The 57,671-nt window shown below is 65.3% G+C and carries 45 protein-coding genes (1 of these 45 running past the window's edge); 26 read left to right on the forward strand and 19 right to left on the reverse strand.

The features are described 5' to 3' along the window. Positions 1-379: 379 nt before the first annotated feature. Positions 380-1,381, reverse strand: a complete 1,002-nt coding sequence (locus BJF92_RS21100; RefSeq protein WP_075636730.1) for an ABC transporter ATP-binding protein — start codon at positions 1,379-1,381, stop codon at positions 380-382. A gap of 258 nt (positions 1,382-1,639) precedes the next feature. Here BJF92_RS21100 and BJF92_RS21105 point away from each other — a divergent pair, with 258 nt between their 5' ends. The 5 genes from BJF92_RS21105 to BJF92_RS21125 all read left to right on the forward strand — a co-directional run bounded on the left by BJF92_RS21105 (position 1,640) and on the right by BJF92_RS21125 (position 9,570). Continuing rightward, positions 1,640-2,944 (forward strand): extracellular solute-binding protein, encoded by a 1,305-nt coding sequence (locus BJF92_RS21105; protein WP_075636731.1) that lies wholly within the window; start codon positions 1,640-1,642, stop codon positions 2,942-2,944. A gap of 199 nt (positions 2,945-3,143) precedes the next feature. Continuing rightward, complete coding sequence (locus tag BJF92_RS21110) at positions 3,144-4,070, forward strand: carbohydrate ABC transporter permease (protein WP_075637001.1); 927 nt, start codon at positions 3,144-3,146, stop codon at positions 4,068-4,070. Next, on the forward strand, positions 4,070-4,912 hold the full coding sequence (locus BJF92_RS21115; RefSeq protein WP_075636732.1) for a carbohydrate ABC transporter permease: 843 nt from the start codon (positions 4,070-4,072) through the stop codon (positions 4,910-4,912). Before BJF92_RS21110 ends, BJF92_RS21115 begins: the two co-directional genes overlap by 1 nt. Before the next feature lie 150 nt (positions 4,913-5,062). Beyond that, the gene (locus BJF92_RS21120; RefSeq protein ID WP_075636733.1) at positions 5,063-8,083 is read left to right on the forward strand and encodes an alpha-mannosidase; all 3,021 of its coding nucleotides are present in this window, start codon (positions 5,063-5,065) and stop codon (positions 8,081-8,083) included. Between the two features lie 239 nt (positions 8,084-8,322). Continuing rightward, entirely contained in the window at positions 8,323-9,570 is a 1,248-nt protein-coding gene (locus BJF92_RS21125) for an ROK family transcriptional regulator (RefSeq protein ID WP_075636734.1), read from the forward strand. On the opposite strand, the gene BJF92_RS21130 is transcribed toward BJF92_RS21125, so the two are convergent. Further along, on the reverse strand, positions 9,539-10,630 hold the full coding sequence (locus BJF92_RS21130) for a winged helix-turn-helix transcriptional regulator (protein WP_245294850.1): 1,092 nt from the start codon (positions 10,628-10,630) through the stop codon (positions 9,539-9,541). The two genes, BJF92_RS21125 and BJF92_RS21130, sit on opposite strands and share 32 nt — an antisense overlap. Before the next feature lie 388 nt (positions 10,631-11,018). On the opposite strand from BJF92_RS21130, the gene BJF92_RS21135 reads away from it, so the two are divergent. Both BJF92_RS21135 and eutC read left to right on the forward strand, forming a co-directional pair. Continuing rightward, the gene (locus tag BJF92_RS21135; RefSeq protein ID WP_075636736.1) at positions 11,019-12,437 is read left to right on the forward strand and encodes an ethanolamine ammonia-lyase subunit EutB; all 1,419 of its coding nucleotides are present in this window, start codon (positions 11,019-11,021) and stop codon (positions 12,435-12,437) included. Beyond that, positions 12,437-13,195 carry an ethanolamine ammonia-lyase subunit EutC gene (gene eutC / locus BJF92_RS21140; RefSeq protein WP_075636737.1) on the forward strand — a complete coding sequence of 253 codons (759 nt, stop codon included), beginning with the start codon at positions 12,437-12,439 and terminating at the stop codon, positions 13,193-13,195. Before BJF92_RS21135 ends, eutC begins: the two co-directional genes overlap by 1 nt. Before the next feature lie 140 nt (positions 13,196-13,335). Here eutC and BJF92_RS21145 read toward each other — a convergent pair whose 3' ends face one another. Together BJF92_RS21145 and BJF92_RS21150 are read right to left on the reverse strand one after the other, a co-directional pair. Further along, entirely contained in the window at positions 13,336-14,688 is a 1,353-nt protein-coding gene (locus BJF92_RS21145; protein ID WP_075636738.1) for a GntP family permease, read from the reverse strand. A 206-nt stretch (positions 14,689-14,894) separates the two neighbouring features. Continuing rightward, entirely contained in the window at positions 14,895-15,455 is a 561-nt protein-coding gene (locus BJF92_RS21150; RefSeq protein WP_075636739.1) for a gluconokinase, read from the reverse strand. 300 nt (positions 15,456-15,755) lie between these two features. Here BJF92_RS21150 and gntR point away from each other — a divergent pair, with 300 nt between their 5' ends. The 4 genes from gntR (at position 15,756) to BJF92_RS21170 (ending at position 22,191) form a co-directional block, all read left to right on the forward strand. Then, a complete protein-coding gene (gene gntR, locus BJF92_RS21155; protein WP_075636740.1) occupies positions 15,756-16,772 on the forward strand; it encodes an HTH-type transcriptional regulator GntR in 1,017 nt (338 codons plus the stop codon). 221 nt (positions 16,773-16,993) lie between these two features. Next, entirely contained in the window at positions 16,994-17,734 is a 741-nt protein-coding gene (locus BJF92_RS21160) for a YoaK family protein (RefSeq protein WP_075637002.1), read from the forward strand. Between the two features lie 786 nt (positions 17,735-18,520). Then, the gene (locus tag BJF92_RS21165; protein WP_075636741.1) at positions 18,521-19,549 is read left to right on the forward strand and encodes an extensin-like domain-containing protein; all 1,029 of its coding nucleotides are present in this window, start codon (positions 18,521-18,523) and stop codon (positions 19,547-19,549) included. 122 nt (positions 19,550-19,671) lie between these two features. Continuing rightward, the gene (locus BJF92_RS21170) at positions 19,672-22,191 is read left to right on the forward strand and encodes a methyl-accepting chemotaxis protein (RefSeq protein WP_075636742.1); all 2,520 of its coding nucleotides are present in this window, start codon (positions 19,672-19,674) and stop codon (positions 22,189-22,191) included. A gap of 10 nt (positions 22,192-22,201) precedes the next feature. Here BJF92_RS21170 and BJF92_RS21175 read toward each other — a convergent pair whose 3' ends face one another. Then, positions 22,202-23,029, reverse strand: a complete 828-nt coding sequence (locus BJF92_RS21175; RefSeq protein ID WP_075636743.1) for an SDR family NAD(P)-dependent oxidoreductase — start codon at positions 23,027-23,029, stop codon at positions 22,202-22,204. Between the two features lie 474 nt (positions 23,030-23,503). Between BJF92_RS21175 and msrP the strand changes: the two genes are divergently transcribed. Continuing rightward, a complete protein-coding gene (msrP, locus tag BJF92_RS21180; protein ID WP_075636744.1) occupies positions 23,504-24,454 on the forward strand; it encodes a protein-methionine-sulfoxide reductase catalytic subunit MsrP in 951 nt (316 codons plus the stop codon). Then, positions 24,454-25,086, forward strand: a complete 633-nt coding sequence (msrQ, locus tag BJF92_RS21185; protein ID WP_075636745.1) for a protein-methionine-sulfoxide reductase heme-binding subunit MsrQ — start codon at positions 24,454-24,456, stop codon at positions 25,084-25,086. Before msrP ends, msrQ begins: the two co-directional genes overlap by 1 nt. 9 nt (positions 25,087-25,095) lie before the next feature. On the opposite strand, the gene BJF92_RS21190 is transcribed toward msrQ, so the two are convergent. Then, positions 25,096-26,022, reverse strand: coding sequence for an MYG1 family protein (locus BJF92_RS21190; protein WP_075636746.1), 927 nt, complete (start codon positions 26,020-26,022; stop codon positions 25,096-25,098). A gap of 145 nt (positions 26,023-26,167) precedes the next feature. Here BJF92_RS21190 and BJF92_RS21195 point away from each other — a divergent pair, with 145 nt between their 5' ends. Next, complete coding sequence (locus tag BJF92_RS21195; RefSeq protein WP_075636747.1) at positions 26,168-26,602, forward strand: OsmC family protein; 435 nt, start codon at positions 26,168-26,170, stop codon at positions 26,600-26,602. 32 nt (positions 26,603-26,634) lie between these two features. Here BJF92_RS21195 and BJF92_RS21200 read toward each other — a convergent pair whose 3' ends face one another. From BJF92_RS21200 to BJF92_RS26285, 4 genes are all read right to left on the reverse strand, one after another. Further along, positions 26,635-27,753, reverse strand: coding sequence for a metallophosphoesterase (locus BJF92_RS21200; protein WP_075636748.1), 1,119 nt, complete (start codon positions 27,751-27,753; stop codon positions 26,635-26,637). A 483-nt stretch (positions 27,754-28,236) separates the two neighbouring features. Further along, entirely contained in the window at positions 28,237-28,923 is a 687-nt protein-coding gene (locus tag BJF92_RS21205; RefSeq protein WP_075636749.1) for a Ros/MucR family transcriptional regulator, read from the reverse strand. A gap of 480 nt (positions 28,924-29,403) precedes the next feature. After that, the gene (locus BJF92_RS21210) at positions 29,404-30,162 is read right to left on the reverse strand and encodes a LamB/YcsF family protein (RefSeq protein ID WP_075636750.1); all 759 of its coding nucleotides are present in this window, start codon (positions 30,160-30,162) and stop codon (positions 29,404-29,406) included. A 354-nt stretch (positions 30,163-30,516) separates the two neighbouring features. Continuing rightward, positions 30,517-32,862, reverse strand: coding sequence for a methyl-accepting chemotaxis protein (locus BJF92_RS26285; RefSeq protein WP_075636751.1), 2,346 nt, complete (start codon positions 32,860-32,862; stop codon positions 30,517-30,519). Positions 32,863-33,343: 481 nt separating this feature from the next. Here BJF92_RS26285 and BJF92_RS21220 point away from each other — a divergent pair, with 481 nt between their 5' ends. Next, positions 33,344-34,270 (forward strand): alpha/beta hydrolase, encoded by a 927-nt coding sequence (locus BJF92_RS21220; RefSeq protein ID WP_075636752.1) that lies wholly within the window; start codon positions 33,344-33,346, stop codon positions 34,268-34,270. 218 nt (positions 34,271-34,488) lie between these two features. Here BJF92_RS21220 and BJF92_RS25360 read toward each other — a convergent pair whose 3' ends face one another. After that, positions 34,489-34,701 carry a hypothetical protein gene (locus BJF92_RS25360; protein ID WP_139790562.1) on the reverse strand — a complete coding sequence of 71 codons (213 nt, stop codon included), beginning with the start codon at positions 34,699-34,701 and terminating at the stop codon, positions 34,489-34,491. A 127-nt stretch (positions 34,702-34,828) separates the two neighbouring features. Further along, a complete protein-coding gene (locus tag BJF92_RS25365) occupies positions 34,829-35,131 on the reverse strand; it encodes a hypothetical protein (protein WP_143524141.1) in 303 nt (100 codons plus the stop codon). Between the two features lie 10 nt (positions 35,132-35,141). On the opposite strand from BJF92_RS25365, the gene BJF92_RS25835 reads away from it, so the two are divergent. From BJF92_RS25835 to BJF92_RS21235, 3 genes are all read left to right on the forward strand, one after another. Beyond that, positions 35,142-35,282, forward strand: a complete 141-nt coding sequence (locus tag BJF92_RS25835; protein WP_176218652.1) for a hypothetical protein — start codon at positions 35,142-35,144, stop codon at positions 35,280-35,282. Between the two features lie 133 nt (positions 35,283-35,415). Further along, positions 35,416-35,709: a hypothetical protein gene (locus BJF92_RS21230; protein ID WP_245294851.1), complete on the forward strand. Its 294-nt coding sequence runs from the start codon at positions 35,416-35,418 to the stop codon at positions 35,707-35,709. Between the two features lie 371 nt (positions 35,710-36,080). Continuing rightward, entirely contained in the window at positions 36,081-36,887 is an 807-nt protein-coding gene (locus tag BJF92_RS21235; protein WP_075636754.1) for a transglutaminase-like domain-containing protein, read from the forward strand. Between the two features lie 97 nt (positions 36,888-36,984). Here the strand turns inward: BJF92_RS21235 and BJF92_RS21240 are convergent, their stop codons facing one another. Beyond that, positions 36,985-37,794, reverse strand: coding sequence for an AraC family transcriptional regulator (locus BJF92_RS21240; RefSeq protein ID WP_075637004.1), 810 nt, complete (start codon positions 37,792-37,794; stop codon positions 36,985-36,987). Positions 37,795-38,149: 355 nt separating this feature from the next. On the opposite strand from BJF92_RS21240, the gene BJF92_RS21245 reads away from it, so the two are divergent. Beyond that, positions 38,150-39,352 carry an MFS transporter gene (locus BJF92_RS21245; RefSeq protein WP_075636755.1) on the forward strand — a complete coding sequence of 401 codons (1,203 nt, stop codon included), beginning with the start codon at positions 38,150-38,152 and terminating at the stop codon, positions 39,350-39,352. Between the two features lie 268 nt (positions 39,353-39,620). Further along, a complete protein-coding gene (locus BJF92_RS21250; RefSeq protein WP_075636756.1) occupies positions 39,621-40,121 on the forward strand; it encodes a hypothetical protein in 501 nt (166 codons plus the stop codon). Positions 40,122-40,247: 126 nt separating this feature from the next. Here the strand turns inward: BJF92_RS21250 and BJF92_RS21255 are convergent, their stop codons facing one another. Further along, the gene (locus BJF92_RS21255; protein WP_078058330.1) at positions 40,248-41,105 is read right to left on the reverse strand and encodes a capsular polysaccharide synthesis protein; all 858 of its coding nucleotides are present in this window, start codon (positions 41,103-41,105) and stop codon (positions 40,248-40,250) included. A 638-nt stretch (positions 41,106-41,743) separates the two neighbouring features. On the opposite strand from BJF92_RS21255, the gene BJF92_RS21260 reads away from it, so the two are divergent. Beyond that, a complete protein-coding gene (locus BJF92_RS21260; protein ID WP_078058331.1) occupies positions 41,744-42,046 on the forward strand; it encodes a DUF930 domain-containing protein in 303 nt (100 codons plus the stop codon). 24 nt (positions 42,047-42,070) lie between these two features. On the opposite strand, the gene BJF92_RS21265 is transcribed toward BJF92_RS21260, so the two are convergent. Next, the gene (locus BJF92_RS21265; RefSeq protein ID WP_245294852.1) at positions 42,071-42,634 is read right to left on the reverse strand and encodes a Pycsar system effector family protein; all 564 of its coding nucleotides are present in this window, start codon (positions 42,632-42,634) and stop codon (positions 42,071-42,073) included. A 107-nt stretch (positions 42,635-42,741) separates the two neighbouring features. Between BJF92_RS21265 and BJF92_RS21270 the strand changes: the two genes are divergently transcribed. Together BJF92_RS21270 and BJF92_RS21275 are read left to right on the forward strand one after the other, a co-directional pair. Beyond that, positions 42,742-46,464, forward strand: coding sequence for a FecR domain-containing protein (locus BJF92_RS21270; protein ID WP_075637008.1), 3,723 nt, complete (start codon positions 42,742-42,744; stop codon positions 46,462-46,464). Further along, a complete protein-coding gene (locus BJF92_RS21275) occupies positions 46,461-48,431 on the forward strand; it encodes a CHASE2 domain-containing protein (protein ID WP_425356485.1) in 1,971 nt (656 codons plus the stop codon). Before BJF92_RS21270 ends, BJF92_RS21275 begins: the two co-directional genes overlap by 4 nt. 9 nt (positions 48,432-48,440) lie before the next feature. Here the strand turns inward: BJF92_RS21275 and BJF92_RS21280 are convergent, their stop codons facing one another. Both BJF92_RS21280 and BJF92_RS21285 read right to left on the reverse strand, forming a co-directional pair. Next, positions 48,441-49,175 (reverse strand): SDR family NAD(P)-dependent oxidoreductase, encoded by a 735-nt coding sequence (locus BJF92_RS21280; protein WP_075636758.1) that lies wholly within the window; start codon positions 49,173-49,175, stop codon positions 48,441-48,443. A gap of 668 nt (positions 49,176-49,843) precedes the next feature. After that, the gene (locus BJF92_RS21285) at positions 49,844-51,778 is read right to left on the reverse strand and encodes a methyl-accepting chemotaxis protein (protein ID WP_078058307.1); all 1,935 of its coding nucleotides are present in this window, start codon (positions 51,776-51,778) and stop codon (positions 49,844-49,846) included. 670 nt (positions 51,779-52,448) lie between these two features. Here BJF92_RS21285 and BJF92_RS21290 point away from each other — a divergent pair. Beyond that, the gene (locus BJF92_RS21290; protein ID WP_075636759.1) at positions 52,449-53,213 is read left to right on the forward strand and encodes a transporter substrate-binding domain-containing protein; all 765 of its coding nucleotides are present in this window, start codon (positions 52,449-52,451) and stop codon (positions 53,211-53,213) included. Beyond that, positions 53,210-54,559 (forward strand): sensor domain-containing diguanylate cyclase, encoded by a 1,350-nt coding sequence (locus BJF92_RS21295; protein WP_078058308.1) that lies wholly within the window; start codon positions 53,210-53,212, stop codon positions 54,557-54,559. The genes BJF92_RS21290 and BJF92_RS21295 overlap by 4 nt, the downstream gene beginning before the upstream one ends. A 37-nt stretch (positions 54,560-54,596) precedes the next feature. Here BJF92_RS21295 and lldD read toward each other — a convergent pair whose 3' ends face one another. Both lldD and BJF92_RS21305 read right to left on the reverse strand, forming a co-directional pair. Further along, entirely contained in the window at positions 54,597-55,856 is a 1,260-nt protein-coding gene (lldD, locus tag BJF92_RS21300; RefSeq protein WP_078058309.1) for an FMN-dependent L-lactate dehydrogenase LldD, read from the reverse strand. 46 nt (positions 55,857-55,902) lie between these two features. After that, complete coding sequence (locus tag BJF92_RS21305; RefSeq protein ID WP_075636761.1) at positions 55,903-56,685, reverse strand: FCD domain-containing protein; 783 nt, start codon at positions 56,683-56,685, stop codon at positions 55,903-55,905. A 240-nt stretch (positions 56,686-56,925) separates the two neighbouring features. On the opposite strand from BJF92_RS21305, the gene BJF92_RS21310 reads away from it, so the two are divergent. Then, a protein-coding gene (locus BJF92_RS21310) for an FUSC family protein (protein ID WP_158032258.1) crosses the window boundary here: on the forward strand, positions 56,926-57,671 show its start. The gene runs 1,165 nt beyond the window's last position; 746 of the gene's 1,911 nt are visible here — the first part of the coding sequence; it begins with the start codon at positions 56,926-56,928; the stop codon falls past the right edge of the window.

The raw sequence follows: 57,671 nt of genomic DNA on the forward strand, positions 1-57,671 counted from the left end.
AAAACACATCACTCATCACGGTCTCCTTTCCGAAACCGTGAATCACATCTCAAACCAAATTAATAGGTCCTGAGCCTAGACCGCGCACGGCACGAGCCCGCGCGTCACGGTCGGATAAGTTTTCGCCCCTTATTGCGGGATCCGTTTGAGCCGGCCGAACGGTGAGCGCACCAGAGGTGCGCCGCCGGAAAAGCAAGTGTGTCGTCTGCTGTATCAATTGACAGATCGCGGCAGGCTTTAAGCGCATCCGTCCGAAGGCTGCTTCCAGACCAGAAGACACCTGGCGGGGTGGACACATCGGACCGAACCGTGGGTCGGCCCGATGAACCATGGATTTGGTGCTGCATCGGACCGAAAACCGCTTTCCGGTCCGATTCACTTAAATCGCCTTGCCGTTTCCATCGAAGCGATGGACATGCTCGATCATCGGCGCAAGCACCGCGCGATCGCCCGGACGCAGATCGACCGCGCCATCGGCGCGCACCTGCAGGCGGCCGGCTTCCGGCACGTCCACGCTCAGATAGGTGTCGCTGCCGAGATATTCGGCCGAGGCAACCGTGCCCGTCCAGCCATGGCCGCCATCCGTGACCACCCGCAGATGTTCCGGGCGTACGCCGATCGTCGTGGCCTGCATGCCGGCGGCCAGCGCGCCGGTGATCAGGTTCATCTGCGGCGAGCCGATGAAGGTGGCGACAAAGAGATTGGCGGGCTTGCGGTAGAGCTCCAGCGGATGGCCGACCTGCTCCACCTTGCCGCCATTCAGCACGACGATCTTGTCGGCCATGGTCATGGCTTCCACCTGGTCGTGGGTGACATAGACCGTGGTGGTCTGTAGCCGCTTCTGCAGGTCGCGGATTTCGGCGCGCATGGAGACGCGCAGCTTGGCGTCGAGGTTCGACAGCGGCTCGTCGAACAGGAACACCTTCGGCGCGCGCACGATGGCGCGGCCCATGGCCACACGCTGGCGCTGGCCGCCGGAAAGGGCGACCGGCTTGCGCGCGAGATAGCGCTCGAGGTCGAGAATCGCCGCGGCCGAGGTGACCCGCTTGTCGATCTCGGCGGCCGGCATGCCGGCAAGCTTCAGCGCAAAGCCCATATTCGCCGCCACCGTCATATGCGGATAGAGCGCGTAGTTCTGGAACACCATGGCGATGTCCCGGTCGCGCGGGGCCAGATCGTTGATCGCCCGGCCGTCGACGCGAATCTCGCCCGCCGAGATGCTCTCCAGGCCCGCGATCGTGCGCAGAAGCGTGGATTTTCCACAGCCGGACGGGCCGACGAGGGCCAGGAATTCGCCGTCCTCAATGGTCACATTGATCCCGTGCAGCACTTCGAGCGCCGCATAGGACTTGCGCAAATCCTGCAATTCCACCCGCGCCATATATTCCTCCCACCGTGTGGCTTGACACAAAACAAAAGTGATTTAATCTATTTTTCACGGCCTGGGAAGCACGTTGTTGGGAAGCGGGGAGAGAGGCTGCGGAGGAAATTGATGCCGAACGGCCAGGGGGCTGGCGCGGCGCCACTTCGCACCATCGTCATTGCCATCACGATCGGTCAGCCGTCGTCGCGTTCCTGCTGGAGAGGCAGGGGCGGCGCGCTTCGACGATGAAAATCATTTTTGGGAGGACCTAAGTCCATGACGCCGAAGGCTCGCCTTCTCTCGCTTCTTTCCGCTGCTGCCATCGCAGCTCCGCTCGCCACCGCCATGGCACAGGACACGATCACCGGCGACACCGTCGGCCCGGCCGATGCGGCGAACACGCTTACCTTCCGCATGACGACGGACGGCCCGCGCAACAACGATCCGGCGCTCGCCGCCAAATATGGCAAGCTGTTCAACGACTTCATCGCCAATCACAAGGGCTGGAAGATCGAGCTGCAGATGATGTCCGGCGACATCGGCCAGGAACAGGCGCGCATGCTCGAGCAGGCGAAGTCCGGCAATGCGCCCGATTGCGCCGCCGTCGACAGCTTCGTCCTGCCGCTCTTCAAGAAGGCCGGCGTTCTCAAGTCCTTCTCGCCCTATTTCAAGAAGGAAGAGATCGACCAGCTGTTTCCCTTCGTGCGCGAAGGCGTGACGGGCAAGGACGGCCAGATCTATGCCTGGTGGTGGTCGACGGACCTGCGCGTCCTCTACCGCAACAAGGAGATCATCAAGGACGGTCCGCAGACCTGGGACGAGACCAAGAAGGCCGCGCTCGCCTCCGTCGAGCAGGGCATGGAAGGCATCCTCTTCAATGGCGGCCGTTATGAAGGCACGACCTTCGACTGGCTCGCCAACTACTGGGGCGAAGGCGGCAAGCTCGTCGACGACGCTGGCAAGCCGATCTTCGGCGAAGGCGAAAACCGCGCCAAATTCGTCAAGGCCGTCGCCTATTATCGCGATCTGGTCGAGTCGGGCGCCGCACCGAAGCGCGTGGCCACCATCGGCAATTACGACGACTTCAACGCCGCTGCCGCCGCCGGCACCACGGCCCTGTTCGTGGGCGGCAACTGGCAGCTTTCGCAGCTGAAGGGCGCGCTGGAGCCGGAAGAATTCGCCAAGTGGACCTTCTCGCCCCTACCCGGCGCCACCAAGGACGAACGCTCCACCGGCACCGGCGGCTGGACCGTCGCCTCCTTCGCCAAGACCGACGACAAGGTCGCCATGTGCGCCAACCTCGCCCGCGAGATCTATATGGGTCCCGCCAACGAGATCCAGGAGCAGCTGCCGACCCGTGCCGACTTCTATTCGAAGTACCCGATCTTCTCCAACGAGACGAACAAGGCCTTCGGCGAGGCGCTCAAGGTCGGTCAGGCCCGTCCCGGCGCTCCGGTCTATCCCGAGATCTCCAACCAGATCCAGATCATGATGGGCAAGGTGCTGACCGGCACCGAGGCGACCGAAGCGGCCGTCGACGAAGCCTACAAGGCCTCGCTCGCTGCCTTCGAGCGGCTGTAATCACAGTGCTCAGGCGCAGAAGGACGGTCTTGGGCCAGCCTTCAGCGCCGCGCAGGACGCCCCCTCCCTCGTCCTGCGCCCTTCATCGGGAGCCCTGGCCGTCAAACGCCGGGGCTCCGACCATCCGTTTTCATGCGGTGCCGGAAGCCCCTCTCCGCGGGGGGCGCGGCCATCGCTTCAAGGCTGAACCACCATGTCGATGCTCAATGCCAGCGCCGGCGCCGCACAGGCGCCCCGCCTCGCCCGCAGCGGCGCCAATGAGAAGCCGCGCGTGGCACCCTGGCTGCTGCCGCTGATCCTGGTGCTCGGGCTCTTCTATCTCTATCCCGTGTTCGACGTGTTCCGTCTGGCCTTCATGCGCGCCACGCTGCTCGCCAATGATGGCAGCTACACGCTCTCGACCCTGATCCAGACGTTGACGCGGCCGGAGCTCGGGCAAATCCTCTGGGTCACCTTCGTCTTCACCGGATCGAGTGTGGTGGCGCAGCAGCTCCTCGGGCTGGCGATCGCGCTGGTCGTCGTGCGCGGCGAAAGCCGCGGCCTGTTCGGCACCACGATCGTGCGGACCACGGCGCTGATCGCCTGGGTGGTGCCCGGCATTGCCGGCGGCATCATCTGGAAAATGCTGTTCAACGAGGCGCCCTTCGGCGGTCTCAACAGCATTCTGCGGCTGATGGGCGCGCCGCCGGTGCAATGGCTGTCGGATCCGCACATCGTCATGTGGTCCGTGGTCCTGTCGAATGTCTGGCGCGGCACCGCCTTCTCGATGGTGGTCATGTATGCCGCGCTCAAGGCCATCGACCCCGTGCTCTACGAGGCAGCGGCGGTGGACGGCGCCACGGCGCGCCAGCGGCTGGTCTATGTGACGCTGCCGCAGCTGCGCTCGGCGATCCTGGTCAACATGATCCTGATCACCATCCAGACGCTGAACACCTTCGACGCCATCATCTCGCTGACCGGCGGCGGCCCTGGCCGCGCGACCGAAGTGCTCTCGCTCTACACCTTCAACGTGGTCTTCCGGAACTATGACCTCTCGGTCGGCGCCGTGCTGTCCATCCTGATGCTCGCCATCAGCCTCGGCCTGGCGCTCGTCTATGCCGTCTTCCTGCCGAAGGACGAGAAATAATGAACGCTGCAAACCGCGAACGCCTGGGCGACGTGCTGAGCTACATCTTCATGCTCGTCATCTTCGCCTTCTTTGCCTGGCCGCTGCTCTGGCTTCTGTCGCTGGCGCTGCGCACCCGGCGCGAGGTCTTCCTCGGGGTGAGCCGCTTCATCCCGAAGAACCCGACGCTCGAAAACTTCACCCTGATCCTGCAGTCGGACAAGTTCATCGGCTATCTCTACAATGCGCTGAAACTGTCCTGCCTCTCGGCGATCGGCTGCCTGATCGTGGCGCTTCCGGCGGCCTATGCCTTCTCGCGCTTCGAGTTCAAGGGCAAGGGCGCCTGGATGATGGCGATCCTCTCGGTGCAGATGATCTCGCCGCTCGTCATCATGGTGCCGCTCTATCGCTACATGGCGGCCATCGGCCTGACGGACACGCATTTCGGCGCGACCATGGTCTATATCGCGCTGGCCGTGCCGACGGTGACATGGATCCTCAAGGGCTCGATCGACGGTATCCCCAAGACCCTGGACGAGGCGGCGATGATCGACGGCTGCAACCGCTTCACCGCCTTCGTCCGCGTGATCCTGCCGCTGTCGACGCCCGGCATCGCTTCTGCCTTCATCATCTCGGTCATCGGTGGCTGGTCGCAGTTCCTCGTGCCCTTCCTGCTGATCACCAAGGAATCGCTGACCCCCATCGGCGTCGGCATCTTCCAATATGCCGGCACGCAGAACGATAGCTCGATCCAGCTTCTGGCTGCCGCCTGCCTGGTCTCCGTCGTGCCCGCCATCGTCGCCTTCCTGGCGCTGCAGCGCCTGATCCTCGGCGCCATGACCGCCGGCGCGGTCAAGGGGTGAGGTAAAGACCTGAACCATCGGCGCCGCATGCGGCGCCCTCCCCGCGCGCCCCGAAGTCTTGGGGGCCGGGCCACACATCAAAAACGAAGAGGGCCGAACGGCCACAGGCATCCGGCCCTCCGGATATTTCATCAGATCGGGAATTTGATCATGACACTGACTAACGCCCAACGCCTCGAGCGCCTTCAGGTGCGCATGGCCGAACTGGAATTCTGGCGGGCGCGCAAGACGGCGGTCGTCGATGGCTGGCAGTTCAATGGCGCGCCGCTCGCGATCGGCGCCGATTGGCCGCAGAAGGATGGCGTCCAAAAATTTTCCGGTGAGGTCACCGTGCCCGAGGGCTGGCCGCTGGACGAGGTCAGGCTGTTCCTGCATCTCGGCGGCGAGAGCCTGATCACCATCACCGCACAGGATGGAACGGCGAAGAGCTTCGGCCTCGACCCCTATCACCGCGAATTCACCCCGCCCTCGCGCCAGTTCAAGGTAACCTCCGACACGGTCGCCCGCCTGCCCTTCGGCGAGCCTGTGCGCAAGCCCTTCCTGGAGCGCGCCGAGCTGCTCTGGATCGACGGTCCGGTCGAAAAGCTCTGGATCCTGCTGCGCCAGATCTCGGAAGCGGTAAGCGCCCTTCAGGGCCATGAAGCCGTTCCCTATATGCTCGAAGCCGCCGAGATCGCGCTGCGCTCGCTCGACTGGCCCTCTGCTACGGCCGACTATATCGCCCGCACGGCGCCTGCCGTCATGCAGCAGAAGATCTGGCGCCTGCCGGAGCTGAAGAAGGATCCCGAGGGCCTCAACGATGCCCAGCGCGAAAGCGTCGTCGCCGCCTATGACGCGCTGATGGACCGGCTGGCCACGCTGCAGAAGCGCTTCCCCCCGCAGGGCAAGGTGGCGCTGACGGGCCATGCCCATATCGACCTGTGCTGGCTGTGGCCCTATGACGAGACGCGCCGCAAGATGCGCCGCACCTTCCACACGGCGCTGTCGCTGATGGACAGGTCAGAGGATTTCCGCTTCAACCAGTCGACCGCGCATTACTATGCCCAGATCGCCGAGGACGACCCGGAGCTTCTGGAGCGCATCCGCGAGCGGGCGGCGTCGGGCCAGTGGGAAACCGTCGGCGGTCTCTGGATCGAGCCCGACACCAATATGCCAACGGGCGAAAGCCTTACGCGCCAGGTGCTCTATGGCCAGCGCTTCTTCGAAAAAACCTTCGGCCATCGCCACACGGTCTGCTGGCTGCCGGATTGCTTCGGCTTCTCGGGCGCCCTGCCGCAGCTGCTCGTTCAGGGCGGCATGAAGAGCTTCTTCACGATCAAGGTCAACTGGTCGGAAACCAACCGCGTTCCCTCCGACCTGTTCTGGTGGGAAGGCCTCGACGGCAGCCGCGTGCTGGCGCATTCCTTCGACAATCCGATGGAAGGCTATAACGGCTTCGTCCGCCCGGACTGCATCGTTCCGACCTGGAAGAACTTCCGCCAGAAGGACCGCCATGACACCACGCTTCTGTGCGTCGGCTATGGCGATGGCGGCGGCGGCCCGTCGCCCGAAATGATCGTGCGCGAGGAGCAGCTGCGCGTCTTCCCGGCGATCCCGGAGGCCCGCTGGACCCGCGTTCATGACTTCTTCGAGGCCGCGCACGACACCGCCAAGGCGACCGCGATGCATGTCTGGCAGGGCGAGATCTATCTCGAGCTGCACCGCGCCACGCTGACGAGCCAGAGCGCGGTCAAGCGACTGCACCGCCAGGCCGAGCGCGGGTTGATCGTTGCCGAAACGCTGTCCGGCCTTGCCCATCTCATGGGTGCGGAACGTCCGCGCTCGATGGAAGCCGAATGGCGCGTGGTGCTGAAGAACGAGTTCCACGACATTCTGCCCGGCTCCTCGATCGCCGAAGTTTATGTCGACGCCGCCAACGAGCTGAACCAGTCGATCGCCGATGGCAAGGCCGCGCAGGCCGCAGCACTCGACGCGCTGACTCCGCTCCTGCCCAAGGGAGAGGATGGTGCGGTTCTCGTGGTCAACCCCACGCTGTCCGAGCGCCCGATCCGCCTGCATCTGGAAGAGGGCGTCATTGCTGCCGAAGGCACCATCGCCCCGCTCGGCATCGCCGTTCTGCCGAAGTCGGCGCTGGCGCCGAAGGGTGGCCTCTCCGCGACCGCCCGCAGCCTGGAGAACGACACCATCAAGGTGACGCTTGCCGAGGACGGCACGATCGAAAGCCTGTTCCACAAGCCGACCGGCCGCGAGGCCATCGAAGGCCGTGGCAACCGGCTGATGGCCTATACCGCCGACAAGCCGCGCAACTGGGACGCCTGGGACGTCGAGGACGACTATGCAGCCAGGGGCGAGGAGATCACCGGGATCGAGTCGATCGAGCTCGTTGAGAACGGCCCGCATCGCGCAGCGATCCGCATCGCCCGCGTCTGGCGCCATTCGCGCATCGTGCAGACGCTCAGCCTCACCGCAAATGCCAAGCGCGTCGATATCCACACGGAGATCGACTGGCACGAGCGTCGCGTGCTCTTGCGTTCGATCAGCGAACTGGCCGTCAAGAGCAAGCATGCAACCTGCGAATGCGCCTATGGCGTGGTCGAGCGTCCCACCGGCTCCTCCAACTCCTGGGAAGAGGCGATGTTCGAGGCGCCGGCCCACCGCTTCGTCGATCTGTCGGAGCCGGGCTTCGGCGTGGCGCTGCTCAACGACGCCAAATATGGCCACAGCATGCGCGGCAGCGTGCTCGGCCTGTCGCTGGTGCGTGGCCCCGTCTATCCCGATCCGCTCTGCGACGAGGGCTACCAGGCCTTCACCTATGCCCTGATGCCGCATGCCGGCACCTGGTACGAGGGCGGCGTGCGCGAGGAAGCGGAAGAACTGAACCAGCCGCTGATCGCGCGGGCCGTTTCGGGCCTCTCCGCCGGCAGCTGCCAGCCGATCGTGGCAAGCGGCATCGAAGCCGGCTTCTCGGCACTCAAGCCGAGCGAAGACGGCACGGACATGATCCTGCGCGTCTACGAGCCGGCCGGCGCGCGCGGCGCCTTCGACGTCGCGCTGCCGGAAGGCTGGTCCAACCAGGGCGTGGTCACGGTTCTGGAAGAGCCGATGGCCGATACGTCTGCGACCGGGCTCATGCCCTTCGAGGTGAAAAGCTGGCGCTTCTCGAAGGCGTGATGTCGCAGACGCTCCGGCCGGCCTTCCCGGCCGGCCGGAGCACGCCGATCGCGAAGGATATCAGGCATTTCGACAATTCAATTCCCGTCGCTAGTGCTCTATATTCAAACAGATCTCGACGCGTCCGAGCGTTTCCGGCGCTGCGGTGTGCCACCGCTGGCGCTTTTTCTATTATTTAGACTATTCGCGCATCACGCTGGAAATCGGCGTCAGGCCGATGCAGTAAGGGGATATTTGTCGTGACCTTGGCGGGTTCCAACGGCGAGCAGGCGGCGGCGCAGAATCGCGCGACGATTCTCGCGGCCATCTACCGCGGTGCGCCGATCTCACGCACCGAGCTGGCGCGCCAGTCGCGGCTGACCAAGCAGGGCGTGACCCGCATCGTCGACCGGCTTCTGGACGAGGGCCTGGTGACGGAGGCGCGTCGCCGCAGGGGCCTGCGCGGCCAGCCGGCCATCGAGCTGGAGATCGACCCGGACGGGGTCTATGCCATCGGCGCCAATATCGACCGTGATCACCTGACCATCGTCGCCGTGGATGCGACGGGAACCGTGCGTGCGCGGCTGCACCATGAAGAGCGGTTCCTCATGCCGGAGCGCTTCATTGCGCTGATGGAGGACGCGCTGTCGAGCTTCCTGCGTCGCAAGGTGATCCGCGAGGAGCGGCTGGCCGGGATCGGTCTCGCCATTCCCGATTGGCTGGGCGAGGTGCCTGTCATCGGCCGGCCCGACGCCTATGGCCGCTGGAGCGGCTTCGATGTGCGTGGGGCTTTGGGCAAGATCACGTCTCATCCCGTCTTCATCGACAACGACGCCAATGCCGCAGCACTCGGCGAAATCGAATATGGCGTGGGCACGCAGATCCGCAGCTTCTTCTATATTCTCGTCAATGCCTGCCTGGGCGGCAGCCTTGTCATCGACGGCGTGCGCCACAAAGGGGCGAGCGGGCTCGGCGGGGAAATCGGCTGGCTGCCGGTGGTGATGGACGAGGGGCCGCTGGCGGGCCACAGCCGACCGCTGGGCGACATGTTCTCCCTGTTCATCCTCCTCGACCATCTCAGGGCGCATGGCGTGGCCATATCGACGCCGGCGGAGCTGGTAACGCTCACCGGGCCGGCGCGCGCCCTGGTCAGCGCCTGGCTGCGCCGGGTCAGCGCCAAGCTGGCGGAGGCGATCCTCGACATCGGCATGATCGTCGATCCCGATGGCATCGTCATCGGCGGACGGCTTCCTGTGCTGATGATCGATGAGCTGCTGCTCTATACCAATGAGGAAATGACGCGTCTGGGACGGCCGAGCCTGACCTTGCATCGTGCTGCCAGCTCGGACGATGCGGCGGCCCTCGGCGCTGCGGCAATGCCGCTCGCCCACCGTTTCGGCCTACCCACTGCCGAGCCTGCGCAGCGCGAGCGCGTGCCGCTGGCCAGCCCCGGCCGGCTGCCTCCCGCGGCGCTCATCACATCGTTTTCGGGAGAAGCCGCTCGATGAAGGGCGCGCCGGCAGCACCCAGCGTCACGCCGCCGCCATCGCGCGTCGTCCTGCGAATGGGCGGGATCCAGGAAGCCGCGACGAAATAGGCCTCCTGCTTTTCCCGGTCGCGCGCGGCCTGGTCGATCAGCCGGTCGATCACATAGTCCGGAAGAGCTCCGCCGACCAGCACCGCGCCGGGCGAGACGAAGCCTGATATGGCGACAACGGCATCGAGCAGACGACCTGCCGCGCGGCCGATCCACGCTTCCAGCGCCGCCTCGCCCTCGGCCTCGGCCTGGCGATAGGCCGCAAGGCCGGCCACCTCGTTCAGGCTGGCGTGATTGCGCCCCGGCCGCATCGCGCCGATCTGCCCTGCGCGCCCATGCATGCCGCGAAAGACCTTGCCGCCGATGAACAGGCCGGCACGCACGGTCTCGTCGATCAGAACCACCACCAGGCCACCCTCCGGCTCGCCAAGGCCGAAGAGCCGCTCGGCATTCACGACGGCTTCCGTGTCGGGCATGGAGAAAAGCGGCATGTCGCCAATCATGCCGGCGATCACCGGCAGATCGACCGCGCAACCCGGCGCCAGCGCCACACCGAGGCCCAGCGGCGGCGTGGGGCTCTCGGTGGTCAGCGCCTCCAGCGCCTCGGCCAGTGCGTCTTGCGAAGGCGGCGTGGGCAGGCTGCGCGCCGCAACGATCTCGCCGCCGAGGCCGAGCAGTATGAGTTCCGCGCCGTCCGGCCGCAGGCTGAGGCCCAGCGCATGGGCGCCATCCGGCCTGAGTGCGAATTCCGCCGGGGTGTAGCGTCCCGCATCCACCCGCTTGCGTTCCAGAACCAGGCCATCGGCCAGAAGCCGCTTCATGATCCCCGTGACAGCCGGTTCGGTGAGGCCGAGATGGGCGGAAAGCTCCTGCCGGGTCATGGCGCCATGGGCGCGCAGAAGCGCGAGCGCCGTCCGGCCATTGTGGTCGGCTATATCGCCCGGGCTGATGCCGGTTCCATCCCGCTCAGGCGCCGCGCGCGTGCGCGACAGCCGCCGACCCGTCTTCATCCGTTCCTGTTCTGCAACCATCCGCTCGATCCGGCCTCCCTGCCGGTCCGTTCGATCGAATGGTCGGCCTTTGCCGGCTAGCATAGACGCATCATCAGGGGTTGAAAACGATTCCCTTGCCGCTGTGGGCCATCGATCCCGGATATCTGCCGTCGGCGCGTGCACATCGCCGACGGATGTGTGCTGCGCTGCCTCAAGCATAGGCAAAGCGCAGCAAAATCCGCAGCGGACGGGGATATCCGTCTGTTTTTGATGAACTCCTTGCGGAAAGAGGCTATCCTTCCCGCCACATGTCTTTCGCAGGAACAGGCGTCTGCCGCACGGTCGTCTGTCGCGCAATTTGGTGTCACATCGGCCCTGACGGCACCGCTTGCGTGCCGTTAGGGCTTTTCAGGCGTGAGGATCGCAGGTGGAAAAACAGGCAGAGACAGGCCGCCAGGGCTTTCGCGCGCGGGTTGGCAACGAGACGCATGTCTTCGACGATCTGAAGACGCTGATGGCCTACGCCTCGCCGCGCCGCTCGGGCGACGAACTGGCCGGTGTGGCGGCGGAAAGCGCGGAGCGGCGGGTGGCAGCACGCTACGCCCTTGCCGATCTGCCGCTGAAGCATTTTCTCGACGAGGCGCTGGTTCCTTACGAAACCGATGAGGTAACCCGGCTGATCCAGGATAGCCACGACTCGGAGGCCTTCGCGCCCGTTTCTTCGATGACCGTCGGGGCCTTTCGCGACTGGCTGCTCTCGTGGGAGGCCGATGCGCCGACGCTGACGCGGCTCGCCCCCGGCCTGACGCCAGAAATGGTGGCGGCCGTTTCCAAGCTCTGCCGCAATGGCGACCTGATCCAGATTGCCGCCAAGACCCGCGTCGTCACCGGCTTCCGTTCGACCATCGGCCTGGAAGGGCGGCTGTCCGCCCGGCTGCAGCCGAACCATCCGACGGATGACCCGGTCGCCATCGCCGCCGCGACGCTGGATGGCCTGCTGTTCGGCATGGGCGATGCGGTGATCGGCATCAATCCGGCGACCGACAATGTCGACGCCTGCATCCGCCTTCTCACCATGCTGGAGGATCTCCGGCTGCGCTTCGACATTCCCACGCAATCCTGCGTGCTCTCGCATGTGACGACGTCGATCGAGGCCATCGAACGCGGCGCGCCGCTCGACCTCGTCTTCCAGTCGATTGCCGGCACGGAGGCTGCCAATGCCGGCTTCGGCGTGACGCTGGCGCTCCTGAAAGAATCGCAGGAAGCGGCGCTGTCGCTCAAGCGCGGCACGGTCGGGCAGAACGTGATGTATTTCGAGACCGGCCAGGGTGCTGCGCTCTCGGCCGATGCCCATCACGGCCTTGACCAGCAGACGGTGGAAACCCGCGCCTATGCCGTTGCCCGCGCCTTCGATCCTTTGCTGGTCAACACGGTCGTCGGCTTCATCGGGCCGGAATATCTCTATGATGCCAAGGAGATCACCCGCGCGGGGCTCGAAGACCATTTCTGCGCCAAGCTGCTCGGCGTGCCCATGGGCTGCGACGTCTGTTATACCAACCATGCCGAGGCCGATCAGGACGACATGGACAATCTTGCGCTTCTTCTCGGCAATGCCGGGGTCACCTTCCTGATCGGCGTGCCCGGGGCTGACGACATCATGCTGAATTATCAAAGCCTGTCGCATCATGACATCGTGCGCGTGCGCCACCTGCTCGGCCGTCGCCCGGCACCGGAATTCGAGGACTGGCTGGTCAAGATGAGCCTGATGGACGCCGCCGGCCGCCTGCCGCCGCTTCTGCCGCAGGCGGCGCCGGTCACGCGTCTTCTCCAGGCGGGAGCCTTGTGATGACGGCAACAAGCGATCCCTTCGAGCGGTTGCGCCGCCTCACCCGCGCCCGTGTTGCGCTTGGCCGCGCCGGAGACGGGCTTCCGACCGAGGCGCTGCTGGCCTTCCAGATGGCCCATGCCAAGGCACGCGATGCCGTGCACGGCCATGTCGATTTCGACGCGGTCGCCGAAGCCCTCGCGCCGCTGGAAAGCCTGCGGGTCAAAAGCGGCGCGGCGGATCGCGCCATCTATCTGCGCCGGCCTGACCTTGGCCGGCGTCTCTCTGCCGGGACGGACAGCCTGCCGGCAGGGCCGGTGGATCTTGCCATTGTCGTTGCAGACGGCCTCTCCTCGGTCGCGGTGGAGCAGCACGCGGCCGCGGTCGTCACCCGGCTTGCCCGCCTCCTGCCGGATCTGTCGCTCGGGCCGATCGTTCTGGCGGAGCAGGCGCGCGTGGCCATCGGCGACGACATCGGCGCGCGGATGCGGGCCGGCATGGTGCTGGTGCTGATCGGCGAACGGCCGGGGCTCTCCTCGGCGGATTCGCTGGGCGCCTATCTCACCTTCGCGCCCGAGGTGGGCATGCGCGACAGCGCGCGCAACTGCGTCTCCAACATTCACGACCACGGCCTGCTGCCGGCCGCCGCCGCCGACAAGCTTGCCTGGCTGATCCGCGAGGCGCTGCGGCTGAAGCTGACGGGTGTGGGCCTCAAAGAGGCCGCACCCGGCGCGCTACTGGCCGACGTGGCGGGCGGGCCGATGCTGGATCACGATTGAGCGCAAGGAGCATGGACAGAGAAACGGGGCGCCGGTCGTGCCCCGGTTGCTTTCGTCTGCGCTCGATTGGAGCGTGGGGCTGAAAACCAGGATCTGCCCCGCGCTTCGTTTTCGTGTCTATCGCCCTGAGCGCTGAAGCATCAGACGACCATCCCGAGAAGCAGGATGAAGACCAGCCCCATGACCGAGATAATCGTCTCCAGCGCGGTCCAGGTCTTGAACGTCTCGGCCACGGTCATGTTGAAATACTGCTTCACCAGCCAGAAGCCGGCATCGTTGACATGGCTCAGGATGACCGAGCCGGCACCCGTCGCCAGCACGAGCAACTCGCGATTGACCCCCGGCACCAGCGAGACGACGGGCACGACGATGCCTGCGCCGGTAATGGTGGCCACGGTTGCCGAACCGGTGGCGATGCGGATGACGGCCGCCACCAGCCAGGCGAGAACGATCGGCGAAAGCTGGGCCTGAACCGCCATCTTCCCAATAATATCGCCCACGCCGCTGGCAATCAGCATTTGCTTGAAGCCGCCGCCGGCGCCGACGATCAGGATGATCGAGGCGACAGGCGCGAGGCTGTCGTTCAACAGCCCCAGCATGCGCTCCCGCGTCAGGCCCACCGAGACGCCGAAGGTGTAGAAGCCAAGCAGCAGCGACAGGAGCAGCGCTGTGATCGGGTGGCCGATCAGGTCCATCCACACGCGGATGACATGATGATCCGGCAGGGAAATATCGGCCAGCGCCTTCAGCAGCATGAGGAAGACAGGCAGAAGGATCGTCCCCATCGTCGCGCCGAAGCTCGGCAGATGCTCGGCCTCCCCCTCACGCACGAATTGCTGCATCAGCTCCGGCGAGGCCGTTCCGGGAATGTGGCGGGAGATGAAGGCCGCAAAGATCGGACCGGCGATCGCCGCCGTCGGCAGGCCAACGATCAGCCCGTAAAAGATCGTCTTGCCGATATCGGCGCCGAAGACGCTGATGGCAAGCAGGGGCCCGGGATGGGGCGGCACCAGGGCGTGGACCACCGAAAGCCCGGCCAACAGAGGCACGCCGACCTTGACGAGTGAAACGCCGGACCGGCGCGCAACAATATAGACCAGCGGCACCAGGAGCACGAAGCCGATCTCGAAGAACAGGGGCAGGCCGACGAGGAAGGCCGCCAGCATCATCGCCCAATGCACGCGCTCGCGCCCGAAGGTGCGGATCAGCGTCTGGGCAATCTGGTCCGCGCCGCCAGACTCGGCCATCAGCTTGCCGAGCATGGTGCCGAGCCCCAAGACTATGCCGACAAAGCCCAGCACATCGCCGAAGCCCGTCTGGAAAGATTTCATCACCGTTTCGGTGGCCATGCCCGATGTCAGGCCGAGAAAGCCCGCGGCAAGTGTAAGCGCAATAAAGGGATGCACCTTGAAGCGGGTGATCAGGACGATGAGTCCGATAATGGTCACTGCCGCATCGAGAAGCAGATAGGCCTCCCGTGAAAATCCGAGCATGAAATCCTCCCTCGATGACCGTCGTCGTAGATTGAACTTGGCGCAGCCGTCGCTTTCGTCAAAGCAAGCCGGTTAAATTGGTGCTGGATTGGCAAAGACAGCGCTATCTTTGCTAATCCAAATGAATGTCGTTGTGAACGAACAAAAGAGCCCGCTTCACAACTAACAAACGCAAAGACAGGTCCGTTCGCCGTCCGAAGGCGGCTTCAAACCAATGCGCGCGCCGCGCTCATCGCTTCGGCTCCCTCCTGTGGGGTCTCCGCCAGCGCCTGCAGCCAGTTTTCCGTGTGGCGAACGATCGCGTCGATCGGCGCGGTGGCATCGACGGTCAGGACGGCGGGCTCGTCAGAAGGCCGCTCCAGCGCCGCAAACTGGCTGTCGATCAGGCTGGCCGGCATGAAGTGATCGGGACGCGTGGCGACGCGCATGGCGGCGGCATCGCGGTCAAGATCGAGAAAGAGGAAGCCTATTCCGGGTCCGGCGCGGCGCAGGACGGTACGGTAACGTGCCTTGAGCGCCGAGCAGGCGAGAACCGGCAGGCCCCCCTGCCCGATCTCGGCCGTCATCAGCCCCGACAAGCGATCGAGCCAGCCGGCCCGGTCATCATCGGTCAGAGGCTGGCCGAGCGTCATCTTGCGCAGATTGGCTTCCGGATGGAAGGCATCGCCTTCGATGAGCCGCCCGCCGATCTGCTGCGCGACGGCTGCGGCCACGCTGCTCTTGCCGCAGCCGGAAACCCCCATGACCACCAGACCCGATATCCTCATTTTTTCCTCCCACGCCAGAGATAGCGCTGTCTCAAATCTACCGAGAAATGCCTCCGGTCAGCCTCCGCGACACGGGCGACCGCATCAAACCCTGCCAAAATTCGCTCTTGCGAAAACAGCCTTCCCTCCGGCCGTTTCCTCACCTCAGGCGCTGTGCGTGGCCTCCTTGACCAAGCCAAGCCTCAGCCGTCGATAGCGTGCGCCGGCGCCTCTTTGGCCAAATTTTCCGTGCATCCTCCGCACAAGATAGCGCTATCCTTAACTCTGCGTGCTACACTGCGCAAGTGGGGGATCGACAGCATGGCCAAAACACGAAACAGGGCAACGGGCTTACCGACGCTCGCCGAGGTCGCGGAGCGTGCAGGCGTTTCGCCGATCACCGCATCGCGCGCCTTGCGCTCGGTGCCGACGGTGGATCCGGATCTGGTCGATCGGGTGCGCCAGGCGGCGCGCAGCCTCGGCTATGTGCCAAACCCAGCGGCCCGCACGCTGGCCTCGGCGCGCAGCCGCACGGTAGTGGTCTTGATTCCGGCCCTGTCGAACCATCTCTTCATCGAAATGTTCGAGGCGATCGAGACAGTGCTGCGCGCCCGCGGTTTTGAGCCGCTGCTTGGCCATTATCAATATGATGCGCTGGAAGAGGAGCGGCTGATCCGCACCTTCCTCACCTATCAGCCCTGCGGCCTGCTGCTAACCGGCTTCGACCAGACACCGGCAGCCACCCGGCTTCTGACCGATTGCGGCCTGCCGCGCGTGCATATGATGGAGCTGGGCGAGGAGACGGAGATACCCTCGGTTGGTTTCTCGCAGGATGAGGCCGGCACCGCCGTGGCCTGGCACCTGATCTCGCGCGGCCGCCGACGCTTTGCCTTTCTGGGCGCGCAGCTCGACCGGCGGGTGCTGCAGCGACGCGATGGCTTTCAGCGCGCGCTGTTGGAAGCGGGCATGCAGCCGGCAGTAGAGTTCCTGTCCCCGGACCCCTCCTCCATTGCGCTGGGATGCCAGCAATTCCGCAGCCTGCGGCGCGATTATCCCGATATCGATGCCATTTTCTTCTGCAATGACGATTTGGCCTTCGGCGCCTCCTTCGAGGCGGCGCGGATGGGCGTGCCTGTTCCCCGGCAGATTGCCTTTGTCGGCTTCAACGACCTGCCGGGCGCAAACGAGCTTGTGCCGCGCCTGACCTCCGTGCGCACCCCGCGCGCAGAAATCGGCCGCGTCGCCGCGCGCCGGCTTCTGGCGCTGCTGGACGGGGAAACGCTGTCGCAACCCGCGCTCGACATCGGCTTCGAGCTGATGCCGCGCCAAAGCAGCTGACCCCGCTTCCCCCTCTTGCGTCCCTATGTGCCGTGCTCCTTATAGGATATGCCGGCCGGTGCGGCGCAGGGCCGAAACGGCTCTGGCACTTGGAGCGCATGGCAGGCACCATCACAAGGCTGGGATAAGCCTGCCCGACGATGCTGCGCAGCCGAGGCAGCGCGGCCGGGCAGCCGCCCTCTCCGCTCGCGCATCGCGATCTGCCGGGAAGTCTGAAAGCCATGCTGATCCACCAGGGCGCCGCCCGCAACGAGCGCATCAATGTCTATCTGGCCTGCTGGCTGGCGGGAATCGCCGGCGCGCTGAATGCCGCCGCCTTCTATGCCGTCGGTTTTTTCGCCGCCAACATGACCGGCAATGTCTCCGCCCTCTCGGACCATCTGGCCACGCGCCAGACCATGGCGAGCCTGTTCTACCTCGCCATCGTGCTGACCTTCATCCTCGGCGCCACGGTCTCCTCTCTGATCATCAACGTCGGCCGCCGGCGCGGCATCAACGGCATCTATGCCTATTGCATCCTGATCGAGGCCTTTCTCTTGCTTCCCCTCGGCGTGGCCGATCTCTGGATGGTGGCGGCCTGGCGCAGCACCCTGCTGATCCTCGGCCTGGCCTTTCTGATGGGCCTGCAGAACGCCACGGTCACGCGAATTTCCGATGCGCGGGTGCGCACCACCCATGTTTCGGGCATGGCCACGGATATCGGCATCGAGCTCGGCGTGGCGATCGACATCATCAGGGGCAAGGACGGCATGGGCGACCCGGCCGACAACATGTCCAAACTGCGCCTGCACGCCTATACGATCCTCGCCTTCCTCGCGGGCGGGCTGATTGGCGTGCTGGTCTATGCCCGGGCCGGCGGGCTGCTGATGCTCATCACCGGCGCCCTGTTGCTGGCGCTCTCCCTGACCACCCTGCACCGCGCCCGCCGCGCCGACCGCTCCACCGGCACGCGAAGAGGATGACCGCGCCGCCGTGCAAAGCTTGATGAGTCGCGGCTGGCGAAGGCGCCGATTTCCTCGCCGCTCCCGTCGATGCGCACCAGCAGCCCCGTCGTGATCTCGCGGCACCAGGCCTCGTCCAGCACCGGCTTTGCCCTCATGCGCTTGTTGTAACTGCCGCTCGCCTCATTCTCTCGGTCCGGCAAGCCGGCATGACGGCCGAGAATGGCATAGGCGTTACCTCCGTTATTCCCTTGTCCGCCAGCTGCGCAATCTGACAGACAACCTGCGGTCCGGCAGCCGAGTGAGCGACGGACGGAGCCAGCTGACGGACATAGGCCTGAAATCGCGCATGATACTGTCAAAGATCATGAAAAGGCCCGCCGACAAAATCTTAACTGCGCAATCCGAGCGCATTTCCAAACTCTTCCGCGAGCCGGAAACGTTCATGCAGGTGATCGATCAGCGCCTGCCAGTCGCTTTGATCTTTCAGCGCCCGCTGTGGCCATAGAAACACAAGGATGCTCCCCAGGGAGACCTCTCTCATGAACGAAAAAAGCTTCTCTTCTTTCTCCTTTCACGGATGCGAAGCAATTCACGGCACTGCAGACCTGCAACTTATGAATGTCTTTTCCCACCACTCCTCTTGAAACCTGACACACTCCCGCCGCGGAGGAATTGCGCCCACCGCAAGCCGGATACGCCAGCTCCCCCCTCGCCTGCGCCAGGCTCAGCCCTAGCTGTTGAAAGAAGAAGCCGATCCGAAGTGCCGGGCAAAGGCGCGGGGGATCGCCAGTGAGGGGGAATATCATGCGCCATCGTCCGTCGCTTGCCGCGGCTCTTCTGCTGCCGGTCGCTTTCGTTCTGACAGGCGCCGGCCTGCCGGAGAACGGGCCTCTACCCCCCGGCAAACCGGTGGTCTCAGGCACCCGGGAGCCGGCGCCCGATCCGGCTGAGGTTCCAAAACCCGTTGAGAAACCGGCAGACGCATCCGCCGCACCGGCGCCCGCTAAGGGCGCGGATGCGCCTGCCAGGCCGACGCCCAAGCCGGACATGCCGGCCGATGGCGCTGCGGACACGGGCAAGGCGAAGGACGGAAAGCCGGCAGCAGAGAAGGGGCAAAAGGACGAGGGACAACAGGACAAGGCTGCACCGGAAGGTCCAGGTCGGCCTGCGCCGGGAACGGACAAGGCCGGGCAGAGCGGCTTGGAGAAAGAGCAGGAGGGAGCCGCGGCGCAGACACCCGATGCAGCCCCGGCGCTGACGATCGCCCCCGAACCGCCCGAAGCCCATGCCCAATGCATCAAGGATCTCACCGCCATCGGGGCGCGGTTCGAGGAGCGCGGGCGGATCGATGACGGAAAGGGCTGCGGCATCGACAAGCCGATTTCGCTGACCGCGATCCTGCCGGGCGTGGAGGTGGCGCCGGCGGCGACCCTGCGCTGCGAGGCGGCGTTGGAGCTGGCCCGCTGGGTGAAGGACTCGGTGCTGCCCGCCGCCAAGGTTGCCATGGCAGAGGACGGCGCGCTGACCCGGATCAATCAGGCATCGAGCTATGTCTGCCGCCTGCGCAACAATGCGGCGACCGGCAAGATCTCCGAGCATGCGCGCGGCAATGCGATCGACATCGCCTCCTTCACCTTCCGCAACGGTCAGACCATCGCCATTCAGCCGCGCGACGAGGACGGAACGCTGACAGGCGCCTTTCAGCGCGCTGTCACGGCGACAGGCTGCCTCTATTTCGAGACGGTGCTCGACCCCGGCAGCGACGAGGCGCATGAGGACCACCTGCATCTCGACATTCTCCAGCGCAAGGCAGACTATCGCTATTGCCGCTGATGCGCGCCTATTCCCACCGACCCGAAATGCAGCCTCTGCGAGTTCACCGCCTTTTAAGCCTCGTCTGTCACGTTTGGCGTACATTTTGGAATCCGGCGGGGAGCGCCGGCGGGAGCCATGGCATGATCGATCGTTTGATGTCGCGTATCCGGATACAGACAAAGGTTCTGGTTCTCGTCACGCCTTTCGTTCTCAGCATTGCCGCCGTCGGGCTGACGGGCCTTTATATTTCCGGCCAGTTGCAGGGCCGGATGGAAATTTCCAACGGTATCATGCAGGCGCTGACCGGCTTCAAGCAGGTCTATTCCGGCATGTCGCGCTTCCTGATCCAGCCTTCGACGGAAACGCATCAGGCCGCCCGTGCGGCGCTGGAGGCGCAGATCGCCGATCTCAAGCACATGGCCAACACTATGCGGGCCGAAACGGATGTGGCGCCACTGGACGATGTCGCCGCGCAGTCGGATGCGCTCTTTGCCAACATCGACCGTCTCTGGAGCCTACATCAGGACCGCGAGGCCGCGACGGGCGACGTGAATGCCCGCCTGGATGCGCTCCAAGCCATTCAGGCAGCCGTGGGCAAGCAGGCCTTCGCGCTTCTCGGCGCAGCCAAGCAGGTGGAGAAGAAGGCCAAGACCGGGCTGCGCTCGGCGCTGGCCATCGCCACCCTGTCCGATCAGAGCGAGGCGCTGGCAACCGCAGCCATGATGCTGCCGCGCGCGGAAGACCAGATCAAGGCGATCGCCGCTGGCCTGCCGGGCGTGCAGGAGGCGCTGACGCAGGCGCAGGACAGCATCGCCGGCGACAAGCCGGCGCCGCTTGCCCGCCTGGAAGCCTCGCTTGCCACGCTCGCGCGCGCCGTTGATGCCTTCAAGGCGGACCCGTCGGCCCCGCACGACGTGGCGGACGCGGCAGCCGAAACGCGGATGGCGGCGCGCGCCGTCAAGGATCTAGCCAACGACACGCTGCGCAAGTCGGTCGGCGATCTCGCGGCGGCGGAAGCCCAGATCGCCAAGGCCGATATCGTCGGCAACAAGCTGCGCGGCATCGTCGGCAATGGCAACCAGCTCCGCGTGCTCTTTGCCGAACTCGGCGCCAAGCCGAGCGAAGCCAATGCGAAGCTCATCGAACAGGCGCTCTACAGCTATGGTCAGGCCCTGTCGGGCCTCGCGTCCGCCCTTCCCGGCGAGAAGGCGATGGCGGAGATCCCCGCCCAGGCCAAGGATGCGCTGGCCGCGCTTTCGGCGCAGGCGCTGGCGATCGTCGACCTCGTGACCAAGCGACAGGCCGAATTCACCGTGGCAGGCGGCAAGATCGACCAGCTCTGGGGCATGCTCTCGCAATTTGCCGAGAGCCAGAAGCAGAGCGCCGGCGCGGAGCGCGTCCAGGCCAATTCCATTTCCGTCGGCGCCATGGTTGCCGGCATGCTGATCGCCATGCTGGCCGGCGCCATTCTGGTGATGACGCTCAAGGGTCCGATCGCCCAGATCACCGCCACCATGCGGCGCTTGGCGGATGGCGCGCTGGACACGGACGTCACCGGCGAGGCGCGCTCCGACGAGATCGGCGACATGGCCCGCGCGCTGTCGGTGTTCAAGCAGAGCGCCATCGTCAAGCTGTCGATGGAGGAGGAGGCCGAGCGCAGCCGCCGCCAGAGCGAGGCGGAACGCCAGCGCAACGAGGCCGAGCGCCAGGAAGCCGCCCGCCAGAGCGCATTCGTGGTGGAAACGCTGGCCGGCGCCCTGTCGCGCCTGTCGCGCGGCGATATCAGCTTCAGCATCGACACGCCCTTCGCCCCCCATCTCGACCGGCTGCGCCATGATTTCAACGCCTCCGTTGCGGGACTGCGGGAAACGTTGACCGAAGTCTCCGGCCTCACCGGCGCCATTCACGACAATGGCGTGCAGATGGCCGGCTCTGTCAACGACCTCGCCCGGCGCACGGAGCAGCAGGCGGCAGCGCTCGAGGAAACCTCGGCAACGCTCTCGGAAGCCTCCTCGCTGATCGGCGAAGCCGCCAGCCGCGCCCATGATGTGCGCGGCATCGTCCAGCAGGCACGGGAGAAAGCCGGTTCCTCCGCCGACACCGTGCGCAAGGCGGTGGACGCCATGTCCCGCATCCAGGAGGCCTCGCAGAAGATCGGCCAGATCATCTCGGTGATCGACGAAATCGCCTTCCAGACCAATCTTCTGGCGTTGAATGCCGGCGTCGAGGCCGCTCGTGCGGGCGAAGCCGGCAAGGGCTTCGCGGTGGTCGCGCAGGAAGTGCGCGAACTGGCGCAGCGCTCGGCCCAGGCCGCCAAGGAGATCGGCGAGCTGATCAGGCGCTCGTCCAGCGAAGTGGCCGCGGGCTCGCATTTCGTCCAGGATACGGGCACGGCCGTCACCGAGATCGCCGACCAGATCATCGCCATCGCCGGCCAGGTCGATCAGATGGCCGTGACCAGTCAGGACCAGTCCGGCTCGCTCGGCTCGATCACCTCCTCGGTCAACGCGCTCGACCAGATGACGCAGCAGAACGCCGCCATGGCCGAAGAAGCCAGCGCCGCCACGCAGCAGCTCGCCAGCGACATCACCGCGCTCAGCGATCTCCTGTCGCGCTTCCGCCTGGTCTCCGAAGAAAACCGGGGGCGCTGGGCGGCGTAACGCCTGCGCTTCAGCCAAGCCCGGTGAAGCGCAGCGCCCGGCCATCGGCGGCCACCACAACCTCCATGTCGCGGGCCAGCGCGTCGCGATCGTCCACGCCGCGCAGAAGCCGGCCGTTCAACGGATCGAAGCGGCCGGCGGCGATCTCGGCAATCAGGGCTGCGACGCGGTCGGGCGGGATGTTGATCCCTTCGGCGAACAGGCCGGGAAGATCGGGCAGATAGGTCTTGCCGGCCTGCGAGTTCAGCTGCAGCTCCGTCATCTGCGTGCGCACAAGGCCGGGATCCACCGCGAAGGCATAGACGGCCTTGTCGCGGATGGTGTCGTTGAGGCATTCGGTGAAGCGCATGATCGCGGCCTTGCTGGCAGCATAGCCGGACCCGTGCGGAAAGCTGTTGCCCGTGCCGCCGCCGACGAGATTGACGATCCGCCCGCCTCCCCGCGCCCGCATCAGCGGCGCCGCGATGCGGCAGGTGTTGAAGGTGCCGCGCAGGTTGATCTCGACATCGCCCCACCAGGTCTCGGGGTCGCATTCCCAGATCGGCCCGAAAGCGCGGAAGGCACCGTGATTGTTGACCAGGAGATCGATCGGTCCCAACACCTCTTCCACCCGGGCAAGCCCCTCCTCCACCCTTGCCCCATCGGTGACATCGAGCGCCAGCGGCAGAGCCTGGCCGCCCTCGCTCTCGATCAGCCGCGCGGTCTCAGCGATCTCGGCCTCCGACCGGGCAATCAAGGCAAGGCGCGCACCGCCGCGCGCCTGATGCAGGGCGATCTCCCGGCCGATGCCGCGGCCCGCGCCGGTGACCACGGCCACGGTGTTGTCCAAGGGCTTCATGTTTTCCTCCATCCCATGCAGGGTGAAGCCCAATCTATGGGAGCGCGCGGGGTTGGCCAGGGATAAAAATGCCCTTTGGCACGGGTCTGCTCCTTCGCAGCGAATGGAACAGCCAGGCTCTCCTCCAGCCTCTCCCACGATCACTGGCCGATGGTCCGCCGTCAGCCACTCAGTAGCCGCAGCTCTGGCATAGGCTGTCTCAAGGCTTTATCATCTCGGCCGAAGATGGCGCGGTTTGGCGACCGTCGCTGCAATCCGCATTGCGAACCCGGTTTTGCGCGGCGTGCTGAAACTGATGGGCGTGCGCCAGCGTATAGTCTTCACACAGCCTTTTGCCGGGCAGGCTGCCCGTCAATGGCTGCAAGTCCTTTCAGGCCGTGCTCACGAAGACTTGGCTTTGCGTCTTTGCGGCACGCGCCTATCGGTATCGTCGATCTGCCCACTCTTGCCCGCGCGCCCGCCAAGGAGCTTCCCATGCCGGCCTATCGTCCCCCGCATATTGCCTCGAAGGAGATCACGCCGAAATCGGCCTATCTGTCCCGGCGCAGCCTGATGGCGGCGAGCGCGGGCGGTGCTTTGGCCACGCTGTTCGGACCAGGCGCGGCGATGGCCGAGGCGCTGAAGGCCGTGCCCAGCCCCTACAAGGTGGATGACAAGCTCACGCCGAAGAAGGACGTGACCAGCTACAATAATTTCTACGAATTCGGCTTGGACAAGGCCGATCCCGCGGCGCTCTCGGGCGATTTCAAGCCGCGCCCGTGGACGGTCGTCGTCGATGGCATGGTCGCCAAGCCGCAGCGCTTCGATATCGATGCGCTGATCAAGGAATTTCCGGTGGAGGAGCGCGTCTATCGTATGCGCTGTGTCGAGGCCTGGTCCATGGTCATTCCCTGGGACGGTTTCCCGCTTGCCGCCCTGCTCGACAAGGTCGAGCCGCTCGGCTCCGCCAAATATGTCGCCTTCGAGACGGTGGTGCGCCCGGCCGAGATGCCGGGGCAGAAGGGCCTGTTCCAGTCCCTGCCCTGGCCCTATGTCGAGGGGCTGAGGCTCGACGAGGCGCGCCATCCGCTCACCCTTCTGGCAGTCGGCCTTTATGGCGAGACGCTGCCCAGCCAGAACGGCGCGCCGATCCGGCTTGTCGTTCCCTGGAAATACGGCTTCAAGGGCATCAAGTCGATCGTGCGCATCACGCTGACGGACAAGCAGCCGGTTAACACCTGGCAGGCGGCCAACCCGCAGGAATATGGCTTCTATGCCAATGTGAACCCGGCGGTGGATCATCCCCGCTGGAGCCAGGCGAGCGAGCGGCGGATCGGCGAAGGCGGCTTCTTCGGCGCCGGCCGGCATCCGACGCTGCCCTTTAACGGCTATGCCGATGAGGTGGCGAGCCTTTACAGCGGCATGGACCTGAAGGCGAATTTCTGATGGCGTCCGCGCAGATGAGCTTCATGAAGCGCTGGCAGCCACAGCTGATCTGGGTGCTTTATGGCGTCGGGCTGCTGCCGGCCGTCTGGGCCTTCTATCAGGGCGCCACCGGCGGGCTGGGGGCTGATCCCGTCAAGAGCTTCGAGCATCTGCTCGGGCTCTGGGCGTTGCGCTTCCTCATTCTCACCCTGGCGGTCACGCCGCTGCGCGAGCGTCTGCGCATCAATCTCCTGCCCTATCGCCGGGCTCTGGGGCTGCTCTGTTTCTATTATGCGGCCTTCCATCTGGCGGCCTATATGGTGCTCGATCAGGCGCTAGACCTCGCAGTGGTTCTGGAGGATGTGCTGAAGCGGCCCTTCATCATGTTCGGCATGGCTGCCTTCGTCATGCTGGTGCCGCTGGCCGTCACCTCCAACCGCGCCTCGATCCGCCGGCTCGGCCGCAACTGGATCCGGCTGCACCGGCTGATCTATCTCGCCGCCGCCGCCGCGCTGTTGCATTATGCGCTGTCGACCAAGGTGCTGACGCCGGAGCAATGGATCTATATCGGGCTGATCCTGGTGCTGCTGCTCTATCGCGGCGTGCGCCCACTCCTGCCCCGCCCCATGCCGGCGCGGTCGCGCGCCGGCTGAGCCACGCCGTCAAGCAGCCGCCTCGACATCCTTCACCGCCAGCGCCGCCAGCGCCAGAATGGCCTCGCGCGTGCGGGCGGCGGCAATGAAGCGGCCATTGTGGCAGAAGCTTGCGCCGGGCACGCCAGTCACCGCTTCCAGCTCCGCGCCGGTGCGTCCGGCCCAGGCGGCGGGCAGATCGGCGCGCAGCTCGAAGCCTTCATCGGTGCGGCGGATTCCGGTGAGACACCAGTCGGTCTCGCGCGGATGCACGACGAAAAGCAGCTGCTCGGCGCCGGCCTTGAGCACGGCCGAGCGGAACGGCATGCCCATAGGCAGCTCCAGCACCCGGCCCGCGCCGGCAGCCGTGATCGCCGCGAGAACCGTGGCCTCCGCCCGCAATTTCGCCGCCATGCCGCCGATGCGCGCCTCGACGAAGCTGCGGGCAATGGCCAACGCGCCGTGGAAGGCGATGGTGGTCGCCTCGGGATCGGGATCATCGAAGGGCGGCTTGAGGCTTTCCAGCAGCGCCGGCAGGGTGAGGCTGGCGAGAATGCCGGCCGTATCGGTCCCGACCGCGCCATTGTCGACGAGATCGATCGGCAGAACGAAGCCGGCGTCGAAGCTCGCATGCACCGTCTCGACCGCATCAGCCGGAATGCCCGAGGCGGCCAGATAGTCGCGGCCGTAATGCTTCCAGATCAGGCCGAAGGAGCTATAGGGCTGCCCATCCTCGCGCAGCGGCGCGCCGCGCTGGTGATGGTCGAACACCGTGCGCGCCGGATCATAGGCGCCGCCGACATCATAGATGATGCGGTCGTCAGCGGGCGTGATCCACTCCGGCGCGCGGCTGCGCACGATCTCAGCCTCGGGAAACAGCCGGGTAAGAACGACGCTGGACAGGAGTTCGTCCGCATGGAAACCGCCGGAATGCGTCACGAGATATTGCGGGGCCATGCCGATTCGATCCCTTCGTTGCGAAAATGACTGTTCGGCTGATATCTGCTTGAGACGATGATCTCAAGACACGGGATTTCAGGGCAGACCATCGCAGGATGGAGGATCTGAAGAGGGATTCGCGATTGCCAGGGAAGGAGACTTCATGAGCCAGACAGATCGCCGCTTCCATCGGCCGACCGGCGCCAGCGCCACGCTTGGTCGCACCGGCTTTCCGACCATCGTCTCCGCCACCGGTGGCAGGCTCGACATCAAGACCGGCGTCGAGGAAGCCGGGTTCAATCCGCTGGATCTTCTCTACGCGTCGCTCTCGGCCTGCCTCGCCATGAGCGCGCGCAGCGCGGCCGTCGAGCTCGGACTGCGCGATCGCCTGTCCGAAATCACCGTCGACGTGCGCGGCGTCAAGGCACCTGATGACCCCGCCCGCGTCACCCATTTTGAGATCGACATGCATCTGACGGGCGATCTCGATGCGCAAACAAAACAGGCCATCGCCCACAGGGCGGAGGAGAGCCTCTGCACCGTCAGCAACACCTTGAAGGGCACGCCCAGCTTCGGCCTCACGATCCGGGAGTGCTGAGGGGACTACCGCTGCATGGACCGGTTTACCGGTCAGCGCGCAGGCCGCAGCGTGATGCGCGTCAGCTCCGAGGCCGGGCCGAGCCGCAGGGCGAAACCCGGCCACAGCGCCGTGCCGTTGTTAACGTAGAGCTGCATGGCGCCCACCCGATAGAAGCCGGAGACGAACCCGTTATTGGCACGGGCGACGATGCGGTCGAGCCCCCAGACCATGCCGCCATGGGTATGGCCCGAGAGCTGCAGCGCTATGCCCTTTTTGGCGGAGCGCGCGGCATCCATCGGCTGATGGTCGAGCAGGATCACCGGTGCGCCGGCCGGCGCACCGGCAAGGGCGGCGCCAAGATCCGGCGGTGTCGCGCCGAAGCGGCCGGCGGAGCGGTCGGTCACGCCGGCGATGACGAGGGCCGCCTCACCGGGTCTGAGGACGATATGGCGGTTGAGGAGCGGGGTAAGCTTCAGCGCCTCGTACTGACGCATCCAGGCGGCGTAATCGAAGAAATATTCGTGATTGCCGGGAATGGCATAGACCCCGTCGCGCGCCTTAAGATCGGCGATCGGCGCGACATCGCGGGCGCGATGCGCCACGTCGCCATCGATCAGGTCTCCGGTCATGACGATCAGGTCGGCATCGAGCGCATTGGTGCGCTCCACCACCGCACGCGCCCATGTGGCCGGGAACAGGTTGCTGATATGCAGGTCGGTCAGTTGCACCAGACGGTAGCCGTCAAAGGCGGCGGGCAGGCCGAGGATCGCCACCTCGACATCCTTGAGCGGCGGCACCCGCAGCGCCTGCTGGACGCCATAGGCCGAAAGCACGACGGCCAGCATGCCGAGACCATAGCGCACCTGCGGCGGCACCAGCGGCAGCCGGCCCTTGAACAGGGCCAGCACAAGCGCCGTCAAATCCAGCGCGATCTGAAAGACCGCCAGCAGGATCGTCGCGGCCATGGCGAGATTGAAGGCGATGATCAGCGGGCGCGGCAACTCCGGCGCGAAGACCGAGCCGGAGGAGAGGCGGCTGATATAGTGATATTGCGAGGCGACCAGCAGGAGGAGCGCGATCAGCACCTTGATCGCAAGCGGCCAGGGCAAGGGCCAGAGGAAGCGGGTGGCGACGACGAGCCAGGGAAGACCGAACATCAGATGAAACATGGAGACTGCCTGCGGCCTTGCGGAACGGATCTGAAGCAATGTCCGGCCCGAGCGGAGCTGCTGCGGCCTTGGACAATGCGGCGAAAACAGGCCCGGGCTCTCGGTGGCGATCGCACCGGGCCAGCGGGATGCGGGGCGCAATGTAGGGACGCCGGGTGTGTTTGACAAAGTGCAGCCTCCGCCAAAGGCTGCATGAACATGCCGTTGCCGGCGCATCGGAGCGAAAAATGATCCTCGCGCCAATGCGAAAACACATACGCGAAGCGTCGAACTGCGGATGATTTTCAGTGCGATTTTTTCTGGCGGCGACGGCGGAAGAATGGCGCAGCGCAGGACCATGCACAGCATCATGCACCGGCAGGGTGGGAGGGTAAGCAGGCGATGGTGGCCTGAAACCCTTGAGATCGACGCGACCGCATCAGGCTGCGGTCGCCAAGGATTTGCGCGCGGTCAGAAGGACGGGCGCAGAATGGGCGCGCCGTCTTACTCGGCGGTGGCTTCCTGATCATGCGCTTCCGGAATAGGCGCCTCCGCCGGTTCGGCTGCGGCCTTGGCCGGGCGGCCGGGGCCCCGGCCGCTCTTGGCCGGCTTGGCGGCCTTGCCGGATGTCTTGCCTTGCGCAGCGGTCTTGCGGGCCTTGGGGGCCGGCTTCGTCTCGGCCTCGGGCGCGTCCGTGACGGTGTCGCCTTCGACGGATGCGGCCTGCGCCGCATCGCTGCCGGCGCCGCGACGGCCGAGGCCCATGCGCTTGGCGGTCTCGCGGCGCAGTTCGGAATAGGCGGGAGCGACGACGGGATAATCGGCCGGCAAGCCGTAGCGCGCGCGATAATCGGCCGGGGTCAGGCCATTGCGGGCCAAATGCTGCTTCATCGCCCGGTAGGGCTTGCCGTCTATGAGGCTGATGATGACATCGCGCGATGCCAGGCTTTCCTCAACCGAGACGGCCGGACGATAAACCGGCGGCTCGGGCGGTGCGGGCGCGGCCGCCGGCTCTTCCACAGGCGCGGCGGCCGGGGTGGGCGTCGGCTCGGACGGATCGGCCGAGAGCGCGGCGCGTGTGGCGCGCACGAGCGCCGGCAGTTCCTGCGGCGACACGGTGTTGCCGGTCAGATAGACACTGAGCAGTTGCACCGTCAGGTTCGCATAATCAGGTTGCTCAAGGGCGGCCATGTCGATTCCTTCTCTGCTCGTCACCTGTCAAGTTTTTTACCGAAGCATCTGGGATCGTCCAAAGTCAAGTCAATGCTCGGAAGTATTTTCATTTCGGTCATTTGATACTCATGCCGAGATTTTACTTTCGAAGAGCGTCGCACCCTCTGGTTGATCGGACAGAGCGGGCAAAAGGGATCATCGGCTTTTTTCGATCAACATCGCAGGCGAAATAAAGGCGGACATCGCGGGAAACGAGGCAGAAAGACCGCGGCGCGCTTGACCGATACGCTAAAATTCTTCGCAATTCCGCAGCCAGTCAGACGCACGCGGAACTTGTCGTGCTGCAAGGCGGCGCAAGAAATACTGGCGATCGGCCCATCGAATTCCAGGAAAAGTATTTCTGTCCAGAGACAAGTTCTGCGCGAGATACGGCATTGGCGGGTAGCGATGCCCCGCCGCAGATTTCCTAACTCAGATCGACTGGATAAGATGCACGGGTCAGATGAAAGAGCGGATAGCGAGCCCCTCGGCTTCGAACCGCATCCGGATCGTGCGGGCAATGGCGACGGCCTCGGGATTGTCGCCATGGACGCAGATCGACTGGGCGTCCAATTGGATGGTGCTGCCGTCGATGGCCGTCAGCGTGCCCTCGCGCACGAGCTGAACCATGCGCGCGGCGATAAGATCGGCATCCTCGAGCACGGCGCCGGGCTCGCGGCGCGAAACGAGATGGCCTGTCGGCAGATAGGCCCGGTCGGCAAAGGCTTCGGCGACGGTGGCAAGCCCTGCCGCGCGCGCCTGCGCGAGGATCGGCGCCTGGGCAAGTCCCATCAGCGTCAGCGTCGGATCGACGGCCAGGATCGCCTCGACCACCGCACGCGCCTGGACGGCATCGGCGGCGATGCGGTTGTAGAGCGCGCCGTGCGGCTTGACATAACTGACCGTTCCACCGGCGGCCGTCGCCAGACCCTTGAGCGCACCGATCTGATAGATGACATCGGCCACCAGCGCCGCATGACCCACCTCCATGTCGCGCCGTCCGAAGCCGACCCGGTCGGGATAGGAGACATGGGCGCCAATCGCCACGCCCTTTTGCACCGCCGCCTGCACCGTGCGGAGGATCCCCTGGGGATCGCCGGCATGAAAGCCGCAGGCAATATTGGCGCTGGAAACGATCGAAAGCATGGCGCTATCGTCGCCCATGGTCCAGGCGCCGTAGCTTTCGCCGAGGTCGCTGTTGAGATCGATCGCCATCATCCGCGCTTGCCTTCCTTGCCCGACGGCGCAAGGTCTTTGCCCCTGTGCCTGCTCATGTCCGCGCCTATGCTGGCGGGGTCGGCCACAGCTGTCGAGCGGAAAGCATCGCCGGCCCCGTTTTCAGTCAGAGCGGGCGCCGCTTTTCGCTCGGGTCCAGCGCCGCGATCGATCGGATGGCGATGCGGCGTCCGCGAGCGGACCGCTGCAAGTCTCACAGTCTGTTCAAGACTTGCTGTTGGCCTGACGAAAATGGTGATTTCGAGAACCGGAGCGCAGCGTACGTAAGGTCCGTGAGCACCGGAAGCGCAGAAATTGCCATTTGCAGGCGGCCAACGGCGATGATTGGACAGACTGTCAGAATTCCTCCCAGCTGTCGGCCTTCACCGCCGCATTGCCGGCGAAGGACGCCTGTAGCTTTCCAACCAGACGGCGGGCCGGCGAGGCGGCGGGCGCGGCCGGTGCGTGGGAACGAGACACCGGGGAAACAGGCGCGGGGGAAACGGATGCGGGGCGCGTCGTGCGCTCCGGGGCGGGCGCGGGCGCCCGGGCGCTGGTCTCGAAGCGGCCGACGAGGCTGAAGAGCGATTCCGCCTCGCGCGCCAGCGAATGGCTGGCGGCGGTGGACTGCTCCACCATGGCGGCATTCTGCTGGGTGTTCTGATCCATCTGCGAAACGGCCAGGTTGATTTCCTTCACGCCGGTCGCCTGCTCGCGCGAGGCCTCGACGATCGAGAGCACATTGACACTGACCTGCTTGACCTGATCGACGATGTGGCTGAGCGCCCGGCCGGTTTCGCCGACGAGATCGACGCCATTCTTCACATGGCCGCCCGATTTGGCGATCAGCGCCTTGATATCCTTGGCAGCGCTGGCCGAGCGCTGGGCAAGCTCGCGCACCTCCTGCGCCACCACGGCGAAGCCCTTGCCGGCCTCGCCGGCGCGCGCGGCTTCCACGCCCGCATTCAGGGCCAGAAGGTTGGTCTGGAAGGCGATTTCGTCGATGACGCCGACAATGCTGGAGATTTCGCCGGACGAGGATTCGATGGCCTGCATGGCATGAATGGCGCTGTGGACGACGAGTCCAGACTTTTCGGCGCTGTCGCGCGTGGCCTCCACCAGGCGTCCCGCCTCTTCCGCGCGCCGGGTGGTATCGGCAACGGTTGTGGTGATCTCCTCGAGCGCGGCGGCGGTCTGCTCGACCGAGGCGGCCTGATGTTCGGTGCGCTTGGCGAGGTCGTCGGCGGCGGAGCGGATCTCGTTGGAGCCGGCCGCAATCGCCCGGGCATTGCCACCGACTTCGGTCATGGCCGCATCGAGCCGCTCGATCGCAGCGTTGAAATCGACACGGATACGGTCAAGCCGGGCGGCAAAGGCCGGATCGATCCGGTGGCCAAGCCGGCCATCGGCCAGCGCGCCGAGACCTTCCGCAAGCTGATCGACGGCAAACTGCACCTCGGCGGCGTCAGCGGCCTGGCGCGCATCGCGCTCGCTGCGCTCACGCTCGGACAGCGAGCGGTTGGCCGCGGCTTCCGCCTCCAGGCGCTGGCGCTCCTCGGCATTGCCTTTGAATACCGCGACACTGCGAACCATATCGCCGATCTCGCTGCGATCGGCCTGGACATCGAGGGTGACGTCCGACCGGCCGGAGGCCAGCGCCCGCATGGCGCCAACGATGCGGCCGACAGGGCGGGTGATGGAGCCGATCACCCTGCCCACCAGAACGATCAGAAGCATGAAGATCCCCAGCGAGATCCCGAGCGTGACATAGAGGAACCGGCGTTCGCCGGCAGCCGTGTTCGTGGCGAATTGCGCAAGCTCCGCGCCGGCGATGTCCTCGACACCTTTGAGCGCATTGATGCGGTCGGTCGCGGCCTTGTAAAACTCCTCACCTGTTACATCCGCCAGCGAGCCGCCGAAGGGCTGCTTCACGGCGATCTCGCGCAGGGCGTCGATCTTCTTGCCAGCCTCGCCCTTCAAAGCCGCATCCAGCGCCATGATGGCGTCAGGCGCTGCATTATGTCGGAAGGTCGCGAAGTGAACGGATTGCATCGCGCCCAGGCGAACGAACTTCTGGTAGGCTTCGGGCGCGAACTGTCCGGCGGCAAAGGCGGCCGTGCCCACCGAACGCTCCTGGCCCGCGCGTTCCTTGCCCTGAAGCAGTGCGGAGAAGGCCAGCGTCCGGTTCGAGATCTGGCTATGGGTGGCGATCTCGCCCATGACATCGATGGTGGCGATCGCGCTGGCGATCGTCTCGTTGAAGTATGTCGCCGCCTCCGGCACGCCGATCTTGAGGGAGGAGACGTCCTGACGCATCGCGGCAAGCGACTGGAGCCGGCCCTGCACCGCGCGGGCGAGATCCTTCAGCCTGGCGTCACCGGCCTGCGCATCCCCCGTCAGGTCCAGTGCCGTGTAGCGGGCGATCGCAGCATCGACGACCAGGCGCTGCTTCTCAAGAAGCGGCCCGAAGTCTCCCTGACCCTTGGCGCCGATGAAGCCGGAGGATGCGCCGCGCTCCTTCTGGATCTCATGAACCATCGTGCCGATGACCGGGGCGAAGGCGGCGATCTCAGCCACCTGCTCCGCCTCCTGCGCCGATTGCAGAAGACCGACATTCTTGTCGATCACGACACCCAGAAGCAGGACCGTCGGGATCGCCGCGACCATGAGGATGCGGCTGCCGATCTTGAGATTGCTGAGCATGCGATCACTACTCCGGTATGTCCCCCGCTTGCCGCCAGGCAACCATCAGACCGAAACCATTATTTTCGACAGGACTTGTAGGAGAGAAGCATTGAAGCTTTATGAATATGAATATTTTTTAGTCATAAAGAGAACAATATCGGCCAATTTGATCAAAATTAGTGCAGAATGCTTCCGCTGCCCTTGCCTTTGGTCGGGAGAGACCTAGCGAAGAGAGGCGCCACTGAGCCCGGCAATCAGGGATCAGTCGGCGATGAAAAGGGGGTGAGCCCATGGGTTGCAAGCGTGGGTCGCCATGAAGGAGATGGGGCTGGAAGCCCGTTGGCAACGAGGTAAGAGCGTGTCGCCATCTTTAAGAACCGCTTCATATGCTTTAAGTCCGTGTGCAGTGGGACTTGCGATCGCAAAACCGGCTCCCGCCTTCGCGCGGCATTCTCTGTGTGAAAACACAGTCGCTGCCCCAGGTAAGATCGGAGGTTTCATGCTCGATCGTCGCGCCTTTCTGCTGACGGGCCTTCTGGCCGCCCCGGCTCTGGTCGGCCGCGCCTGGGCGGCCGAGACCGCCTATCCTCTCTGGCCATCGACGCCGCCCGGGGCGGGCGGCCCGAGCGGTGCGCCCGAGATCAGCGCCCGCGGCGCGATCACCAATGTCGCCCGGCCCTTCATCACAGCGTTGCGCCCGGGAAAAGCCAATGGCGCGGCCATGCTGATTGCGGCCGGCGGCGGCTATAAGCGCATCGAAAATGCCAAGGAAGCCATGCCGGCGGCGCGCTGGCTGGTCGCGCAGGGTATCACCGCCTTCATCCTGACCTACCGCCTGCCGCGCGAAGGCTGGTCCGAGCCGCCGGTGGCCCCGCTTCAGGACGCACAGCGCGCGCTGCGGCTGATCCGGGCGATGGCGCCGAGCCAGGACATCGATCCCGACCGCCTGGGCGCGCTCGGTTTTTCCGCCGGCGGCCATCTGATGGGCATGCTCGCAACCCGCGCCGCAGCGCCGCTTTATCCGCAGGCGGACCCGGCCGATGCGCTGCCGGCCCGCCCGGCCGTGCTCGCACTGGCCTATCCCATCATCACGATGGAGCCGCCCTATGACGACACCTCGGCGCGCCGCAGCCTGATCGGCCGCCATCCTTCCGCGCGCCAAAGCCGGGAATGGTCGGTCGAGACCCATGTCCGCGCCACCTGTCCCGCGACCTTCCTGGCCCAGGCGGCAGACGACCCGATCGCCGATCCCGCCCACAGCGCGATCATGGCTGATGCCTGCCGCAAAGCCGGCGTGCCCGTTGAGCGGCATCTGTTTTCCGCCGGCGGCCATGGGTTCGCCATGGGCCGGCCGGGAACCCCGACCACCCAATGGCCGGAGATGCTGGCTGACTGGCTGGCAAGACAGGGCTTCAGCCGGGGCTGATCTCTTTCGGAGCGCGCTGCGGACCAGGCGGTGACGGGACGCCGGAGAAAAACAGGGCATAGGACGCCCATGAAAAGTCCTGCACCAGATCGCGTCGCCCCTGAAGCCAGCCTTGCAAAGTGATCGAAAAGGCTTATGTTGAACGTTGGAGATTGTTTACCTGCAGGACATGCTTGATATAGCCGGAATTTCCGGGGCCTGGAATGTTCTGTGATTTTTTACTGTGCGATATCGTGAAGAGACGACATGCCCAATTCCGGGCACGAAATAATTCTGCGCAGATAAATTCGATAGTTTTTCAAAAACTCTCTGATGCCTTCAATATTTTCTGAGGCGCCATAGCCGACGCCTTCGCAGGAAATCAGCGGCCACCGCCAGGGCGCAGCTGCTTCAGGCTTCACCGCCCTGGCCCAACGAAAGGAGGACATCATGTCTTCCGATGTCTATTCTGCCCGACTGTCGCGCAATCTGGTCCGATCGAGCGCATCGACCTACAAAGACAATGTCAATCGCCGAACCGGCGCCGGCATCCCATCGCGAAGCGCGGAGGGGGATCTGTCAGTCTTCCGTTTCTCCGCATTCCCGGATTTCAATCTGGAGCACCGTGCTGTCTGCAGCCTTCGGTCGCGTGCCGCCGGGGACGATAGGCCCCGCCTCGCCCGCCCGATCGTGCGGTTTCTGGCAGGCGCGCTTCGGCCTGCTTTTCTCACCCTGCGCCCTCTTTAGAGCATGTCGCCAGAAGTGGCCGCCGGTCTCATGATCACGCCATGCGGCAGGACAAGCCCCTAAAAGCGCGCGACGCGAAGATGAAAAATCGCGGCGCGCTTTAGCAATCAACAACAGACCGAGCAGCACCAGCAAGGAGACATCCATGGCAAAGGGTCAGATCAAGGGAAACCGCGAGGCGCGCAAGCCGAAGAAAGAAAAGAGCGCGGCTTCGCCGCCGCCAGCACTGGGCGCGCAGGTGAAGCTTTCCGGAGCGCCCGCGGCGGGCGGATCGAAAAAGAAATAAAGCATCAGACTGACAAGCCGGAACCGGTCTTCAGACAAATCTGATGCCAGAGCGAACAGAGAGAACATCGGGTTGCGAAGGATTTCCAGCCCGATGACCGCGCGGTTGCGCGATGACAACAAGGGGTGGGCAAATGACGATGCGTGAAGGCGGCAAGCAACGAGAGAAGAGGTCCCTGGATACAGCGGACGTCGATCATACGGGACCCGCGGGCCTCTATATCGGCAGAAAGCTCAAGGGCAGCAGCGGCATCCGTTATCGACGATTTTCCACCGTCACGGAAGCGCTGCGCTTTGCGATCGAAGAGATGCCCGCCTCGCAATTGCGGGGCTCATGTCTTGAAGTCGAGGAACAGCGCTTCAACGGAGCGCAGATCCGCAGCCTTTATGACGCCGGCCAGATCCCGCGCCTGCGCCAGCCGTTTTGACAGGGCAAGCCCGTTGACAGGCTGGGCGTGCTGAGATGAAATGCAACGCGTGAACAATGAGCCGGCGTATTTCAACCAAAAGCCGCCGCCGGAGCATTGCGTTCTGCATCACCGCAAAGCGCGCGATAGTGTGCGTTTGCCCGCTACAGGAACCGCTTCGCGCGCGTATTTCGGCAGAGGCGAAGTCAGGATAATTGCATTGCGCCCGCAGAACGATCGCTGCGGACCGCATGAAAAACGGCCGACGTTTCCGGAGCATAGGACTGGCCATCGCCACCAGTCCGACGTTCTGAATTTTCGTTTCTGAACCGGATTTTGCGGCAAGCGCTTGCCGGTTTTCTGTCCGAAGCTTTTTCAAGAACTGGATATCAATGAAGATTCGCGCAGGCTTCCAGCTGGATTACGAGTGTCAGCATGACACGCCGATGTTGCTCACCTTGAACATCCACCCGTCGCGGCGGGGCGATCTGCTGAGCGACCAGACGCTGACATTCAGCCGGCCGATCGAGGCCTGGGGCTATACGGATGTGTTCGGCAATGCGTGCAGCCGCGTGGTGCTGCCGCCCGGGCTGACCACCCTGTCCACCGAATTTGAAATCTATGATAGCGGACTGCCCGATCCATGGCCGGAAGATGCCGTCCAGCACAACATTCAGAATCTGCCCGATGATGTCCTGGTCTTCCTGCTCGGCAGTCGCTATTGCGACAGCGATCGGCTTGCCGATTTTGCCTGGAAGACGTTTTCGCATGTCCCCTCCGGTTGGCCGCGCGTCAAGGCGATCCTCGATTTCACCCATCACCAGATCGCCTTCGACTATATGAAGGCTGATTCGACGCGCACGGCCTTCGGCGGCTTTACCGAGAGGGTCGGCGTCTGCCGCGATTATGCGCATCTGGCCATCACGCTCTGCCGCTGCATGAACATTCCCGCCCGCTATTGCACCGGCTATCTCGGCGATATCGGCGTGCCCGCAGATCCGAACCCGATGGATTTCAGCGCCTGGTTTCAGGTCTATCTCAGCGGCCGCTGGTATACGGCAGATGCCCGGCACAACCATCCGCGCATCGGCCGCATCCTGATGGCGACGGGCCGTGATGCCACCGATGTCGCGCTGACCACGGCCTTCGGACCGGCTCTGCTCACCCGCTTCGTGGTGCTGACCGAAGAGTTCAGCTGAGCGCGGCAGGTCCCGCACGACGCCCCCCGTCCCTTTCGTGTCGGAGCGGCGAACGGAGGATCTCCGGGCGGAAAATCGATCGCTTGCCACGCGCGCCTCAGGCCTCCGGCATGTCGAGATAGCTGCGCGGCGAGCGGCCGAGGACGCGGCGAAACATGGTGGAGAAGGCGGCAATATTCTCATAGCCCGCATCCAGCGCCACGGTCGTCACCGGCTCGCCCGCCGCCAGGCGCGGCAGCGCGGCAAACAGGCAGGCCTGCTGGCGCCAGGTAACGAAGCTGACGCCGGTCTCCGCGCGAAACAGCCGGGTAAAGGTCCGCCGGCCGATGCCGAGCGCGCGCGCCCAGTCGTCGATTCCGGCATTGGCGCTGGGCGCATCCAGAAACTGCCGGCATAGCCGGGCCAGCCGTGCATCCGTGGGAAAAGGCAGGCCCAGCGGACGCTCGGCAAATTGCCTGAGCTCGTCCAGCAGAAGCTCGCTCACCAGCTCCAGCCGCCGGCGGCGCTCGGGTTGCCAATCCCCCTTCACCAGCTCCGCGATCAGGTTGCGGCCAAGCGGAGTGACCTCGAGCACGCGGGCGCGCTCGGCCGTGTCGGCCACATAGATCGAATGCATCTCCACATCGGTCACCACCTCGACCTGATGCGCGACGCCGCCGGGAATGAACAGCGCGTGATCGCCCGGCAGCATCCAGCGGCGATCATCCGTGCTGACCAGCACCACGCCGCGCCGCGCAAACCACAGCTGTGCGCGCTTATGCGCATGGCGCGGCACCTTGAAGCCTGCGGGATAGATCCGCTCGAGCGCGAGGATCGGCTCGTTTGCCTGCTCGATCCAGCGAAGCCCCTGCTCATGCAGGTGAAGGTTGCGGACCTGATCTTCGGCTGTGACATGAAGAATGCGCATTTGGCCCACTCGCGAAAGAATTCGACCACAACACAAAAGCGGGCCTGCCACAAGTGGGCTATCAGGGCGGCACGCACGCCAAGCAGCGCCGAGAGGGCTGGAAGAAACGGCAGAGCTGGGAGGAACGGAGGATCAAACATCCGTCATCGCCAAGAGCGATGGGCGGCGTTTTCCTGCCACATTGTCCCGGCCGCGCCGGCCTTCCTGGCGTCTGCCCCTTGAGGGCAGGCATCGGCGCGCGCAGGCCGGGCGGCCGCAGGCTCGCCGGGCGGGCCTGTTATTGCTGTATCTGCCGCCGTCTTGCCGCCAGGGTGAAAAAGCCGGGACCGGACGGAATTTTAGAGGGAAACGAGGGATGGCCAGCATCACCGCCACAGGACACCAGATCGAGCGGACGACCTTCTCGATCATCTTCGCCGCCAGCTTCTGCCACATGCTCAACGACATCATGCAGTCGCTGCTGACCTCGCTCTATCCGCTGCTGAAGGAAAACTACGCGCTCGACTTCCTGCATATCGGGCTGCTCACCTTCGCCTTTCAGGTCACGGCCTCGCTCTTGCAGCCCGCCGTCGGCATCGTCACGGATCGCTGGCCCATGCCCTTCTCGCTGCCGGCGGCAATGCTGTCCACCTGTGCGGGGCTGATCATTTTGGCCTTTGCCGGGCATTTTTCGGTGCTCGTGCTCGGCGCCTGCCTGATCGGCATCGGCTCGGCCATCTTCCACCCGGAAGCCTCGCGGGTGGCGCGGCTCGCCTCCGGCGGGCGTCATGGCCTGGCGCAGTCCTTCTTCCAGGTCGGCGGCAATACCGGCACGGCAATCGGCCCGCTGCTCGCCGCCTTCATCGTCATTCCCTATGGCCAGGGAGTGTTGAGCTGGTTCTCGCTGATCGCGCTTCTGGGCTTCTGCGTGCTTTCAGGCGTCAGCACCTGGTATGCCCGCCACCGCCGCAGCGCCGCCGGCCGCCCTGCGCCCAGCCGCGCGCTGCCGCTGCCGGCCGCGCAGGTGCGCTGGACGCTGCTGATCCTGATCGTGCTCACCGCCACGAAGAATGCCTATCTCGCCAGCCTCTCCAGCTATTTCACCTTCTACGCCATCCACAAGTTCGGCGTGGACGTGCAGCAGGCGCAGCTGATGCTGTTCCTGTTCCTCGGCGCCTCGGCCGCCGGCGTGTTCTTCGGCGGCCCGATCGGCGATCGCTTCGGTTCGCGCGCCGTCATCTGGTTCTCGATCCTCGGCGTCATTCCCTTCGCCCTGATGCTTCCCTATGCCAACCTGTTCTGGACCTCGGTTCTGGTCGTGGTCATCGGCTTCATCTTCTCCTCCGCCTTTTCGGCGATCGTCGTCTTCGCACAGGAGCTGGTGCCTGGCCGTGTCGGGCTGATCGCCGGACTGTTCTTCGGCTTCGCCTTCGGTTTCGGCGGCATCGGCGCCGCCGTGCTCGGCGTCTTCGCCGACCGGCAGGGGATCGAATTCGTCTACAGCGTCTGCTCCTATATGCCGCTGCTCGGCCTGCTGACGATCCTCCTGCCGCGCCTGCCCAGCCATAAGCGCCGATAGGGTCCGGCGGAAAGTCCGCCCGGTCAGGATTGGCCGGCCGGACGGGAACCAGGGTGGACAAGGAGGATTGGAAAGCAGGGAGACTGCCGTCAGGCCATCCCGTTCTGCGAAGAAATGCCTTGGAGCACTGGTCGACCCGATGGAATCAGTGCGGTGCTCCAAGCCTTTTTATGTGAAGCATCATCTGATCGATCCTCGTTTCACTCGGACCGGATTTTGCTTTAGGACCAGGGCCAATCCACAGCCTGTCCTATCCGAAAGAGCCAGCATGTCCCCCGCCTTCTATGCCGATACCATCGCCGATCTGCGCCGGCTGTTCACCGAGATCGACCGCGCGCCCGAGACGGTCCAGACTTGCGCGCTGCGCTTCGAGCTGGCGGCGGCGGACGCCCTGGTGGTCTATGAGACCACGCGGCGCAAGGGGCTGACGGACAGCCTGTTCTATGGCCGGCCGGCGGGCGCCGAGGCCCAGCAGACGATCCCACAGGTCGCCGCCTTCGCCGCGATCGACCGCTTCCTCGCGCTCGGACAGTTCCTGGCGCTGACCGGCGAGGGAGAGGCAGGAAAACCGCTGGATAAGCGCTATCCGCATTGCGCCGTCAGCATCACCTATCGCAGGAAGGGCCAGCCGAAGGCCCGCGCCATGCGCATGGTCTTCATCGGCTTCAACGACGATGCCGATGCGCTGGCCTATGGCGAAGGCGCGGACGATGGGGCGCTGGTCATTCGCCGGCCGCATGTGACTGCCAAAGCCTTCGAGTGGATGTGAGGCCGGACATGGCGCAGGAGAGCGCCCGTCCGGCCTGACACCGGAGCCTCTCGCCAGCATCGGCCGCTCTTCCGAGCATCGGACTGCAGACTATTTTCAGGCCGATATCCGAAACCGCCGGCGGCCTCAGCGTGCCAGAAGCCGCGCGACCATGACGGCGAGGTCGATATCGCGGCGCTCGGCAATGGCGGCGTTGAATTCGGGATCGTCGGAGCGCGTGCTAGAGCTGATCTTCAGCACCGGTATCGCATGAAGATCCACCGCATCGGGGATCGGCTCGGCCAGATCCTTCTGGGTGATCAGCCGTTTCAGGAGCGAGGGGCCCTTGGGCGACAGTTTCGGCGTGCGCGCCCAGATCTCGGCAGCCGTGCGATCCGTGCGCACGACGAATTCGAACATGTGCATCACCCAGAAATAATGCAGCAGCTTGCCGTCCTTGCGCCAGTAGCGGGCCATCTGCGCCAGCCAGCGCGTGACGAGAGGATTGCCGGGCGCGGCGGCCAGAAACCAGTTCTGCATGCAGCGGCCGGGATAGGGATCCTCGAAGGCGAAGAAGCCGCTCTGCATCAGCGGCGGCAGCCAGTCCTCCAGCGGACGCACGCAGAAGGCGGTGGCGTCCACCCAGACGCCGCCATGCGCGGCCAGCAGGGCCACACGGATCATGTCCGCCTTCCACTGGATCCGGCGCGGGCCACGGCCGCTTTGCGGCAGGGTGACATAGCGGACAAGATCCGCATCGGTGAGAACCCGCACATCCCATTGCGGATTTTTTCGCCGCCAGGAGGAGACGGCAGCCTGGACGACATCAGGCGCCTCCTCGAGCGGCTTGTCCCAATAGATCCAGATGATGCGCGGCAGGCGCCGGGGCAGCGCCTCCACACCGAAGCTGTAATTGGCCACGTGCAGCCTGCGCTTGCCCACGAGCGAGCGCCGGAGGGAATGGCTGACCTTTTTCCAGATCAGAAAGACGTCGAAAACGAACATGAGCTTCCCCAGGCATCGGCCGACCGCCGGCAGCAAGGCGCGCCACCCGGCGATGAGAGCGCTGTCATAGAGCAATTTCCGCCGCGCAGGAATTGGGGCGCAAGCCCTGGCCGCTCTCTTGCACCCGAGCATGTCCGACAAATGCGGGCACCGGTTTTGCGGAAAAAGGCGGCCGGCCGTTATCGGCCGGAACGGGGCAAGAAGCGGCGGCACAGCCGGCCTTTGCGATCGCGCATCGGGCTGAAAATTAGAGGCGGATTGATTCTCTATATTTTTGTTTTTGCATAGAGTTTTTCGAAAATCCATGCTCCCTTTTCGGGCCGATGCGCGAACAAAGGCTGCAGGGGCAGAACGTCTGAGTTGACAGGCCCTTCCACCCGCGACGATAAGGCGGCACGCGAACCCCTCACGAAAGCCTCGAAATTTTCTGGAGCCCGCCCTTGACTGCCATTCCCGCCGCCTCAGGCCACCGGACAAAAGCCCGACATCGGCCTGATCATGCAGGCACTTGTTTTCGCATCGGATTTCGCAAGCGGCTGGTGCCCCTTTTCCGGCCTCATCCGCTGACCGCCCTTCTCCTCGTGCTTCTCCCGCAGACCGCTCACGCGCTCAGCAATGAGCGGCTGAACGACCAGCTGATGAAGCTTGATCCGCAGACGCGGCTCGAACAGACCTGCGACACGGAGGTAATGGACCAGATCAACCGCGAGCGGTCGACCTTCAATGTCGACAAGGTGATCGCCTATACCTTCCACGATCCGGTGATCCAGGATGACCTGCTGACGGCGCCCGGCGCCGTGCTGCGCAGCAACGGCCGCTGGTATCGCCTCTCCTACCGCTGCCAGACCGGGCCGCGCCATCTCGACGCCCACCAGCTCAACTACCGGATCGGCTCGGAAATCCCCCGCGCGCAATGGCCCGCGCTCTATCTCTATGACTAATATCAAGGCCCGCGGACAAACCGCCTAGCCGACCATCAGCAGAATGACATAGCTCAGGACCGTGACGACCAGCCCGCGAAAGGCGAGCGTGACGAAACGGTACTTGTCCCTTGCGATGCCGGCCAGGACGTCGGCATTGTCGAGATATTCGCGGAAGAGATAGCCGAGATCACCCTTGAGCGCGGCTTGCGTGAAGACGGCCCGCTTCTGCTCCCAGGCGCCCCAGAACATCGTCGTGGTCTTGGCGCTGCGGCGCGGCAGGATCACGAAGATGGCGCAGATGATCGAGAAGACCGAGGCAACCGCCAGCGCGCCCGAAGCAAAAACGGTCAAGAGAGCGGCTTCTCGGTAGTGGCCGAGCGTGAAGACGCCGCGCCCTTCGCTTGATGAGATCAGGAAGGCCAGCATGAAGGTGAAGATATAGGCCGCCTTCTGGTCGGAGATCTTGATCTGGTCGTAAAAGACCTCGTTGATCTTCTTGATATGCTCGAAGTAGCGGGCATCGGCGAAAGGATGCTCGTCGTCTTCCGCGATCCGGATCGTTTCGCCGGCGTCCAGTGCATCGACCACGTTTACCCCCTCGGTCATGGCAACATCACGTCTTCGGTCGTAAAGTAAAACACTTGGCTGCAACAGGCTCATCTTGACTTTTTCCCGTTGTACTTTCATCCCTGAGATTGTTCGAGGGGACGATGATGACAGGTTGGTGGGCGGTAGGCTTTGCGCTGCTTTTGAGCTGCGGCACGGCGCTGGCGGAGCCGGTGACGCGCGCCGGCGCGCCCGCTGGCGCCGTCATCGCGCGCAAGACCGGCGAGGAGATCCGCTTCGTCGAGAAGGATGGCTGGCAGATCGTCGATCTCGCTCAGGATGTCGTCAATGGTGACGTTCTGCGCACCAATGCCACGGGTCAGCTCGCCATTCTCTTTGCCGACCGCACGCAGATGCGGCTGGGGCGCAACAGCACGCTTCTGGTGCGCGACGTCAAGAGCGGCGGCGCGGATGCCGAGCTGAGCCTGCAGTCCGGCTCGCTCTGGGCGCGAGCCGAGCGCGGCGGCGCCGGGCTCAAGGTGGAAACGCCGGCCGCCACCGCCGCGATTCGCGGCACGGACTGGACGCTTTCGGTCGATGCCGGCGGGCGGACCTCGCTCAACGTGCTCGACGGCACCGTGGAACTGTCCAACAGCGCCGGCAGCGTCTCGGTCACGCGGGGCGAAGGCGCCGTGGCGGCCATCGGCCAGGCGCCGCGCAAGATCATCATCACCAATTCCGACGACCGCGAGCAGATGCTCTATTATCTGGGCCTGCGCGACAGTTTCGGCATGCTGCCGGCATCCCCGCTGAGCGGGCCCGCCCTGCTGGACCGCCACCGGGCGCTGACGGAGCGGCCGCCGGAAGCGCGCTCGGCCGCGGACTGGCTGGAGCTGGCGGAGACGCGTTTCAGCATCGAGGGCTATCGCGCGGCCGAAGCGGCACTGGCCGAGGCCGAGAGGCGCGGGCTTTCGCCGGCGCTGCGCCCGCGCGCCGATTATCTCGCCGGGCTGATCGATGCCTCCTATGGCCGCTATCGCCAGGCCGCCGAGAAGATCGGCAGAGCCAGCGGCAGGCTGGATGCCGCGCGGCGCGGCGCCGCCGCCTATGCCGGCTATTTCGCCCGCGCGCTTGCCGAGCCAACGCGGGTGGAAGCGCCGCCGGCTGGCGCAGGAGGCGCGCAGGCCGTGGCGGCGGCGGCCCTGACCACCGGCTTTCGCCAGTCGATCCGCGCGGCCATTGACGTGCTCAAGCAGGGCGAGGCGCGCTACCCGCAAGATGCACTGCTGCCGGCCATGCGCGGCAAGATCGCTCTGGTCTTGAACGACCAGGCCCAGGCAGAGGAGGCGCTGGGCAGGGCACTGGCGCTCGATCCCGACCAGCCGATCGCGCTGGAGGCGCGCGCGGACCTCAAGGCTTCGCGCCAGGGCGATCTCAAGGGTGCTGAGGCCGACCTGCGGCGTGCGCTTGCGGCCTATCCCGGCGACACGAACCTTCTTAACTCGCTGGCGCTGCTGCAATCGGCAAAGGGCGAGCCGCTGGCGGCGATGGAGACGCTACGTCAGGCGCTGGCGCTCGATCCCGGCGGCGCGCTCGAACATGCCAATCTCGCCATTCTCCTGCTGGACGCCAGCCGCATTCCGGCCGCCAGGGCCGAGATCGACGCCGCCACGGCGGCCGATCCCGGTTTCGACATCCTGCTGGTGGCGCGGGGGCGCTACCATCTGCAGACCGGCGAGACCGACAAGGCGCTGGACGACCTCCTGGCCGGTTCGGTCGCCAATCCCGCCTATGCCCAGGCCCAGCTGATGCTGGCGCTTGCCCATTACGCCCGCGGCGAGCGTGTCGCCTATGAGCAGGCGATGGACAATGCCGAGCGGATCGATCCGAACGATCCGGCCATCGCCTCGGTGCGCGCGGCCGTCGCCGCGCAGGATTTCGACAGCGATGCGGCGGTCCGCCAGGCGCAGAAATATCTCAAGCTGGAGCGCCAGCGCGGCGGCGAGTTTGCGGCACTCGGGGCCCAGCAGGAGGCCGGCAGCGTTCTGAAGACGGCGTTCACGCTCCAGGGACTGACGGCCTGGGGCAATTATTACGGCGACGCCACCTTCGATCCCTTCACCGGCACCGCCTATCTCGATCAGAGCCTGCGCGGCAGCGCCAATCCCTTCGCCAATGCGCTGCTTCCCGGCGGCAATGGCGTGGATCAGGTGACGGATGTCGGCGGCTATTCGGGCTTCCTGCAGGGCCTCCTGCTCAGCCCGCAGATGATCTCCTCCAGCGCCTTGCAGCACACGCTGCTGCCTGCCCCCTTTCTGGAGGGCACGCTCGGCGCCGGCCTCAACCTCAGCCGCTCGGGCCATCAGGAATGGATCAAGTCGGCCGAGATCGACGGCTATTCCAACTTGCCCTTCCCCATCAGCCTTTCCGGCAGCATCACCTGGGAGGACCAGGGGGAGACGCGCGAAGATCCCTCGGGCCTCAATGCGCTCGACCTGTCCTCCGCGCTGCGAAGCGCCAATGGCTTCATCACCGCCTCGCCCACCGAGAACGACCGCATCATCGCCCTGGTGCAGACCAGCCGGTCGAGCACGCTGAATGGCGGCGGCAGCTTCCTTCCGGATGTTCCCATCGATCTCACGGCAGCAACGCCCGCCGCCATCGCCATCCTGACGCAGAATGAGAACAAGACCGAGGCGGAGGAGCTGAAGGCGGCGCTCGGCTGGAGCCACAGTTTCGGCGATACCAATGTGCTGAACGCCGCCCTGTTTTACGACCAGAGCTCGTCAGACAGCCTCAGCACAAGCTATGCCATCACCGATCTGCTCGGCACGATCGACCAGAACACCAGCAGCAATGCCAGCAAGAGCTACATGGCCGCGCTCGGCCATCTCTATGGCATGGGCGATCTGACGCTGCGTACCGGCGTCGAAGGCGGCTTCTTCGACATCGATGCCAGCACGCATTATCAAAGCCTGCTGGTCTCGGTCGATGCCAACGACCAGCCGGTGTTCGAGCCGATCATCGATACCCTGAGCGAGGTTTCCTTCCGCGTCACAGCCGCCAAGGCCTATGTCGATGCGCTCTATGAGGCGACACCGCATCTCAAGCTCGAGGCCGGGCTGTTCGGCCGCGTTTACCAGGGCGGGCCCATCGACGTGCAGCGGCTGGAGCCCCGGCTCGGCATCGCCTGGGAGCCGGTGGACGGGCAATGGCTGCGGGCCGGCTATCTGCGCGAGGGCTTTCTGTCCACCACCTCGACGCTGGCGCCGCTCGGCGTGGTCGGGCTGCAGTCGAACATCGTGCCGCTGGCCATCGAGGGCTACAAGGACACGCTGGCCTTTCGCTGGGACGGGCAATGGACCGACCGCTTCTTCACCGCCGTGGACGTGCAGCATCAGGAGGCCCGCCAGCTTTCGATCGACGATCCGTTCCTCAGCCCTGGAACGAGCCTGGTGGCGGGCGATATCGCCAGGGGCTCGATCGACAGGGCGGCGATCACCGCCAATTACGTGATCGGCTATGGCTTCGGCCTGTCGGGCACCTATGGGCGGCTGCATTCGCGCGATGACGATTCCGACAGCGCCACCCATGGCGGCAGCCTGCCTTATGTGCCGGATGAGGTCGGCCAGGTGGCGCTGACCTTCGTCAATCCGATCGGGCTCTCCACCACGCTTGCCGGCAATTACACCGGCACGCGCCGCGGCCGGGACGGTGCGGATCTCGACGGCTACTGGACGCTCGATGCCGGCCTGACCTATCAGACGCCGGACCGCCATCTCGACCTGACGCTTGCCGCCTATAATCTGCTGGACGAGGATTTCGCCATCGCCACCGGCGTGCCGGGCTGGGGCCGCAGCGTCAAGGCGCTGCTCAAGGTGCGGTTCTGATGACGGACAATCCTATCCGCGCCGGCGCGCGGCGCGGCATTCGCCGTCTGCGCATGCTCGCCGTGCTGATTATCGCCGTCATCGGCGCTGTCGCCAGCTGCGCCATCACGGTTCCCTGGTCGCTGCTCGACCTGCGCGCCTACGACTATCTCTCCACGCTTGCGCCTCCGCCCCTGCCGGCGGACGGGCCGATCGTGGTGGCGATCGACGAGCCGTCCCTGTCGGAGCTCGGCAAGCAATGGCCCTGGCCGCGGGCGATGCATGCGCGTCTCCTGGAAGCCCTGCGGGCGGCGGGCGCCCGCGCGATCGGCTTCGACATCATCTTTTCCGAGCCCGCCGCCGATCCGGTCAATGATGCCGTGCTGGCCGGCGTTCTGGGGCCGGATGTGGTGCTGGCGGGCGATGAAAGCGTGATCGTCACCCCGCAGGCCGAGCAGTTTCTGCGCACCGAGCCGCTGCCGGCCTTCCTGCAGACCGGCGCGCAGACGGGCATTGCCTCGGTCCAGCTCCAGGCCGATGGCGCATTGCGCCGCCTGCCGGAACAGGCCGACAGCTTCGCCGCCGTGCTTGCCCGCGCGGCAGGGCACGCCATCACGGCGCCGGAGGGCGAGCGGCTGATCCGCAGCTTCGGCCCGGCGCGCACCTATCCGACCGTCTCCTATTATCAGGCGCTCGACCCGGCAAGCTTCCTGCCGCCTGACCTGTTCAAGGGCCGCACCGTGATCGTCGGCCTGTCGCTGCAGAACACGCCGACGCTGCAGGCCGGCGGCGCCGACAGCTTCGCCACCGCCTTTACCGCCTGGACCGGCCGACTGACGGCAGGCGCCGAGGTGCAGGCGACGATCTATGACAATCTGGTCCATGGCCTCAGCGTGCACCCGGCCGATGGGGTCTTGAAGCTCGGCTCGATCGTCCTCGCCGCCCTTCTCGGCGGCCTTGCGGTGCTGCGCTCCACCGGGCGGCGCACGGCGGCGGCGGCCCTGCTGGCGCCGGCCCTGATGGTGGCGGGCAGTTTCGCCATCCTGCATGTCTCCAGCCTTTTCGTGCCGCCGGGCGCGCCGGTCGTCGCCTTCCTCCTCGTGGTGCTGGCGCAATCGGCCTTCGATTACGCCGCCGAACAGCGCATGCGCCGGGATATCACCCGCGCCTTTTCCAGCTATCTCTCGCCGGATGTGGTGCGGCAGGTGGCCGAAGATCCGAGCCAGCTGCAGCTTGGCGGACAGCGGCGCACGCTCTCTATCCTCTTCTGCGACGTGCGCGGCTTCACCACCATTTCCGAGACGCTGAAGGACAATCCGGAAGAGCTGACGCGGCTGATCAACCGGCTTCTGACCCCGCTCTCCGACATCGTGCTCGAAAGCGGCGGCACGATCGACAAATATATCGGCGACTGTGTCATGGCCTTCTGGAACGCCCCGCTCGACGTGCCGGATCATGCCTCCCGCGCGGTCAAGGCCGCGCTCGCCATGCTCGCTTCCATGGACGGGCTGAACGCAGCGTTGGAGGAGGAGGCCCGCGCCGCCGGGCGGCCTTACTTCCCCTTGCGCATCGGGGTCGGCATCAACACCGGAGACTGCGTCGTCGGCAATATGGGATCGTCGCGCCGCTTCGACTATTCGGTACTGGGCGACGCCGTCAATCTCGCCTCGCGGCTGGAGGGGGAATCGAAGAATTACGGCGTGCCGCTGCTGCTTGGGCCCGAAACCGCGCGCCAGGCAGGCGGAGAGGTGCCGCTGGTTGAGCTCGACAGTATTACGGTGAAAGGGCGCAACACCCGCTCGCCGATCTTCACCGCCGCGCCTGATGCCTCGGCCGAGACCCTGGCCCGCCATGCCCAGCTGATCGCGCGCCGCTATGCCGGCACGCTTTCGGCCGACGATGCGGAATTCGCAGCGCTGGAAGCGGCCATGCCGGAGCTTAAGGCCTATTACAGGCTGACGCGCGAGCGGCTGGCCTATACGGCCTGATCAATCGCGTCACACATGCTGCCCGCCATTGATGTGGATCTCGGCGCCATTGATATAGGCCGAGCGCTCGCTGCAGAGAAAATGGATGATGTCGGCCACCTCCTCCGGCGTGCCCAGCCGCTTCAGCGGCACCTCGGCCTCCACCAGATCGTCGGTTCCGGGCGAAAGGATCGAGGTGGCGATCTCGCCGGGGGCGATGGCATTGGCACGCACGCCGCGCGGGCCGAATTCATGGGCGAGCTCTCGCGTCAGCGCCGCCAGCCCCGCCTTGGACGCGGCATAGGCAACGCCGGCGAAAGGATGGACCCGCGACCCGGCGATCGAGGTCACGTTGACGATCGAGCCCTGCGCCGTTTCCAGCTCCGGCAGCAGCGCGCGGGCGAGGAGCGCGGTGGACACCAGATTGACATTGAGCACCCGTGTCCAGGTTTCGGCATCGGAGACGGCCACGCCCAGCCGGCTGCCGCCGGGCCCCTTGGGCGAAATGCCGGCATTGTTGACCAGCGCATGCAGCGCGCCGCCGGGCAGCCGCTCGCGCAGCGTGGCGACCAGCCGGTCGATACCGGCGAGATCGGCAAGGTCGGCCTGGATATGGCTTTCACGCGCCATCGGCCAGGGGCATTCGTCCGACACGGGCTGGCGCGAAACGGTGAACAGCCGCCATCCCTTTTCCTGGAACAGCTTGACGGTGGCATGGCCAATGCCGCGGCTGGCCCCTGTCAGCAGCATGCAGCGTTGTGTCATCGGTGAAGCCCTCTCATCGCACGAAGCCTGAGACCGGACATCGGTCTTCGGCTTCGCTTCGCATCGGATCTATCCGAAAATCTCAGACCAATGTCTGGTCCGATGTCGTCATCCACATCACATAGGGCGCCGGACCGAAAAGCGCGAACGGTTTCAGCGCGATCCGCCGGAAAAGCCAAATCTGGGGGTGCGCTTTCAACAGCGTCCACAGAGCACGAGGCAAATGCGTTGTCAGAGCACCACCTCTGGTGCGAAGTCCGTTCGGCTGGCTCGAACAGAGCAGCATTGGAGGGCGAACACCTCTCCGGTCCTCATGCTCGGACTTGCGCCTTCCATCAGCAACAGATTGATTTCATTGACATCAGCAGATCCTCGGGACAAGCCCGAGGATGACGAAAAGGAGAGGTTCCGCCTCATGAAAACGGTGTGCGGAAGCGAATGTCCCAACATCATGGGACAGCCTGGGCAGCGGTAAACACGCGCTTGGTGGCATAGGAGAGATCTGCCGGATGCGGCAGTCCAAAGGACTCAGACCTGCAGCAGCGGACATGCGCGACCGGCGGCCTGCCCTCCGCCAAACGAAACCGCCCTGATCAACGGGGCGGTATGGCGCTTTGGATGGAGCGCTGGCCGCGGCGCAATGAATGGCCGTGGCCCGTGGGGCCTTCTCAGAACTCCTGCCAGTCGTTTGCGGAGGCGCGCATGCCGCCGGCCACCGCCTGGACGAGGCGACGGGCGGGCGAGGCCACGGGGGCAGCGCCTTTCGCAGCTGATGCCGGGCGGGCTGCGGCCGGGCGGGCCGAAGGCTGACCGAGATCGAACTGCGTCATCATCTGGCGCAGGCGCTCGGCCTCGTTGGCGAGCGCGTTGGAGGCGGCGGTTGCCTGCTCCACCATGGCCGCGTTCTGCTGCGTGGTCTGGTCCATCTGGTTGACGGCGGTGTTGACCTCCGAGAGACCGGTTGCCTGCTCGCGCGAGGACGTGGCGATCGCGTCGAGCTCGCCATTGATGGCAAGGACATGCTCATTGATCACCTTTAGCGCGCTGCCGGTGGCCTTGACCAGATCGACGCCATTGCCAACTTCCTGCTCGGAATTGCGAATCAGTTCCTTGATCTCCTTGGCCGCCTGGGCGGAGCGCTGAGCGAGTTCCCGCACCTCCTGGGCAACAACGGCAAAGCCCTTGCCGGCTTCGCCGGCGCGCGCGGCTTCCACCCCGGCATTCAGAGCCAGCAGGTTGGTCTGGAAGGCGATCTCGTCGATCACGCCGATGATGTTGGAGATCTGGCTGGACGCCACCTCGATGCGCTGCATGGCATCGACCGCATTGGCCACGACCTCGCCGGACTTGCGCGCGGCATCATTGGCCTCCTTGGCCATGCCGCGGGCATCTTCGGTGCGCTTGGAGGAGTTCTGGACATTGCTGGTGATCTGGTCCAGCGCGGCCGCGGTCTCCTCAAGGGCTGCGGCCTGCTGTTCGGTGCGCTTTGCCAGGTCGGTTGCGGCCTGGCTCAACTCCTGCGCGCCGCCATCAATGGCGCCGGCGGTGTTGATGACCGAGCCCATGGTCCGCCGCAGGTTTTCCACCGCGCCGTTGAAGTCGGTGCGCAGCCGTTCGAAATCAGGGGCGAAGCTCTCCGTCAGGCGGAAGGCGAGATCACCCTCGGACAGGCGCTGCAGCCCTTGACCCAGACCATTCGTCGCCTGGGACATTTCGGCAGCGCGCTGCTGGTCGATCTCCGCCACGCGGGCGCGTTCAGCCTCGCTCTGGCTGCGCGTGGCCTGCGCCACCTGTTCCAGCTCGCGCCCCTTCACGCCATTGTCGCGGAAGACCTGAACGGCGCGTGCCATTTCCCCAATCTCGTCGCGGCGATCGGCACCCTCGACGGCAACATCGAGATCGCCGCCCGCCAAGCGGTTCATCAAGCCGGTCAGGCGGCGGATCGGCCGGCTGACCGTACGCGCCAGGAACAGGGCGGAGAGTGTCATGATCAGCAGGATCAGCGCGCCGATCGACAGCGCGGTGACATTGGCGGCGGAAATCGTGTCAAACAGGTTCTGCTTGGCCTTGTCGGAAAAACCGCGCGCGTTCAGCAGCGACTGGTCGATGGCCTTGTGGATGTCCTTGTCGATGGCGTTGAGCCGGGGCGCGACAGTCGCGAGATCCTGGCCGGAAGCCGCCGCGTCCTGCAGGGTTTTTTCGTAGCTGCGCAGACTGGTGCGGATGTCCGAGAGAACCTGCGGCTTGGCGGCAATGGAAATCGGGGTTTCGAGCGCGGCCCAGCCAATATCTGCATGCTTCTTCACTTCGGCGAGCGCCGCCGTGACCTGCTGCGGATTGGCACCATGGTCGAGCAGCGGATTGACCGCACCTTCGATGCGGGCGAAAGCAAGGTCGGCCGATGAGACACCGTCTAGGATGATCAGCTCGCGTTTGACCACATCATTGCTCGCAAGGATCGCATTGCTGCTGATCTGCTGATTGACGAGCATGGCAATGACGAGCGTCATACTAAGCGCAGAGGTCGCGATCAGCTTGGTCGAAATCTTGACGTTGCTCAGGGGCATTTCCGTCTCCGGGGGCTTGAAGGTGGGCGGCGGCATGCGGCATGGCTTCCCTGGACGGGATTCGGAAGACACGACGACATCGGGAAAAGTCGCGCAGCGCGAAGGCTGCGTCAGTCGGCATCGCATGTCTGAGCGCCGCAGCGACGTGCCTGCCCCCCGGCAGACCGCCAAACGCTCACTCCCGCCTCATGGCGAGCATCCGGACACAGCGCCCAGCGGTGCCGGATTGACTCATGCATGACCGTTTTAGAACAGAAATCTTAAATGCGCGTTACAATCGCCGCGGCCAGCCACCTCACAGTCAGCGACCCAGCCTTGCACAACCGAGGGAAGAGAAAATTCCAGCTTATCGCGTCGAATTTACCAAACAGACATGATTGCATGTGCTTTTGAACGTAAGCAATTCATGACTGATATCGATCGCGGCCTGATTTACCGGATTTTTGTAATGCCGTAGGATTTTGCGCAACCGATCGGCGAGGGGCCGGACAGGTCGCGCGAACACCATCTGCGGCCGGCTCGGCGTCGGCGGTGGAGACTGTGCATGCGCGCCCCTCAGCTTGATGGCCGACCTCTCAAACGCCGTGTGGACCGGATGCCTCGCTCTTTTCGATCCTTGTTTCTCCTCGCGGCTTGGCTGTGGCTTCACGGTCCGCCTGCCGCGGCCGCGCAGGCGTCAGAGCCCCCTCAAGCCGCGCCACCGGGCGTGACCTGGGCGATCTATGACGCGCCGCCCTTCATGATCGCCGAGGGCGCGGATGCCGAGAGCGGCATCTTCGACAGGATCCGCAACCTCCTGTCGCATCAGCTCGGTGACCTGCCGCAGGCCGTGCTCACCGCGCCCTTCCCGCGCATCGTCACCGCCCTCAAGGCGGGAGCGGACTGGTGCTTCATCGGCGGGGTCAAGACGCCCGAGCGCGAGACCTTCGCGGTGTTTTCCAAGCCGGTCGCCATGTTCTATCCCTTGCGCGTCGTCATCAACAGCGCGGATAGGGTCCGCTTCGAGGCCCTGCAGCCGCTGTCGCTGCTGTCGCTCATGCGCGACCATCCCGAATTGCAGACCAGCGTTTTGAGAAACCGCTCGTTCGGCCCGCAATTCGATGCGCTGCAAAAGGCCTATCCCGCGGCAAACCAGCATTCGGATTTTCTGGAAGCCTTCCGCATGCTGATGAACAGGCGGCTCGATTATCTGGTCGAATACAGCAACATCGCCACCTACAATGCCCGGCGGCTGGGCAAGCCGGACGGACTTGTGCTCTTGCCGATGACGGAGGTGAGCGAGCCGGTCTATGCGCGAGTGATGTGCGCACGCACGGCACAGGGCCTGGCCGTCGTCGACAGGATCGACCATGTTCTGGATCAGGAGCGGAACACGCCCTCTTACAGGGCGATCGTGGAGGCCTGGTCTGCTCCGGCGGATCAGGCAAAGATCCGCGCGATCTACGACTCGCAGTTCCTCACGGCCCGATGAGCAGCCCTTTCGCCCCGACCAATCCCCCATCCCTAAAGCGGATTGACGCCCCGCCCGGTGGTGGCGGCCGGGCGATGCTCGCCACGCGGCTGATGCGCGTGATCTTCGGCTGCTATCTCGGGGTGGCCACGCTGCTCACCTGTCTTCAGATGGGGCTCGAATACCAGGCCGCGAACCGCAAGCTCCAGCAGGATATTGCCGGCCTGGAGAAGACGTTTAGCCCGGGGCTCAGCGATGCCATGTGGCGCTACAGCACCGAGGTGATCTCCGGGATCCTCTCGGGCATGCGCGAAATGCCCGTGGTGACCGGCATCGAGGTGCGCGACGAGAAAGACGCGCTGGTTGCCCGGATCGGCCGGATGAGCGGCGAGCCTTCGGCAGACAGCGCCGCGACGGGCCTTGCCGATTTCTTCGACCAGCCGCTGACGCAGAGCTTCCCGCTCGTGCATGTGGATGGCAATGGCGTGGCTCATCCGCTAGGCCAGTGGACGGTCTATTCCGACCGCGCCGTGGTCTTCGAGCAGCTCAAGCGCACGCTGATCATTGTCTTCATCAACTCCACGATGAAGACCGTCATGCTCTGGCTGATCTTCGCCTGGGTGATCCGGCGCCTGGTAGGGCGCCCGCTGGCGAAGATCGACGCCTTCGTGCGCGAGATCGACGCCGACAATCTGGGCGCGCGTCCGCTGGTTCTGGACGCCGACGGCAACAGCGAGTTGCAGACGCTGGCCGCAACGCTGAACAAGATGGTGGAGCGGCTGCGCGCCACCTTCGCCGAGAATGCCGTGCTCCTGGAGGGCATGCGCGACATGAATTCGACGCTGATGACCAAGGTGGCCGAGCGCACGCGCGAACTGGAGCAGCTGGCGCAGACCGATCTTCTGACCGGGCTTGCCAATCGGCGCAAGCTCGATGACGTGCTGGAGCGCCAGATCGAGACCGCGCGGGCGCAGGGCGCACCCCTCTCCGTCATTCTCGGCGATGTCGACCGCTTCAAGGCCATCAACGATCGCCATGGCCACAAGATCGGCGACAGCGTGCTGGTGGCCTTCGCGGCCATTCTCGGGGCCGATCTGCGGGCGCAGGATACGGTGGGGCGCTGGGGCGGCGAGGAATTCATGCTGATCTGCCCGCAGACGGATCTCGATGACGCGCTTGCCATTGCCGAGAGCCTGCGCCTGCGCATCGAGACGACGCCCCTGCCCAAAGTGGGCTGCCGCACCTGCTCCTTCGGCGCGGCCACGCTGAGACCAGGCGAGACCGCGGACGAGCTGGTGGCGCGCGCCGATGCCGCGCTCTACGAGAGCAAGCATCTCGGCCGAAACCGCGTCGCCGCCAGCCGCTGACGCGGTTTTGCCTTGCCTTTTCTTATCGCTCAGGGGCTCAGGAGGGAACCGACGCCGATTGCGGCGCGTCGTCCACGAGATCGCGCGCATCGCCGGCGCCGCGCCCTGCCGCTCCCGGCGCGGCGGAGATCGGCACGGAGGCCGAGGCTGGCGCCTGCGCCACGGCGCGCACCAGACTGTCGCGCGAAATATCCGACAGCGTCCGCGCCCCCGTCAGCGTCATGGCGACACGCATTTCCTTGGCGATGACATCCAGAAGGTTTTCCACGCCGGCGCGCCCCGCAGCGGCAAGTGCATAGACGAAAGCGCGGCCGAGCAGCACGCCGTCGGCGCCTTGCGCCAGCATGCGCACCACATCAAGGCCGGAGCGGATGCCGGAATCCGCCAGAAGCGTCAGCTCGCCTTTCACCGCGTCGGCAATGGCGGGCATGGCATGGGCCGAGGACAGGACGCCGTCGAGCTGGCGGCCGCCATGGTTGGACACGACGATGCCGTCGGCGCCGAAGCGCACCGCGTCGCGCGCATCCTCGGGATCGAGAATGCCCTTGATCACCATCGGCCCCTTCCAGAAATCGCGGATCCATTCCAGATCCTTCCAGCCGATCGAGGGATCGAAATTGGCGCCGAGCCAACCGATATAGTCCGCGAGCTTGGTCGGCTCGCCGCGATAGGCCGAGATATTGCCGAGATCATGCGGCTTTCCCTTGAGGCCGACATCCACCGCCCAGACCGGATGGGTGAAGGCCTGCAGCACGCGGCGCAGCGCGGCGTTCGGGCCGGACATGCCGGAATGGGCATCGCGGTAGCGGGCGCCGGGAACGGGCATGTCTACGGTGAACACCAGAGTGCGAATGCCGGCGGCCCAGGCGCGCTCCAGCGCGTTCTTCATGAAGCCGCGATCTTTCAGCACGTAGAGCTGGAACCAGATCGGCCGGCCGACCTGGCTCTGCACCTCCTCGATCGGGCAGACGGAGACGGTGGAGAGCGTGAAGGGAATGCCTCGCGCGGCGGCAGCACGCGCGGCCTGCACCTCCCCACGCCGGGCATACATGCCGGTGAGCCCGACCGGCGCCAGCGCCACCGGCAGCGACAGGGTTTCGCCTAGGATATTGGCCGTCAGATCCACCTCGCCCACGCTCTTCAAAACGCGCTGGCGCAGTGCCAGCCCGGCCAGATCCTCGACATTGTGCTTCAGCGTGTGCTCGGCATAGGCGCCACCGTCGATATAGTGGAACAGAAAGGGCGGCAGGCGGCGACGGGCGGCTTCGCGATAGTCGCTGGCGGAGGAAATAATCATCGCAAACGGGTCCTTGAACCGGGAGGGAAGAAAAAACGGGGCATCGTCAAAGGGAACGGTGATCGGCCCTGGCATGGTCGGCCCCCGCATGATCGGCAAGCACGGCGGCGGCGCGGCGGTGGCGGGCATCGGCCTCGGCCAGCGGGCGCAGGCTGAGGGCGACATGATCGAGATGCGTGAGGGCCGCCGCGCGCGCTCGCTCCGCGTCCCCCGCCAGAATGGCCTCGGCAATCGCGCGGTGCTGGCGCGCCAGCGGCTCGGTCGTCTCCGGCTGGCGGTAGAGCGCCCGCAGGCTTTCGGAAATGCTGGCCTGCAGCAGATCGAACAGCCCGGCCATAACCTGGCGCAGCACGATATTGTGCGAGGCTTCGGCCACCGCCATGTGGAAATCGGCATCCGCTCGGGCCTGCGCCTCGGGATCCTGCGGCCCGGCATCCGTCACCTGGTCCAGCGCCGCCTGCAGCCGCAGGCGATCGGCGGGGGTGGCGCGCAGGGCGGCATGGGCCGCGGCATCGCCTTCCAGCGAGCGGCGCAGCTCCATCACATCGAGCCAGTAGCCGGGCTCGCCGGCGGCCCTCTCGGTGAGCGGCGAAAGCGCGGCGGCGATCGCGGGCAGAGCCTGCGGGTCGGCCTTTGCCGCCACATAGGTGCCGCCGCCCTGCCGGCTGACGAGCCGGCCCCGGCTGATCAGCATCTGCAGCGCCTCACGCAGGCTGGAACGCGAGACGCCGAGGGTAAAGGCAAGCTGGCGCTCCGACGGCAGCCGGTCGCCCGGCGCCAGCCCGTTCTCGCTCATGATCGTCTCGATCCGCTCGGCCAATCGTGTCATCACTCCCGCTCCTTCCCGACTGTCGCCACCGACACCCCCTATCGGCAAATGGTCAGACCATTTAGGACAGTTTTGCCTTGATTTCGGCGCTAAAACCGGTGATGACGCGTCCTGTGCGGGAAGTCAAACACTATAATGGTCCGACCATTTTTGTCACCGTCGCGAAAGGTTCGGCTGCGATCCTTTGGGTATGGCCGGAAACGAAGCTCAAGCACGAGACCCGGGACGAAGGAAGAGACGATGCAGGACGGCACGCAGGGCAGAACCAAGAGCCTCGCACGGTTGATCCGGGCGGCGGATGCGTCCTATCAGATGGCCGAGGCCGACAGGCCGGGCGGCGCCGGCGGTCTCAATGCCGCGTTGCGCCGAGCGGCGCGCTGGCTGGAGCTGCGCTCCTTCGGCCTGACGCCGGAGCATTTCACCCTGTCGGAAGGGCTGCGGGCGGCCTTTGCCGTCGCCGTGCCGCTGTTGCTGGTGCTCCTGACCGGGCAGCACCAGTTCGGCTGGTCGGTCTATGCCGCCTTCTGGCTCTGTCTGTGCGATGTTGCCGGACCGGACGGCCTGAGACGGCGGCTTTTGCTGATCTTCGTGCTGGTGGGCACGGTCATCGCCTTTGCCGGGGCCTGGGCCGCCTCCTTCGGCTGGGCGGCGGCCATGATCGCCGGCACGCTTCTGGTCTTCCTCGCCATCGCCCTGCCCTATCGTCTCGCCCATTCTGCCATGCTGGCCACGCTGCTCGCCGTGGTGGCGGTGGTGGCGGTCGGTTATCCTGAGCCGGTGGACAAGGCGGCCATCCTCGCCTTCGCCTTCTTTGCCGGCAGCCTCTGGGCCTATCTGCTGATCGTGGTGTTCTGGCGCATCGATCCGCTGCTGCCGCTCAAGCAGGACACCGTCGCCCTCTATGCCCGCCTTGCCGACATGGCCTTCGATCTGGCGGCAACCGGCAACGAGCCGCATCGCGATGCGCGGTGGCATCCCGAACATGC

The organism is Xaviernesmea rhizosphaerae (assembly GCF_001938945.1).
Classification (GTDB): Bacteria; Pseudomonadota; Alphaproteobacteria; order Rhizobiales; family Rhizobiaceae; genus Xaviernesmea; species Xaviernesmea rhizosphaerae.

Coding starts and splice junctions, on each gene's coding strand:
- BJF92_RS21160 (WP_075637002.1), top strand. CDS start 16,994: ATGCTGATCCACCAGGGCGCCGCCCGCAACGAGCGCATCAATGTCTAT.
- BJF92_RS21130 (WP_245294850.1), bottom strand. CDS start 10,630: ATGGTTGCAGAACAGGAACGGATGAAGACGGGTCGGCGGCTGTCGCGC.
- BJF92_RS21195 (WP_075636747.1), top strand. CDS start 26,168: ATGAGCCAGACAGATCGCCGCTTCCATCGGCCGACCGGCGCCAGCGCC.
- BJF92_RS26285 (WP_075636751.1), bottom strand. CDS start 32,862: ATGCTCAGCAATCTCAAGATCGGCAGCCGCATCCTCATGGTCGCGGCG.
- BJF92_RS21210 (WP_075636750.1), bottom strand. CDS start 30,162: ATGATGGCGATCGATCTCAACAGCGACCTCGGCGAAAGCTACGGCGCC.
- BJF92_RS21270 (WP_075637008.1), top strand. CDS start 42,742: ATGACAGGTTGGTGGGCGGTAGGCTTTGCGCTGCTTTTGAGCTGCGGC.
- BJF92_RS21110 (WP_075637001.1), top strand. CDS start 3,144: ATGCTCAATGCCAGCGCCGGCGCCGCACAGGCGCCCCGCCTCGCCCGC.
- BJF92_RS21145 (WP_075636738.1), bottom strand. CDS start 14,688: ATGCTCGGATTTTCACGGGAGGCCTATCTGCTTCTCGATGCGGCAGTG.
- BJF92_RS21105 (WP_075636731.1), top strand. CDS start 1,640: ATGACGCCGAAGGCTCGCCTTCTCTCGCTTCTTTCCGCTGCTGCCATC.
- BJF92_RS21100 (WP_075636730.1), bottom strand. CDS start 1,381: ATGGCGCGGGTGGAATTGCAGGATTTGCGCAAGTCCTATGCGGCGCTC.
- BJF92_RS21280 (WP_075636758.1), bottom strand. CDS start 49,175: ATGACACAACGCTGCATGCTGCTGACAGGGGCCAGCCGCGGCATTGGC.
- BJF92_RS21120 (WP_075636733.1), top strand. CDS start 5,063: ATGACACTGACTAACGCCCAACGCCTCGAGCGCCTTCAGGTGCGCATG.
- BJF92_RS21295 (WP_078058308.1), top strand. CDS start 53,210: ATGAGCAGCCCTTTCGCCCCGACCAATCCCCCATCCCTAAAGCGGATT.
- BJF92_RS21260 (WP_078058331.1), top strand. CDS start 41,744: ATGAAGCTTGATCCGCAGACGCGGCTCGAACAGACCTGCGACACGGAG.
- BJF92_RS21170 (WP_075636742.1), top strand. CDS start 19,672: ATGATCGATCGTTTGATGTCGCGTATCCGGATACAGACAAAGGTTCTG.
- lldD (WP_078058309.1), bottom strand. CDS start 55,856: ATGATTATTTCCTCCGCCAGCGACTATCGCGAAGCCGCCCGTCGCCGC.
- BJF92_RS21165 (WP_075636741.1), top strand. CDS start 18,521: ATGCGCCATCGTCCGTCGCTTGCCGCGGCTCTTCTGCTGCCGGTCGCT.
- msrP (WP_075636744.1), top strand. CDS start 23,504: ATGCCGGCCTATCGTCCCCCGCATATTGCCTCGAAGGAGATCACGCCG.
- BJF92_RS21285 (WP_078058307.1), bottom strand. CDS start 51,778: ATGCCGCCGCCCACCTTCAAGCCCCCGGAGACGGAAATGCCCCTGAGC.
- BJF92_RS21115 (WP_075636732.1), top strand. CDS start 4,070: ATGAACGCTGCAAACCGCGAACGCCTGGGCGACGTGCTGAGCTACATC.
- eutC (WP_075636737.1), top strand. CDS start 12,437: ATGACGGCAACAAGCGATCCCTTCGAGCGGTTGCGCCGCCTCACCCGC.
- gntR (WP_075636740.1), top strand. CDS start 15,756: ATGGCCAAAACACGAAACAGGGCAACGGGCTTACCGACGCTCGCCGAG.
- BJF92_RS21220 (WP_075636752.1), top strand. CDS start 33,344: ATGCTCGATCGTCGCGCCTTTCTGCTGACGGGCCTTCTGGCCGCCCCG.
- BJF92_RS21175 (WP_075636743.1), bottom strand. CDS start 23,029: ATGAAGCCCTTGGACAACACCGTGGCCGTGGTCACCGGCGCGGGCCGC.
- BJF92_RS21240 (WP_075637004.1), bottom strand. CDS start 37,794: ATGCGCATTCTTCATGTCACAGCCGAAGATCAGGTCCGCAACCTTCAC.
- BJF92_RS21305 (WP_075636761.1), bottom strand. CDS start 56,685: ATGACACGATTGGCCGAGCGGATCGAGACGATCATGAGCGAGAACGGG.
- BJF92_RS21230 (WP_245294851.1), top strand. CDS start 35,416: ATGACGATGCGTGAAGGCGGCAAGCAACGAGAGAAGAGGTCCCTGGAT.
- BJF92_RS21245 (WP_075636755.1), top strand. CDS start 38,150: ATGGCCAGCATCACCGCCACAGGACACCAGATCGAGCGGACGACCTTC.
- BJF92_RS21250 (WP_075636756.1), top strand. CDS start 39,621: ATGTCCCCCGCCTTCTATGCCGATACCATCGCCGATCTGCGCCGGCTG.
- BJF92_RS21255 (WP_078058330.1), bottom strand. CDS start 41,105: ATGTTCGTTTTCGACGTCTTTCTGATCTGGAAAAAGGTCAGCCATTCC.
- BJF92_RS21265 (WP_245294852.1), bottom strand. CDS start 42,634: ATGACCGAGGGGGTAAACGTGGTCGATGCACTGGACGCCGGCGAAACG.
- BJF92_RS25360 (WP_139790562.1), bottom strand. CDS start 34,701: ATGATGTCCTCCTTTCGTTGGGCCAGGGCGGTGAAGCCTGAAGCAGCT.
- BJF92_RS21200 (WP_075636748.1), bottom strand. CDS start 27,753: ATGTTTCATCTGATGTTCGGTCTTCCCTGGCTCGTCGTCGCCACCCGC.
- BJF92_RS21205 (WP_075636749.1), bottom strand. CDS start 28,923: ATGGCCGCCCTTGAGCAACCTGATTATGCGAACCTGACGGTGCAACTG.
- BJF92_RS21190 (WP_075636746.1), bottom strand. CDS start 26,022: ATGGCCCCGCAATATCTCGTGACGCATTCCGGCGGTTTCCATGCGGAC.
- BJF92_RS21150 (WP_075636739.1), bottom strand. CDS start 15,455: ATGAGGATATCGGGTCTGGTGGTCATGGGGGTTTCCGGCTGCGGCAAG.
- msrQ (WP_075636745.1), top strand. CDS start 24,454: ATGGCGTCCGCGCAGATGAGCTTCATGAAGCGCTGGCAGCCACAGCTG.
- BJF92_RS25835 (WP_176218652.1), top strand. CDS start 35,142: ATGGCAAAGGGTCAGATCAAGGGAAACCGCGAGGCGCGCAAGCCGAAG.
- BJF92_RS21235 (WP_075636754.1), top strand. CDS start 36,081: ATGAAGATTCGCGCAGGCTTCCAGCTGGATTACGAGTGTCAGCATGAC.